Origin of the sequence: Streptomyces sp. NPDC048434, from assembly GCF_043200375.1 — a bacterium.
Classification (GTDB): Bacteria; Actinomycetota; Actinomycetes; order Streptomycetales; family Streptomycetaceae; genus Streptomyces.
The window spans coordinates 1-55,537 of record NZ_JBICXQ010000038.1; the positions used below are offsets into that span (position 1 = coordinate 1).

Below are 55,537 nucleotides of genomic sequence, written 5' to 3' on the forward strand. Positions count from 1 at the left end.
CCCGACCCCGAGGACCGCGGCATGCTGCGGTGGTTCCGGGCGGCGCTGAGTCTGATCGAGGATCCGGCGGCCCGCGAACTGGCGCTGCTGCGGTGCGTGAAGGCCGCCTGGGTCGTGGGCGACCACCCGACCGCGAGCAGGGCGGCGGAGGCGATTTTGCGCGACCCCTCCGACGCGCTCCCCGGCCAGGAACTCCAGGAGGTCGCCAGTATCCAGGCCGTCGCGGCCGCCGCCAAGAAGGACTGGCCGCAGCTGTCCCGGATGGGCTCGGCCGAGTGGTGGGACCGCCTGCCGCTGCCCCCGGACGCCGCCGTGCCGGCGCGGGCCCTGGCGCTGTGCATAACCGAGCGGTGGCAGGAGGTGCTGGACCTGCTCTCGCGGACGGAGGCGGTGTGGCGCACGAACCCGCACACCCGGCTGATACCCGAACTGGCACAGGCCGTCGCGAACATGGTGCAGGGCCGGACCGACGTGCTCGCACGCAACCTGGCCGCGCCGCCGGAGCCCAGCCTTCCCACGGAAACGCTGTACTCGATAACGGCCGGGTACGCCCTCCAGTTGCTCGGCGCCGCCGACCTGTCCGGTGCCATGGCCCTGCTGAAGGACCGCACCGTGCCACCCGAGGCGCTTCCCCCCGGCACCCGCTTCCTCCTGCTCCAACTCCAGGGCCGATGGGACGACGCGCTGGCGCTGGCGCGCTTTATGGTCGCGAAGGACCAGACGTTCATCGCGGCGCCCCAGCACCATCAGATCGCCGCGGGGACGGCGGCCATCCTGGTGGCCAGGGGCAAGCCGGTCGGCGCCGCCCGCCTGATCTCCGGCGAGCGCGGGAACAGGAACGGCACCCTGGAGGTCTTCCTGAACGTCGCCGAAGCCGAGGTGCTGCGGACCATGGGCCGTCCCGACGCGGCCGACCACACGTTGCGGCGCGGACTGCGCGAGGCCGACGCGCGCGGCTATGTCTACGGAACCGACGAGCTCGCCGCCGCCCTTGCGACGGTCCGGGCGGAGACGGGCCGGGCCGACGCGGCGGCGACCTGTCTGTGGCGCCTTGAGGAGCTCGCCGGGCGCACCGGCAGCGGACGGACCCGGCTGCTGTACCTGCTGGCATCCGCCCGGGTGCTGGGGCAGGGCTCCGGCACCGCGCGCGAAATGCTGCACGAGGCGGTGGACCTGGCCCGCTCGAGGGGACAGCCCTTCGAGACCGCGGTCACGCTTTCGGCGGCGGCCGGAAACGCGGGTCCCCCGGAGCTGCTGCACGAGGCGTACGAACTGTACGGCGAGACGGGCTCCGTGCTGCGGCGCTTCCACACCAGGGCCGCGATGCGCGAGGCCGGGCTGACCGTCCCCGGCCGTAGACAGGCCACCGCCGAGAACGAGCAGTTGCTGGCCACCTTGATCACCGAGGGGCTCACCAACCGCCAGATCGCCACCGTGCTGCAGCTCAGCGAGGACGCCGTCGCCAACCGCCTGTCACGGCTGTTCGCACGCACCGGCCTGCGGTCCCGTACGGAAGTCGTCTCGGCCATGCTCACCGGCAACCCTCTGACCGCCCCGGACCACTGAACGGTCCTCGACGACGAGACACAGGACATCTTCGAAAATCAGCGGTACGGCTCGGCGAACACCTCCACGTCCCGGTTCGCCGCATTGCCCCATACCGCCAACGCCTCCCCCGCCCGCCCGGACCCGTCCGCCGCTCACACCCCGGCGGCCGGACCGTCGGGACGTCAAGGCCGATGCCACAGCGGACTCCGCCACCATCCCGGCGGACTTCTACGTCCCCTACCAGCACAGCGTGATTGCAGACTCCCCGCTCGAAAATGTCCCGCCGTGCGGAAAGTCTGCAGCGCTTGAGACAAGCCCTATCGCCCCAGCCCAGAAGGCATTTCCGCCTTCCCGCTCAAGACCCGGACGCCGCCGCCGATGAAACTCTGGGGTTATTTGCTCTTGGGGTGCGGATTGCCGAGGTAGGGAAACTCGTTCAGAAGGTCAGTGTGTGGCGCGAGCCCGGTGGGAGGGATGTCCCCGTCCGAGAGGAAGGAGAGACGGTAGTTGATGACGTCGTCGGTGAAGACCCGGCCGTTGGGGTATTGCGCAGGCTTCGCGGGGTCAAACACCAGCATGTCGGGCAGGATCCGGTCGGCGTCAATCGCCGCGATCGCCTCTTCTCGTGTGTAGTTGCCGGTGTGCCCCATGAGATGAACGAACTGATCGGTCCAACGATCACGATCGTTCACCGGCTCACTGGCGTTGTACTCCTCCTTCGTCTCGTCGGTGTTGAAGAAGCTGCTCACTGAAGGGTGGCCTGCACGGTCGGCATGGACGAGCTGGCCATTTTTCCGCACACTGCAACGGCCCCAGATGCGGATCTCGGGATTAGCGCGGATCTCACTCGTCGGCAGTTCCACGACCGTCGAGAACACGTTGGCTTCCGTGTTCGAGTCCACACCGGTCCACGGCGATTTTCCACCGAGATGAGGGGCGGTGAAGTTCCTGCCGCCGGTGGTATCGAAGAGGTTCTTGATCCCGTCGAAGTCGAAGAAGAAGGCGTCGCTACGACTACCGGCGAAGAACGTGTAGGGACCAGAGGTGACGCGGTTCGCCACGGTGCCGAACGACACCTCGGCGTCAGTGACGACCTTCTGTCCGACGGCTTCGGCCGAGCGGGCCTCATCGCCCTCTGCCATGAAGACACTGAATGTCTGACGGCCGTCCTGCGGTGCAGAAAACACGTAACTGATCGCCATGTCGGCGAGGCAGTCCCCGTCATTGTCGATGTTGAGACGATAGATGGCATCAGGGTGCAGAGCATCGGCATTCGGGTTCGCGTTGAGGATGAGCACCGTCCTCGCCGGGTCAGTGGGGGACTGAAACGCGTAGAGGTCACAGAGGTCGAGCCTTTGGTCCCCGAGCGGTGCGCCAAGGCTGAGACCGGTGAAGTGATTCGACATCCTGCATGTCCTTTCGCTGGTGATGGGCCTACCGCCAGGCGCGGCCAAGATCTAGCGCCGGGGAACGCGGGTGTGGTGTTCCCCCTAGGGCGGTTATCAGGCTTGATCCAGATATTGGAGCATGAAAGCTGTCAAATCGATCGGATTCACGGCTACGCAGGCTTCGTTCAGCTGCGGAACCCGCCAACGGGGTGGCCCGTCTGCGTGGCCGTCGCCTGCTCCTTCCCGGAGTGGCAGGTGACCTGCGTGGCGTCGATGTCCAGGGCCGGCCCGCGCAGGTCGCATCCACCGCAGCGCAAGGCCGGTATCCCTGTCCGGGCCTGGGCGACCTGCAGTACGGCGAACTCCCGGGCCGTGACGCTGGCCGCTCACCGTGCCGTGCTGCCTGGTCGGTGCCGACGAGCAGACGCCAGGCAGGGAGAGCGCAGGCGACCGGGCCGAACACCTCGCTCTGGTAGCGATACCGCCTATCCGCTCGCGGCGCGTGCCACGACGACGCAACCCCGGCAAGCCCCATGGGACAAGGGATACGACTACCGCCACCTGCGACAACGACTCCGCCACCAAGGCACCACCCACCGCCTGGCACGACGGGGAATCGAGTCCCCGACACACCTGGGACGCCACCGATGGGGCGTTGAACGGTCTATGGCCTGGCTCGATGCCTGCCGCCCGGCTCCACCGCCGCTACGAACGCAAGGCCGACCATTTTCTCGCCTTCGCCGGCATCGCCTGCACTCTGATCTGCCTCCGGCGACTCACCGGATGAGGGCCCCTACTGGATAGCAGGCTGGCGGCGCGCGAGAAGGATTCCCCCGAGCGTGCTCTCGGCTGAGCTGAGAATCCTGTGCGCCTCGACGATGAAGCCGGCATCGCTGAGCCAGGCGGACATGTGGCCGAGCTGACGACGATGGACGTACACCTTCATCGGGTGGCCGCCGTAGCCCTGCGTCTTCAGCCGCGCCTCATCACCGACGTGGAAGCTGAGTAGCAGCGAGCCACCGGGCCGCAACACTCGCTGGAAGTGCCTGAAGACCGAGCCGATCTCGTCGTCGGGGACGTGGATGAGCGAGTACCAGGCAACCAGACCAGCCATCGAGGCATCGGCGAGGTCGAGGTCCGTCATGGAACCGACCTCGAACCGCAGGCCCGGGTGATCACGCCGAGCCACCTCGATCATCCCGGGCGACAGGTCGATCCCGAACGCATCCACGCCCAGTTCACGCAAGTGGGCCGTGATCCGGCCCGGCCCGCATCCCACGTCCGCAACCGGCCCACCGCCGCCGGTTCGCACCAGGGCGGCGAACCTCGCCATGACCGCGCGTTCTTCGGGCGTTTCTGCCAGGAGGTTGCGAACCTGGTCCGCGTAGCTAGTCGCGACAGTGTCGTACGACGTCCGAGTGTCTGCTAACCAGCCTTCACCGTTCATTCCGATGCTCACGACGGCAGGCTACCCAACACCCAAATGAGACCACCTCAAAGCACCAAGCTCAGGAGTTGTTGTCAGCCGACAGGGGCATCGGCAGGGCGAGGTACGGCTTCGAGCGCGGCTTCCCGCGGCGGATCACTTGAACAGAGAGGGGCCTTGCCCTGATCGCCCGGATGGGTGGGTGGCTGTGCTTCACCAGGTCTCCCTATGTCTCCCCATGTCTCCCTGTGGCTAAGGGCCGTCCCGTGACGGGGTCGCGTTCCCGGCATCCTCGGCGAGCGTCCAGCAGTTCTCGTGCGGCAGCTCCGACAGCCCCTTGCGGGAGCACCCCAGCGCGGGCGGTCGTTATCGGCGGTGCCGTGGCTTCTCGGGCCAGTCCACGACGAGTTCCTCGCCCGGCGACAGGTGAGCCCAGCGCCTGGCCATGTCGCGTAGTACATCAGCAGCGGCAAGGATGTTCTGCTCGTTCACCCGGGCGTCGGGCAGCGTGGACAGGGCGTCTGTGGCCGCTGTGCGTACCTGCTCAACGGTAGTCATCCGCTGCTCGACGACCCCCTCGACCAGGCTGACCGCAATTCCCTGGCGAACCGGCGGACTTGTTGTGCGCACGCGGCTACTTCGGCGGGGCACGTTTCCCGGTCGGTCGGTCTACGGTCCGTACCAAGCCCTGCCCGGCTTCTCTTGTGGTCCGGCAGACCGGAGCCGAGCGGGCCAGGACGGCAGGGAGTCCCGGCGGTGCGGGTGAGCGGGTGGTGAGCGTGTGACGTGTGAGCAGGTGATGGACGGTTACATGGCCGAGGGGCAGCCCCTGGCCTCGGTCCGGAGAGCGCCAGGAGAGGCGTCGAGTGGGAGTCCTCCGTCCGTCCGGCCCGGTGCTGGGAGCTTGGCTCGGTAGCTTCGCCCGCGCGCGATTCTCTGGGTGGCGGCCTGCTCTTCCTCTCCGCCGTGGCGCCGATCCTGCTCTCCCCGGTCCCTCGCATACGCAGTTCGGCGCGGGAGGACGCCTCTTGAGCGGCACCGAGTCCCCTCATGAAGAAGGGTGGCCGGAGCGTTCCTCGGACCACAGAGATGCAGGTAGTTAGTGCTGTGACCGCATAGGTTCGCCGGGTTGAGCGATCAAGGCCATGATGAGGAGCGGTCGGCTTCTCCATCTGATGCCTTGCCCGTTACGGACCTCGGCGCGTTCGCATGGCCGGCACGGCACTAGGGTGAAACGGTGACCTCGCTGCCGGAAGACCCATCGCCACTGATCGGCGAAGACGACCGCGACACGGCCGTACAGCGCCTGCAGGAGGCGTACACCGAAGGGCACATCTCGCACGAGGAGATGGACGAACGCCTCCACCAGGTGCTCACCGCCAAGACGCACGGCGAGCTCGTGCCGGCTCTGGCCTCGCTCCCGGAGAAGAAGGCGGACACCATGTCCACGATTTCCGCCGCCAGCGGACGGATCCAGCGGCGCGGCGCGTGGCGGGTACCTCGGGTCCTCAAGGTTGAGTCCGCATTCGGAAGGCTGCACCTGGACCTGTCACGGGCGGTCATCGAGCATCCGGTGATCGACGTCGAGTTGCAACTCGGCGCCGGCAAGGCCAAGATCACGGTGCCTCGCGACGCGATCGTGGAGGTCGAGGATCTGCGCACCGTGTGGAAGGACCCGCGCTACAAGACCGGGCGGCGCCCCCGCCCCGGTGGCGGGCCGACGATCCGGATCTCCGGGGCCATGGAGTACGGACGGTTGACGATCCGCCACGCACGACGCTGAGGTCCAGTCCGGCACCAGGGCCCTCCTGCTTGTCAGCCCTCCCGCTGACCGGCTGCGCCGTCCCACCGTCACCGGGTTGGATGATCAGGCCGTGGTGGCGAGGGGCGTCCGCCCCGGTCCAGCCGTTTCGTACGCCCCCCGCGTACCGGCGACGCCGTCATCCGTGTCAAACGATCTGTCACGGACACCGGGAATCCCTCCGACCCGGTACCGTCCCCTCGCCACCGGGGGGAGTCATGTCGGATGCCCGGGTGGGTCAGCGGTTGGCGAGCAGTGCGAGTTTGCTGAGCCGGTGATGCGGCTCCCGTCGGGTGCGGCCCAAGTACTCCTCGCCGCTGGCGGGGTGGTGACATGCTGTGCCGTTTGGTGGCACGCTCGAATGCCGACTTGCAGCGCGTGATCGACCGGATGGTGGGATTCGATGGCATCGTGCGGGCCTCGACGGCGATCACGTTGGAGAATCCGGTGCCGCTCCGGATCACTCCACTGGTTCGCCAGGCGTCGCGGCAGGCGCCATATGGACCGCTGACCGCTGGAGAACCAGCCTTGAGGGAGCGACCGAGAAGTGACCTTCTGGGAGTACCTGGGCACCCGCTGCCAGCTGCTGCTGGTGGCCGCCTATCAGCACGCCAGCGCCGTCTTCCCGTGCATGGGCGTCGCCACGGTGCTCGGGGTCTTGATCGGCGTCCTCATCTACCGCACCGAGTGGGCGGGAAACCTCGCGATCACCATGACCGCAAGCATCCTCACCGTCCCCTCCCTGGCTCTCCTCGGCCTGCTCGTCCCGGTCGTCGGCCTAGGCGTCGCGCCGGCCGTCATCGCGCTGACGCTGTACGGACTGCTGCCGGTGGTCCGTAACGCGGTCGTCGGGTTACGCGGAGTCGACCCGGCCCTCGTCGAGGCCGCCAAGGGCATAGGGATGTCACTTTCGCCCAGCTGCTCAGGGTCGAACTACCCCTCGCCCGGCCGCCAATCCTCACCGGTGTCCGGGTGTCGACCCAGATGCTGATGGGCATCGCGGCGATCGCGGCCTTTGCCTCAGGGCCCGGGCTTGGCAACGAGATCTTCCGCGGGATCTCCAGCCTGGGCAGTGCGAGCACGCTCAACGAAGTACTGTCGGGGACGCTCGGAATCGTCGTCCCAGCCCTGCCGTTCGACGCCGGGTACGTGCTGATCGGACGGCTCACCATCTCACGGGGGATCCGTGCCTGACTCTGCCGAAATCGTCGAACCGACCTCCCCGACGTCCGGCGCCGCGGGCCCCGGCGGATCCGCCCGATCCGCCGGGCCCGACCGGCCGGCCGCCGCCGGCGCGAGTATCCGGCTGGACAACCTCACCAAGCGCTATCCGGACAGCCAAGCCCCGGCCGTGGAGGACGTGGCCCGGGACGAAGCGGTCGGCGAAACTGTGATCCTTGTGGGGCCCTCGGGCTGCGGCAAGAGCACCACCCTCAAGATGATCAACCGGCTGATCGAGCCGACCTCGGGGCAGATCACCCTCGGCGGCGAGGACGTCACCGGCATCAACCCCGTGGCGCTCCGCCGCACCATCGGCTACGCCATCCAGGCCACGGGTCTCTTCCCGCACATGACCGTCACCGAGAACATCGGGCTCGTACCGAGGATGGCCGGCCGGCCCCGCGCGAAGGTGCGGGACCGGGTCGAGGAGATGAGCAACACCGTGGCCGGCCCGAGGGCCACCGAACCGGCACTCGTGGAGGCGGCGCGCGGCATCGGGATGTCGCCGCTGCCTGCCGGTGCTGGTGCTCGGCTCCGTACTGACGGTCGCCATGGCGCTGATCATGGACTGGCTGGGGACGCTCGTCGAGTTGCCGCTACGCCCACGCGGCCTGGAGGTGGACTGATGCGCCTGGCCCAGGTACGGACGGCCGTCGCGGGCGCGGGCGCCCTGCTGCTCGCCGTCGCAGGGCTGAGCGGCTGCGGACTGACCAGCGGCAGCCCGCTGGCCGACTCGGTGCAGCCCGGCTCCATCGGGAAGGGGCGACCGCTGGATGGCGCCCAACTGACCGTGACCTCAAAGGAGTTCACCGAGCAGATCATCCTGGGCCAGATCATGGGGCTGGTCTTCAAAGCGGCCGGCGCGGATGTCCTGGACCGGACGAGCATCCAGGGCTCGATCGGTGCCCGCGAGGCGGTCAAGTCCGGTGCGGCGGACGGAATGTACGAGTACACCGGCACGGCCTGGATCACCTACCTCGGTCACACCAAGCGGGTCGTCGACCCGCACGAGCAGTGGGAGGCCGTACGCGAGGAGGACCGCCGCAACGGCATCACCTGGCTGTCCGCCGCCCCGCTCAACAACACCTACGCGCTGGTCGCGAACCAGGCGAATGCGCAGAAGTACCGGCTGCGCACACTCTCCGACGTGGCACGTCTGACGAAGAAAGACCCGGGCGCGGCGACGATCTGCGGCGGAAGCGAGTTCTCGGTGCGCGAGGACGGCCTGCCGGGCGTGGCGAAGACGTACGGATTCGCCCTCCGGCGCGGGAACTTCAAAAAGATGGACGACGGCGTCGTCTACACCCAGGTCGCCGAGGGCGCGGCCTGCGCCCTCGGCGTGGCGGCCACCACCGACGGCCGCATTCCCGAACTCAAGCTGAAGGTGCTGGAGGACGACCGGCACTTCTTCCCCAACTACAACGCGGCACCCGAGATGAACAGCGCCACAATGAGGAAGTACCCCGCCATCGCCGACCTCCTCACCCCGATCACCAAGCGGCTTACGGGGGCGGAAGCCCAGCGGCTGAACGCGCGGGTGGACGTGGACGGGGAGGACCCGCACGAGGTGGCGAAGGACTGGCTGGTGCGGGAGGGCTTCATCCGGGAAGGCTGACAGACGGATTCGCACGAGCATCCGACGAGCAGGAGGAGAGCGCCCTGTCGCCCTGCCGCTCGCGTAGAAGCTGCCGTCCGGAGGGCCGGGACACCATGATCCGAACGACGCGCCCTAGTAGCAGCCGTGGAAGTAGGTGGTGCGGTGAGTGCGGTGAGTGCGGTGAAAGGTTGCCGGATTCCGGTTGGGGTGGCTCCGCTGCCCAGCAAGACCCGGCGGTGGGGGGGATGCCCAGCGGTCCGAACTCACCGAAGGTGAAGGCTCGTTCGGGCCGCTGGGTGAGCGCGTACTCGATGCGGTGCCTGACGGCCGCGCCCGCGCGCGGCGGCGCCCTCAGCCCTTCGCTGCCGCACGGTAGGGGCGGAAGAACGCGCGCAGCTCCTCCGCGTAGAGCTCGGGCTGCTCGAAGGGCGCGAAGTGCCCGCCGCGCGCGGGCTCGGTCACCCGCACGACGTGTGCCGTGCGTTCGAGCCACGCCCGCGGTGGGCGGACGATGTCACCCGGGAAGAGTGAGAAGCCGGACGGCACCTCGACCCGGCGGGCGTGCTGAGCGGGAGGGATCGCGGCGTTCGCGCGGTACATGCGCATCGATGAGCCGATCGTCCCCGTGAGCCAGTAGAGCGTGACGTTGGTGAGGATCTCGTCCTTCGTGAAGCACCGCTCGATGTCGCCGTCACAGTCGCTCCACGCTCGGAGCTTCTCGACGATCCACTCGGCGAGGCCGGCCGGCGAGTCGGTGAGCCCGAAAGCGGCGGTCTGAGGCTTCGTGCGGTGCATGGCGGTGTAGGCGCCCTCGCTCCCGCCCCAGGCCACGGCGCCGTCGAGCCAGGCGCGCTCCTCGGGCGCGAGGTCCGCCGGGTCGCCGGTGAAGACGGGCAGGCCCGCGTCCATACGGTGGACGGCCACGACCCGGCCGGGGTGGTCGAGCCCGAGGTAGCGGCTGACGTGGCTGCCGATGTCCCCGCCCGCCGCGCCGAACCGCTCGTAGCCCAGGACGCTCATCAGCTGGGCCCACAGGCCGGCGACGGCAACGGCGTCGAGGGGCGGGCCGGTTGGGCGGTCGGAATACCCGTAGCCCGGCATGTCGGGCACGACGACGTCGAACGCGTCGGCGGGGTCGGCACCGTGCGCGCCGGGGTCGGTGAGGAGTGGGATGACCTTCGCGTAGCGCCAGAAGGAGTCCGGCCAGCCGTGGCTGAGGACCAGCGGCAGGGCGGGCCCGGCAGACGCGGCGGCCCGGTGGTGCACGAAGTGGATCCCGATGCCCCCGAGCGGGAACCGGAAGCGGGGAAGCCGGGCGAGCGCCGCCTCCTGCGCCGGCCAGTCGAACCCGTCCGCCCAGTAGGCGACGAGCTCGCGGAGGTAGGCGAGGTCGGTCCCGAGCGACCACCCGGCGTCCTCGGGCGCGTCCGGCCAGCGCGTCGCGCGCAGCCGCGCCCGGAGGTCCTCGAGCGCCGCGGGGGCGGTCTGCGGGGTGAACGGCTCGGGGCGGGGTGGGGCGTCCGGCATGGGACGCATGCTAGCGCGGCGGCAACGACCACCGGATCGGGATCCGTGCGCCTGACGCGCGCGGCGTGGCGGATGATGCGTGGACGAACGGCACGGCACACGGCGAAAGCCGTCGCCTGGCCCGGCCCAACACGGCCGTCCCCGGCTGAGGGTGACGGCCCGACACGGTCGTGCCCGGCAGGACGGGGGTTCCGGCCAGGGATGACAACACGTGTCCTCCACGCCCCTCAGCGAACGGGCGGTGACGTGAGCAATTTTGGCGGTCAGGGTGTCGCGAAGCGCTCGGCAAGGGCACGTAGTCCTGTCGCGAAGATGCCGTCGCGGAAGGAGACGACCAGTGCGTCGGCGTCAGAAGCCTCACAGTCGAAGACCACCGACCAGCACACGAACGCTTCGCCGGTGGTGGTGAGCGGCAGGACCTGCAGGATCGCGCGGTAGAACCGCACGGCGTAAGGGGATTCGACGATGTCGTAGGTCAGCGATCTTTGGTGGTCATCCAGCGCGACGAGCGTTTCCACAACCGTTGCGCCGTCGGCCATGAGCAGGGAACGGACGCTGCCGACGCGGTCAGAGGCGCCACCGTCGCGCAGGTCGCTTCGCGCGACAGCGGGCTGCCAGGCCGCGAGGGAGCCAAAGTCGCGTACGGTGCGCCACACGGCCGCGGCGTCACCCGGGACAACCGCACTGGCGAAGGTTTCGGGCATCAGTGTTCTCCGGTACCGGTATGCGAGTTGGGGCGGGGCGACCAGCCGGTAACCAGGGTGCTCCGGGGCGGTGGTAGCTCTCGGGGTGATGGGGCTGGGCAGTTCGGTGTTCATGGCGCCGGGCTCGCGTGATCGTGTGCCTGTCGGCGCCGCTGCCGTTGCGGAGACGGGGCGCCCACAGTGCTGAGGGAGTCGCGGATGCTCTGGGCGGTGGCGCAGGCGTGGGTGCCGTCCGCGGCTCAACGAAGTGGTAGCCGTGCATGGCAAGGGGACGGCAGACCCGGGCGCTGATTCCGCACGGGCCTCCTGTCACGAAAGCCGTGGTGCGGTCCGCGTTTTGCCTGGTCATGCCGCCAACGTTAGGAGCAGTGCGGGCGAGGTGGGAGGGTGCGCCGCACCTACCCGGCGGCCGTCCGAGTCGCGTTACCGTCCCTGTCGTGGACCGCGAAAACAAGCTCGGAAACTATCTGCGCGCCCGGCGCAATGTGACGACACCCCGGGAGGCCGGGTTCCCCGACGACGGCTCACGGCGGGTGCCGGGGCTGCGGCGAGACGAGGTGGCTCTGCTCGCCGGGGTGAGCACCGACTACTACATCCGTCTGGAACAGGGCCGCGAGAGGCACCCCTCCGAGCAGGTGCTCCAGGCGATCGCACGGGCCCTGCGGCTCGACGACGACGCTGCCGCTCACCTGTTCCGGCTCGGCCTGCCCACACCCGCACGGTCTCCGGCCCCGGCCAGGACTGTCAGCCCGGAGCTGCTGCGGCTGATGGACGGCCTGAGCGGCGTACCCGCGTTCGTGGTCGGACCGTCACAGGACATCCTGGCCGCCAACGCGATGGCGCAGGAGCTGTACCGCGGATTCGCCCGCTACGACAACCTGCTGCGGATGATCTTCCTTGATCCCTTCGCCCGCGAGCTCTACGGCGACTGGGACAAGGCGGCCGACATCGCCGTCAACAACCTGCGCGCCTCGTCGGCGCAGTTCCCCGATGACGAGCGTATCGAGCGTCTCGTTGGCAGCCTCGGCGTCCACAGCCCGGCCTTCGCGACCTTGTGGGCACGCTACGAGATCCGCCCGCGCACCCACGAGGACAAGCACTTCCACCACCCCCAGGCAGGCGAACTCCACCTGCATTACGAGGCGCTGGCCATCACCAGCGCTCCCGGCCAGCACCTGTCCCTCTACAGCGCGGAGCCCGGCAGCCCCAGCAGCGACGGCTTGATCCTGCTACGCCGCCGGGCCGAGCAGCACACCTCCGCGCAGAAAGGAACAGCCATCGATGACCGACACCCTCGCTGACGCCTCCGGAAGCTTCCACATCGCCGGCAAGAAGATCACCCGCCTCGGCTTCGGCGCGATGCGCCTCACCGGACTCGGCGTCTGGGGTGAGCCCGACGACCGCGACGCATGCGTCCGTGTGGTGCGCCGCGCCGTCGAACTCGGCGTCCAGCTCATCGACACCGCCGACTCCTACGGCCCCTGCGTCAGTGAAGAGATCATCCGGGAAGCTCTTCACCCCTACGCCGACGACGTGCTCATCGCCACCAAGGCCGGACTCACCCGCAACGGACCCGACATCATCGAGACGGATCAGGGAGTGGTGCGCCTCGGCCCCAAAGCCTGGCCGCCTGTGGGACGTCCGGAGTACCTGCGGCAGCAAGCCGAGATGAGCCTGCGGCGGCTCCGCCTGGACCACATCGACCTCTTCCAGTTGCACCGCGTCGACCCGAAGGTCCCGTTGGCAGACCAGGTCGGTGAACTCAAGAACCTCCAGGACGAAGGCAAGATCGTGGCGATCGGACTGTCCCAGGTGACGATCGACCAGATCGAAGAGGCACGCGAGACCGCCGACATCGTGACCGTCCAGAACCGCTACAACCTCACCGACCGCAGCTCGCGCGACGTCCTCGACCACTGCGCCCGAGAGGGCATCGGCTTCATCCCCTGGGCACCGGTGGCCGCCGGAGCACCCGCCCGTCCGGGCGGACCACTCCATCGGGTCGCCGCCGCGCACGGCGCCGGCCCGTCCCAGGTCGCGCTCGCCTGGCTGCTGGCCCACTCCGAGGTCATGCTGCCCATCCCCGGCACCTCGAAGGTTCCGCACCTGGAGGAGAACCTCGCGGCAGCGACGCTGCGCCTGAGCGCCGAGCAGGTCGACGAGCTCACCAACGCCGACCGGGAAACGGTGCAGCACGTGCTCGACGACGAGACCGCCGCCCTCGGGGCCCAATACCCCTGGGCCCGGATCGAAGAGGTCCGCGCGCTTTTCGAACGGACGGCCATGGCCCGGGAGTTGCCCCCCTTCTTCACCCCGGATGCCTACTCCCGGCACCTTGTCCGGCACGCGGAGGCGCGCTCATGAACAGGAACATCCGACGGGTGGGAGTGGTGGGCGGCGGTCAGATGGGGGCCGGCATCGCCGAGGTGTGCGCCCGCGCCGGGCTGGACACCGTCGTCTGCGAGGCGGACGCGGTGGCCGCCCGTGCCGCCCGGGAGCGGGTGGCCGTCTCCTTGGAACGCGCCGTCCAGCGGGGGAAGCTGGACCGGATCTCGGCGGAGGACGCGCTCACGCGTATGGTCTTCACCGGCAGCCTGGACGACCTCGCCGACCGGCAGCTCGTCGTCGAGGCCGTCGTCGAGCACACCGAGGCGAAGACGGAGGTCTTCACCGCCCTCGACAAGATCGTCGAAGATCCGGAAGCGATCCTGGCCACCAACACCTCCGCCATCCCGGTCATGCGCCTGGGCATGGCCACCCGGCGCGCCGACCGCGTCCTCGGGCTGCACTTCTTCAACCCGGTGCCCGTGCTGCCCCTTGTGGAGGTCGTCACGTCCCTGCACACCTCACCGCGTGTCACCGCGTCGGCCGAGGAGTTCGTCAGCACGACACTGGGCAAGACCGTGGTCCGCTCTCAGGACCGGGCCGGCTTCGTCGTCAACGCCCTGCTCATCCCCTACCTCCTGTCAGCGATCCGGATGGCCGAATCCGGCTTCGCCTCCGCCGCCGACGTGGATGCCGGGATGGAACTGGGCTGCGCGCACCCGATGGGGCCGCTCAAGCTGGCCGACCTGATCGGCCTCGACACGGTCGCCTCCATCGCCGCATCGCTGTACGACGAGTTCAAGGAACCCCTCTACGCGCCGCCTCCCCTGCTTCTGCGCATGGTCGACGCGGGGCTGCTCGGCCGCAAGACGGGCCGTGGGTTCCACACGTACGACCGGGGTTGAGGGACCCGGGTCAGGTCGGGGCTGAGGGGCCGCGACTGCTGTGGTGCGGGGGTGCGGGGCGCCTGACCGGGCGACTCCGTACCCCTGCGCGCGGTGCTCCGTCCACCGGCCGCAAGCCCATGACCCGGGAGGCGGTCGCGCGGCCGCCCCGGCGTACGTCGATCCCCCGGCCCGCGCGCGGTGCCGGGCCGGGAAGGGAACGCGATCATCCGCGACACCCTTGCCCAGCGACCGGCCCGGTTCGGTGAACCGCGCTCGGCGGTGACCGGGTGCCTGGTACCTTCCGGGATGTGTCGCGCGGACGGTGTCAGTCGTTCGGTGCTTCGCGGGCCTTGCCCGTCACCTCCGGTGGGGTGGAGTTCGAAGCTCGCCGGTCGCCAAGGCTCGCAGGGCCCGGCCGTCCGTCGCCGAGGTGGTCGAATACGTCGAGGGCGACCCGGGTTTCGAGGTCGTCCGGGCCCACGGTGCGTCCCAGGCGCGCTTCGGCGCTCTTGACGCGGTAGGCGACGGTGTTGCGGGCGATGTGGAGCTGTTCCCCGGTGTGGAGCAGGCTGCGTCCCGAGGCGAGGTAGTGGCGCAGGGTCTGGCGCAGGTCGGCTGTGCGGGAGTGATCGGTGGCCAGCGGCCCCAGGATGTCGTGGACGAACCAGCCGGCCTGTTCGGTGTTGGCCGTCATGAGCGCGGCCAGGCGGACCTGTCGGTAGTCGCACAGATCGCTCCGGCCGCTCTGCCAGGCGACTCGTGCGGCCTCGCGGGCGCACAGGTGGGTGCGGCGCAGTCCGTCGATCGCGTGGGCCGGCGGGCCGAGGGCGCCGCGTACTTCCGGATGCCGGGACAGGGCGGTGCGGAGGTACCGGGCCAGGTCGTCGCCGGGTTTGTGGTGGGAGCCGATCCAGAGCCAGCTGACCGCCCGGTCCACCGGTACGGCCAGGACCGAGGCTTCGTTGATGGTGCGAGCGATCCGGGTGGCGACGGCGGACAGGCCGGGGTTGGGGAAGGCGCCGTCGTCGCCCGGGACGGTCCACAGGATGCAGGCGACGTGATGGCGGTTGAGTGGATAGCCGAGGACTCGCTCGGCGTTCTCGTGGGCCTCGGCCGTGAGGTGTTCTCCGGCGAGGATGCGTTCCAGGACGGCGAGCCGGGCGGCTGCCGTGCTGTTGCGCCAGCGTTCCCGTTCGAGGATGTACTCCTCGGCCATCGCGGAGGCATGGACATCGGCGTAGTCGAACAGCAGCTCGCTGACGCGCTGGGTCTCGGCCAGTCGGTCCGGTGCGGCCTCGTGCCGGTCGATGGCGCGGGTGAGTTCTCGTGCCAGGTAAACGTGTCCGATCCTGGTCGCTCGCAGCACGCGGTCGAGCGGGATGCCGCGCCGGGCGAACTCATGGTCACTGTCGATGGCTTCCGCGGGCAACACCTCCCGGCCGGGCTGCACGCCCTTCAGCAGGGCGCGAGGAGCTGATCCGCTCCCCGGCACCCCTACACCCGCTCGTCGCTGGAAGCCGCCCCCGCTCCACGCACCGCGGCACCCGTCACCGCCACCGGGGCCCGCGTCGTCCTGGAGGCCCGCGGCCTGCGCAAGAGTTACGGCGAGCGCACGGCGGTGGACGGTGTGGACCTGCGGCTGCGGGCCGGCGAGTCGCTCGGTCTGGTCGGCGGCTCGGGCTCGGGCAAGAGCACCGTCGCCCGCCTCGTACTGGGGCTGTTGCGGCCGGACGATGGGGAGGTCCTCCTCGACGGCGCGGCGTGGTCCGCGCTCCCGGAACGCCGGCGCCGCGCCCGCAGGCACCGCATCCAGCTGATCCAGCAGGACCCGTACGGCTCGTTCGACCCCCGCCTCACCGTGGAGCGCATCCTCACCGAGGCCTTGCCCCGCGAAGCCCCGCGCGCCACCCGGGTGGGCGAACTCCTCTCCCTGGTTGGTCTGTCGGAGCACCACCTGTCCCGCCGGCCCCACCAGCTCTCCGGCGGCCAGCGCCAACGCGTCGCGATCGCCCGCGCGTTGGCGCCCCGACCGGCGGTGCTGGTGTGCGACGAGCCGGTCTCCGCACTGGACGTCTCCCTGCAGGCCGAGATCCTCGATCTCCTCGACGGCCTGCGCTCCCGCCTCGGCCTCGCCCTGCTGTTCATTTCCCACGACCTCGCGGTGATCCGGCACATCAGCGACCGGGTGGCAGTGATGCGGAACGGCAGCTTCGTCGAAGAAGGCAGCACCGAGAGGCTGTTCGGCGCACCCGCCCACCCGTATACGAAGGAGCTGCTGGCGGCGTCCCCCGGCCGGGCCCGGGAGCGCGGCGACCGGCCGGAGACCGAGCAGACCTGACAGCGCCGGCCGGTCGCGGGACGCGGGCCGAGGCATGGTGTGACGAAGACTGGCGGCTTCCGGCTGTCGGATTCTGGTTCTCGTGCACCACCAGCACTCGGGTGCTGTGGGCGGGTAGGACCTCTTCATGGTATTTCGGTAGCGACTGGGCGGTACCGACGATGCAGAGGTGTGCGTGTGAGAGCGGTGCGGAAATCCGGGGTCGGCGGCATGCTGAGAATCCGTCCGACACCACGGTGGGTCGTTCCCCTGTTCACCATCCTCGGGGTGGCGCTCGTCCCCTGGACCCTGTACCTGGCGTTCACGCTGCCCCGGCGAGCCACTTTGGCCTCCTACGACGCACCGTGGGTGGGATTCGACATCGGCCTGGCCGCCGTCATTCTGCTGACGGCGGTGCTCGCCCACCGACGACACCGGCAGGTGAATCTCGCGGCCGTGGCGGTGACGACCATGCTGGTGGTCGATGCCTGGTTCGACGTGATGACCACGCCCCGTGGGGAGGCGGGCGGCATTCTCGTCGCTCTGGCCACCGCCTTCCTGGTCGAACTTCCTCTTGCGGTCCTGTCGTTGTGGATCGCGTTGACCGCCGGCGACCTGACCGGCACCGAGCTCCCACACCCGCCCGGCCGGGCAGACCGTGCCCAGCGGGATTCGCCCTCGGGTTCGCCGGATCGGACAGACTGATGCCATGAGTGCTATGCAGCGGCACCGTCGGGTCGCGTCCTCGACCGGGCGCGGGCCTTCCGGCCGTCTGCCCCGCTCCCCACCTCGCGCGGCGGACGGCCCAGTGAGAGGCGAAGTCCAGAAGGCCGCCTCCATCACCGATGGCTGCACCTTGACGTCGTGTCAGGGTCAAGGTCCGGGTGCGGGTGCGGGAGCCACGGCGGCGTTTCCGGCTCGCAGGTGAGCGTGCTGACAATTGTCCGAGAGCGGTCCGCATGACGTTGCCGCCATGGCGGCATCGCGTCCTCCATCAGGCCGCCGGGTGCACGTACGACGAGGCCCCTTATTGCGGCTGCCGCACCCCACCATTGGGATGACTTCGCCCGTGCAGTTGCCCTGCGAATACACACCTACAGCCCTGTACAGGGTGGAATTGCCCCTTGGGTCACGGGCTGTCTCGCACGGTGCATCGCGACGGGATTCGCTCGCCCGGTGGGCATTCCTGGTGGGCCAGGTGCGGTCACGGTGTTCATGGCTCCCGCGTCGGTTGCCGGGACGCCCGCAGCCATCCGCGGCGGGTGTTCCCTCGCCGACGTGCACACGGACGTTCAGAGGGAGAGGACACTGCGTGAGCGTGCAACAGGTGGGCATCGTCGTCCACGAAGGGCGTCCCGCCGCCGTAGCGGCCGCCGATGTCGTCCGACGGTGGTGCGTGCGGCAGGGCGTCGGCTGCGTCGCCATCGACGTGTGGAGTCAGGACGAGCAACGGCGGGATGCGCGGGAGGAGGTCGATGCTGCCGGTGGCCCCGACCTGATCGTCACGCTCGGAGGAGACGGTACCTTCCTCCGCGGAGCGCGCCTGGCCGCACAGAACGACGCTCTGGTCCTCGGCGTCGACCTGGGCACCCTCGGGTTCCTGACCGAAGTCCCGGCCGACGACGTCGAGTGCGCGCTGGACACCGTCCACCGCGGTCAGGTGAATGTCGAGACCCGCCTGATGCTGACGATGCGGGCGTCCCGGCCACTGGGACTCCCCGAGGGGATGGAAGCCCTCCTGCGCTACGGCCGGGGCCCCGCGCTCCCGCCCCCGCTGGTGCGCCCCGAGTGTGCCGTCGCCCTCGACTGGGGTGTGGCCCTCAACCTGACGGCCCTCAACGACATCGTCCTGGAAAAACTGGCCCGCGACCGGCAGGTCTCCCTCGGCGTGTACCTCTCGGGCCAACTGCTCGCCTCGTACTCCGCCGACGCCGTCCTGGTCGCCACTCCCACCGGATCCACCGCCTACAGCTTCGCCGCCGGCGGCCCTGTCATCTCCCCCGCGGCCGATGCCATCGTCTTCACCCCCGTCGCCCCGCACATGACCTTCAACCGCTCGGTGGTCGCCGCCCCCGACGAGGCCGTTGCCGTGCGCGTCCTGGAACACTCCGGCCGCGCGGCGGTGAGCGTCGACGGCCAGTTGCGCGGCGTCCTCGATCCAGGGGACTGGATCGGCGTCTACGCGGCTCCGCGGCGCCTGCGCGTCGTGCGCCTCGGACCGACCGATTTCTACGGCCGGCTGCGGGAGCGCATGCGCCTGACCGACGCCCCCGCAGCAGCCGACGCCGGCATCACCCCCCTGTGGCCCCACACCAGCCCACCCCCCGCAGATCTCGCGCACCTCCGCCTTCCGCACCTCCCCCTGGACGTCGACTGAACTGAACCCCGCCCACCCGGCCCCGCGGGCCCACACTCCGCACCGGAAGCGGAACCGTGCGGCACAGGAATCCTGCCGGGCAATCCGGGCCCGAGGTATGACCTTCCTGACACGCGCTCCACGGCTCCGACAGGAACTCGTGGAGAGCAATGTCGCCCGGAACGGCGTGCCCGGGATCCTCCTGGTACGGATGTCGATCGACAAGGTCGTGGCGATCAGCGGCGTAGCCGACTGAGAGAGCAGATGCGAGGCAATGGCGCCGGCTTTGGCACCTGCGTCAGGTGTGCACAGGCGGATGAGGTCTGTACGCGCGCAACCAGTGGGCATCGCTTCCTCGATCCTTTGGCTACGGCTCCGCTAATCCGCCTCCGTCATCGCCGGAGACGTGTTGCGCCGACCGGGCCGCGATGTCCTGCAATGCCGTCAGATGCGCTTGCAGCGCGAGGTGTCCGTCACGGCTCAAGTTCAGCCAGGTACGAGGGGTCTTGCCGACGTAGCCCTTCTTCACCTCGACGAATCCTCGTTTGCTCAGCGTGCTGATCTGTTTGGACAGCGCCGAATCCGACAGGTTCAGGGAGTCGCGGACGAACTTGAACTCGGCCCATCGTGTGGCCGCCAGCAGTGCGGTGATCGACAAGCGGGTGGGGTCCAACAACAACGGGTCGATTTCAGGAGCGGTCATGGGCGTCCCCGAGTTGACCGAGGCGCTTGAGTCGCTCGGTCTGACGGTTGGACTGGAACATCGTCGCCAGCCCGAGAGCAAGCCCCATCAGCAGATGCCAGTAGGGGATGTGGGTCAGGATCACGCCAAAAGTCAGGAAAACGACGGCCGCGACGCCTATGAAGGTAAACGTCCGCTGGCGAGAACGCTGCTCCGCCAACCCCGGCGGGATGATCCCCCGCACCTGCAACCCCGGAGGAAGGCCGAGCAGGCTCCGCCCCCATCGCGTGTACTGGCCGACGAGAAACGCCACTGTCAGGGGCGCCAGAACCCCGAAGCACCATGGCCACCACCGTTCCAGGTGGAGTAGCGGCAGGAGGTCGGGTGTGGCGAAGACCAAGAACAGATGGGTACCCCAGGCTATCGAGAACCAACGGGGCTGACGTTGTGCGTCTATCGCCTGGTCACGTCGCCGCTGGACGTCATCAAGGGCGCGGGCTGCGTGTTGGGCGTCGGGTTCAAGGGGCACGGGCCACCTCCGGGCGAGGTCGTAGGAGTCAGCGGAAGCACTTTCCTGAACGGAAAGCTACCAAGCACTTTCCGCTGAGGCAAGTGCTTGCCTCAGCGAAAGAAGAGGGAACACCGGGAGAGCCTCGACTGCCGTCCGAGTGCCCCTCACAGGCGACCGCAGCAATGACGCCGAGGACCCGAACACCCGCCGCACACCCGGGGTGCAGGGATACGCGCGCCCCCGTCCACCGCGCCGTGTTCGCGCGAACCTGCCGCGGGGGCATACGCGTTGGGCCCGACCACACCGCCGGGGGGGCCGCCCAATGTGCCCGACCGGTCGGCCGTGAACCCGGGTAGCGACCCTGGACTCACCCTGGACTCGATCGGGGTGCGGGTCTTCGCCTGTGCCCTGGCATGGCGCCGGCATCAGCCAGAAGGCGTCCGGAGATCTACTCGCCGGACACCGGACCGGAGATCGCCCCAGGCGCTCTCCCTCGGGCGACCTCACGGAATCGCAGTGGTGTGCCCCCGTCACGCTTCCGGAAGAACTTCGTGAAGTCGCTGGGGTCGGGGAAGCCCAGTCGGCGGGAGATCTCCGCGGAGGTGGCGTCGGTGTGGACCAGAAGGCGCCGGGCCTCCAGGAGGATGCGGGCGTCGAGGTACTGCCTGGACGTGGAACCGGTCGCGGCCTGGGCGGCGCGGGTCAGAGTACGGACGCTGTAGCCGAGTGCGGCGGCATAGTTGCTGACGTGGTGGGAGTCTGCGAAGTCGTTCGCCCGACGCCGAACCGGTGTCGGGCCCGTGACCGCCACGTCAACTGCCTGTCGGAGCACGAACGCCACGCGCTCATGGCGCTGTTGCCTGCTCGGTCAGCAACTCAGCCGTCTTCGGCCGACCCTGAAGCCGACCCGCGCCGGCCCGAGCGGGACCACGGCCAGGATCTGCGTCCAAGAGGTGGCGCTCATCTCCGGCACGGCGACGAACGTCGCCGTGGAGTACGTCCAGCCGGGCGAGAACTGCGCAGCCATCTTCCCCGCGACCAGACCACGATCAACGATCGCCGTCGGACGAGCCGCAGCTCACCGTGCACGAACGCGCTAGCCGTATGCCTTCAAGGCGTTCCGCAGCCTCTCCTCCGGCCCGTGCACGAACAGCGCCCGCAGTCCGCTCAGGGGATCGCAGAGGTGGATATGGTCGTCGTCATCTTCATCGGGATCTTCGCCGTACTCGTCGTCGTCTCCCGAGTCGGGTTCGGGCCCCGCCACCATCGGGACGTCGTACAGATGGGGTTCGTCGGAGGGCTGCGGGCGCCGCCTCCACACGGCACCGCACTGCCGGACCTGGACCTCCCCGAAGTACCAGGCCGCGCCCACCAGGAACGGGTCGTCCTGCGAGGCCGAGATCTCCTCGTAGGTGCGGAACAGCCCACGCACCAGGCCTTCGAGCCGGTCGAGGGACTGAGGAGAGAAGTCCCACTCGGCGGTTCCTCCGCCCGCTTCCTCGGCCCACGCGGGGAAGGCCTGCCGCCGTTCGGCCAGCCAGGTGTTCAGCCGGTAGTTGTCCTCCCAGTCCGGACCCGCCAGGTCATCCGCCTCCTCCAGTTCCTTCAGCTCCTCTCCCGTGACGGGCGGCAGGGCCGGTGTCTCCAGATGTTCCGGGCGGACCAGCGGCCACAGCGCGGTGGGCCAGGTCGGCTCCCCCCAGACGTACTCCCCCTCCGGGACGCGGTCCGGGAAGCGGTCCACCACGTCGCGCAGACTCTCGCCGGCAACGACGGCACGCAACATGACGGGGAGAAGTTCGGCGTGACCGTCGTAACGGAGCCGCTGGTTAACGAATACGGCGCCGGCCCAGTAGCCGTCCTCCGCGTGCCAAGTGCCGGGCGGAGCATCGGGGTTGACCCCGCGGTACTGCCACTGGGCGCCCTTGCGCTCGACGATGCACTGACCCACGTACCAGGCGGCCATGACCCAGAACGGTTCGTCGCTGGCCTCGTAGTAGTCCTCGACCGTCGGGAAACTCTTGCGCAGCAGCACCTCCAGCCTGTCCAGGGACTCGGGGGTGAAGTGCCAGCGCTCCCGGCCACCGGCTTCCTTGGCCCACCAGTTGAGGTAGTCGAGCATGCGGGCGTTCCGCCAGCGGTACGCGGTGTCGGCGGCCGTGAGCAGGCACCCGTAGTAAACCCACGGCGTGGGCACCCGCTTCGGCCACCACTCCGGGTGCTCCCGCTGCCGGGTCCTGACTGCCTTGCGCAGCAGGCGCGCGACTGTGGCGAAGACCCTCCCGGTCCGCTCCGTTACGGCCTGACCGACGAGAAGGAGCGGAACGACCGGTTCAAGGCCGAGGACAGGGTCCGGGCACACCACGGGCAGCCCATCCGTGCCCACGCTCTCGTCCCAGTCCCAGCGCCCGCCTGCTTCCTCCAGTAGCGTCTCGCCCAGATAGACCGCGACGGACTCGATGAATATCGCGTTCGAGTCACTGCCGTCGTCGCCTTTGCAGAAGTCGAGCAGGTGCTCCTCCAGCTCCGGCAGCTCACGGGCGCAGTATTCGTGCTCCCATTCCTCGTAGGTGAACTCGTCGAGGAACCGGTCCATGATCTCGTGCAGGCACTCGATCCACAGGTACAGCTTGTGGGCGGGAGAATCCTCCGAGGCGTGCCTGCCCGCCATGTAGCCGTCGTCCGCCATGTAGCCATCCATGTAACTCCCCCATGTAGACATTCATGAGGCCCGACCGCAGTAGCGCTTCGTCAGGGTCTTTTGGTCGTGTGGTCTATGACGTCGTGCGCTCTGTGACGTCGTGTGGTCTATGACGTCGTGAGGTCTATGACGTCGTGAGGACTGTGACGTCGTGTGATCTGTGGTGGTGCATGCTGCCGTTCCTGGATCCAGGGGAAGGTTAAATCGTCCTTGCCGTCGGCGTCATCGCACGCTGTCCGGCAGTCCCGGCCGGTGATGCGGGAGCCCCTGCACCTCAAGTCCCCGTACCTCAAGTCCGGTATAGAGAAGCGGAATCGGCGGAGTGGCTCAAGGGCGGCAAGGCTCTCCGCATCGTAGGTCTGACCCTGCCGTTCGACGGCAATTTCCGGCTCCCAGGCGAGAGCGCCATGGCAGCGAAAGCAGACACAGCTCGCTGCCTGGCAAGTCCGCGATCATCGCCAGTACTGCTGGACTTGGCCCCTCCCCCAGAGCGCGACGTTCTCGCCGACGGGCCGCATCTTTCGGCACCTGGCACCATGTGCAGCCGGAGGGAGCCACGAACACGATCGCGGCCAGGACCTCGCAATCGCCGTACCGCCGCCGTCCACCGCCTTGAGGCCGTACCGGAGCCACCTCCACCACCCGCTCGAACAATCCCCCACCGCCCCTCGGGACGAGATGACGAAGTGTGGGACGGGCGGTCGAGCCGGTTCTGCCGTCGTGCCATCGGCAGTATCACGGCCCTGGGCTCGGGAGCATCGGAGCGTGGGTTCGCGCACGCGTACTGGTCATACTCGGTGCCGCCGGTGAGACCCTCAGCCGTGGTAGGCGGCGGTCGCGAGCCGGACGAACGAGCGGATCAGCGGATTCGAGTCGCCCTCGTTCCATACCGCCACCACGCGGCTCGGCGGCATGTCGATCAGCGGCACCACGCTGAGCCCCTCTGCCGGCTCGTGGTCCAGGAGAGTCATGCCGACCGTGCCGTTCCAGAGGACAGCTTGCTGACATTCCTGGACGGCGCGCACCACCGGACCCTCGCGAGTTTTCCCGCCGTTCCAGTACGACTGCCAGGCTGGGTCGGTGCCCTCCGGGAAGACGAACCAGCGGCGGTCGGCCAGGTCTGCCAGCTTCAGGCTGTCGCGGCGGGCCAGCGGATCGTCGGCGCGCAGCAGCGCTCCCACCGGGTCGGCGCGCAGCTCGTGCACGGTCAGGCCGGCCTCGTCGAAAGGCCCGCGGGTCAGGGCGACGTCGACCAGTCCGGCGTGCAGCCCGCAGGTGGGATCGGTCAGGTCGGTCTCACGGATGCGGACCTCAACGCGCGGGTGCCGCCGGTGGTAGGCGTCGGCCAGCCGGGTTGCGTCCGGGTCGGTGCTGTCACCCAGGATGCCGACGGTGATGGCCGCGTCGCCGGCCGCCGCCGCCACGCGTACGCGTACCCGGTCGGCCTGGTCGAGCAGGGCGCGCGCCTCATCGAGCAGTACCGCCCCCACCGGAGTGAGGGTGACACCGGCGGAGGATCGGTCGAACAGCGCGGCGCCGACCTCGGTCTCCAGCAGCTTGATCGCCCGGCTCAGTGGCGGCTGACTCATGTGCAGCCGGGCAGCGGCCCGGCCGAAGTGGAGTTCCTCGGCAACCGCCACGAAATAGCGCAGCGTGCGTAGCTCCATGGTGCAACGATACCCATACGGTATCGAGGTCGCTGAATGGGTCTTGGACAGTCGCAGGCCCTGGCAGTGGAATCGAGGCATGACTGACGATCTGAAGGCCAGTGAGCCGATTGCCGACCCCGCCGTCTCGGTGGTCGGTCCGGGCGACGGTGAGACGATCTTCCTGGGCACCACGCGACTGCGCGTCCTCGAAGACGGCAGCAACACCGGGCACCGCCTCGGGCTCGCCGAGTCCGTCCTCGCGCCGCACACGCCCGGACCGCCGCAGCACCGTCACGCCCAGCACGACGAGGGTTTCTACATCATCTCCGGCACGGTGCGCTTCACGGTCGGAGAGAAGGACTACGACGCGACCGCGGGCACGCTCGTGATGGTCCCGCCCGGAGCCCCGCACACTTTCGCCAATATGACCGACCAACCGGCCGTCATGCTCAGCACTTTCACACCAGACCTGTACGTGCGGTACTTCCGAGAACTGCAGGACATGATTGCCGGCGGCCAGGCTTTGACCCCACAGGCGAGCATCCAAACAATGAGCCGTTACGCCACCGAGCCCGCTACCGACTTCGCCTAGGGCGGGTCTCCTTGGTGCTATGAGGGACCGCGCATTCCGTGGATGGTGTGGACGCGTGGCTGGAACCGATCAGTCCGGGCGAGCTTGCCGCGCGCCTGCGCGAGGTGGAGGCCGAACGCGAAGCACTGCAGATCACGGCCAAGACCATCCGCGCGATGGCCGCCAGCCTCGACCTCGAACAGCCACCGCCCCCGGTCTGCCGGACGGCGCGGCCTATCAGCAGATCATGGCGTACACGACCAGGAACGACGGCCGCTGCGCGCCCGTGACCTGTGTCTGGCACTCGATCTCCCGGTGCTGCCCAAGCACGTCGAAGGCACCCGCGGGAAGCTCAAACGCCTGGTCGGCCTCGGATTCCTCGACGAGAGCGAACCCGGATTGTCCGCACAGCCCCGCCCATAGGCACGCACGGCCCCCGCCGACCAGTGACCCTGATCAAAACCAAGGCGCAAAACGGTCGAAGACCCGCTTATTTCCCTCTCAGTGCCCGACGCCGACCAGGCCAGGCACCAGCATGTTTGCCTGGGTCATGCCCCCAGGTCCTCCGTCACGGGCAGGCACTCGGCGAGCAGGTCGACGACGTCGCGCCAGGCTCGCTGCGCGTGCTGTGGGTGGTAGCCGACGCCGGGACGCACGGTGTGGTCGACCGGCGGGTGGTGGAAGGCGTGCAAGGCGCCGCCGTAGACCGCGAGGCGCCAGTCGACACCCGCGGCCTGCATCTCAGCGGTGAACGCGTTCCGTTGCGCGGGCGGCATGATCGGGTCTTCCGACCCGACCCCGGCCCACACCGGGCAGCGAATGCGCGCCGCCTCGCCCGGTCGGCCCGTGGTAGTTGCGTTGACTGTCCCGATCGCGCGCAGGTTGACGCCATCGCGCCCGAGTTCCAGCGCGATGGCGCCCCCGGTGCCGTAGCCGACGGCGGCTATCCGGTCGGGGTCGGTCCGCGGTTCGGTGCGCAACACGTCGAGCGCCGCGTGGCCGATGCCTCGCATCCGGTCGGGGTCGGCGAGCAGCGGCATGCAACGGGCCAGCATCTCCTCGGGGTCGCCCAAATAGCGCCCACCGTGAAGGTCGAAGGCCAGCGCTACATATCCCAGCTCGGCGAGAGCATCGGCCCTGCGGCGCTCGACGTCGCTGAGCCCCGTGCCCTCTGGTCCGAGCAGCACCGCGGGCCGGCGGTCGACACCGGCCGGGAGCGCGAGATGCCCGATCATCGTAAAACCGTCGGCCGGATACTCGACCGTACGCGTCGTAATCGTTGTCATGAGTCTGGACTGTAGTGATCGTCGGGCCCGGTCCGGCCGGTGTTCTGCCGCTGGCAGAACAGCCCGGGTATCCCAAATACGGCGAGGGCTCACAAGAACCGTCACAAACCCCGTCCCCACGGCAGCACTATCGGATCACCTGCCCAGGCCACGGTGTTGGAGGCTGACCCTCGCAGCAGGATTCTGGGGTATACCGGTCCGCTCCTGTGAAGGGCGTCACCAGCTAGTTCACCTCTGAGCCACGGAGACCGCCGGGTCGCGCTCAACGTCGCACTCATTTGCTTCGTTCAGTTCCAGCGGCAGCGTTTGTCTGTGGGTTCGGACAGTAATTGGTGATCTTGGGGCTCGTGGATGTTCACGAGAATTGGGTTCTGCCACGGATCTTGGGGAGTGGTCACGGTGGGCGATGCCGCTGTTCGAATCGAGGTAGGGCACAGGCAATGGCGGTTCGCCGTCGTGCCCGCGCCCCGGACTGCCTTGGCTCAGCCCAGTGCGTCCATCAGGGCGGTGACGTAGGCATCCAGCCGCTCCTCCACGGCTCGCGTCGTCAGCTCTGTCCTCCCTGCCTCCCGCCATGTCTGCGCCACCAACTGCACTTCTTCTGAGAACGCCAGCCCGTCCCGCACCTGCCAGTACAGCCGCTCGCTCGCGGCCGCTGCCAGCACCCCGCCGGCCTCCTCATACGCCTCAGCGAACCGCAGCCCCCACGCCGGGCCATGCAGCAGCGCGAGATTGGTGGAGCAGTGCGCGACATCGAGGTCCGCCGGGCCCCAGGAGGTCGCTGCCCAGTCGACGACGCCGGTGATCCGGGGACCTGCCGGCGTTGAAGGCAGCACGTCGAACAGCACGTTGCCCGGTTGGAAGTCCCGGTGCAGGAATCGCCCTTCATAGGGCGGCGCGGGCTGGCGGATCACGTCGATCGCCGCGGCCCATGCCGCCGCATCGGCGCCCTTCGGAGTCACCACGGTGTCGGCGGTCGTCAACGCCACACACCCCCGGGGCCGCTCGGCGGGTCGCAACGCGTGGATCGCCACGAGTTGACGGGCCAACAGAGGGACCCGCGTCGCCAATCCCTCATCGTCGAGGACCGTCCGGCCCGCCAGATGTGTCATAAGGAGCGACGGATACTCGCAATGCGCGGCGGTCGGATCAACCGCGACCAGTCCAGGAGCTCGCACGCCGGTCCCCGTGAGCAGGGTCAGGGCGCCGGCCTCCCTGTGCAGCCAGTCCTCGGCGTGCTCCACGTTGACGAAGGTCCGCAGCACCAGGTCGCGGGTGCCTCCGTCCCGCCTGCCGATGGTCAGTCGCCGCATTTCGGCGGTGATGCCGCCGTGCAGCGCCTCGGTTCTGACGATCCGTTCGCCGACCTCCAGGTGCCGGCTCACCCAAGCCAGTGTCAACGGTCGGACAGCCGCCGCATCATCGTGATTGGTCACCGTGCCACCCCATCATCCTACGACGGCACGCGCAAAAGCTTTTCGTCGGAGGCGATGGCAACCCTGCTCACTTCCTCGTGCTCGCTCAACGGCACGTCTCGCAGCTGCCGCAGACACCGTTCAGGCACCCGCATCGAGCCGTGGCCACACCAGGGCGTGCGCGGCCTTCTTGCGCTGGGCCCGTCGGCCGGCTGGTTCCGGGCGAAAGGCGCCGGGGCCGCCTGCGGGATGCTGGAAGGCGGCTCGTCCGACATCGGGGTGCGCAGGCACTCGCGGTGGGCGCGACGCAGGTCTCCACGGCCCGGCCCAGACCCTGCCACAGGTGGAACCGGTCGGCGACCTGGAGAGCGTCGAGGGCGCCGAGCCGGGCGCCTTCGGCGTAGGCGCCGGCCCGGTCCTGGCAGATGATCTCCACGCCTGGGTGGGCGGTGAGCCAGGCGGCCAGCGGTCCGGCCGTGCGGGTCGGGAGCACATCGACCACGCGATGGGTTTCTCCGCAGGTCAAGACGGTGGAGTAGATCTGCCCCCGGCGGGTCGCGAAGTCGTCCACGCCCAGCACGCGCGGCGTGCTGGACAGCGGGTCCGCAGCGCAACGACCCTGCGGAGCAAGGTCATCCGTCCCGCGCTAATACCCAGCTGGCTCGCCATGCGGGCGCCGGCCCGTCCGGCGAGCCCGAGCCCGACCCGTTCCAAGCGACCCGAAGCCACCATGATCTATCTCGCCAACCGCGCCGATGCCGGCCGTCTGCCAACAGCAGCAACGAAAACGACTGGGTGAGACGTCCGCTGACCAGCACAATGCCGTGGTGACCCGCTTCTCCTGCGCGCAATGTCATCGGACGCTGACCGGCGAACTCCGAGAAGTACCGCTGCCGCCACCGGTCATCCAGGACGAGCCCGGAGACCGCTTCATCCCACCCCGAATGCCCCGCGGAACGTTCGCCGTCAGCACTGAGATGAGCGGGTTCGTACTTCATCCCGACGATGTCCACGGCACGACGCTGCATACCGCCCCGGGGCGCCTCGCCGGATGCTGCCGACTCGACGGGCTTGACGGGCCCAACCTCGTGTGCGAGCAGTGTGGGGCCGAAGTGGCGACCCGCCAGTCCGACTGCTGGTCTCAGCAGCAGGTGATCCTCGCCCCGGACCAAGTCGCCAGCAGCAGCGAGAGCTCATCCTCGAAGCCGTGAAGGTTCGGCACGACCTGACACAGTCGCCGGAACATGTGTGCTTTGCCGAAGGACTCGTTGGAGGCGATCGCGACGCTGTTCTTCTCCTCGCGTTCGATCAGGACCTGGAAGAGGAAGAGAAGTTCGGCACCGTGCCGGTCGAGTTCCATGTAACCGAGTTCGTCGATGCAGAGGAGATCGACGCGGCCGTAGCGGGCGAGGGTCTTGTTCAGCTGCGTCTCATCGGCAGCCTCGACCAGCTCGTTCACCAGCTTCGTGGCCAGCGTGTAGCGGACGCGGTAGCCCTTTTGGCGGCCTCGGTGCCCAGGGCGATGAGCATGTGGGACTTGCCAGTGCCGGAATCGCCGATCAGGCAGAGCGGCTGACTCGCGGCACCGTGCTGCGGCCGGTCGACGCCCTCCCAGAGCCACAGCCACGGACTCCGCGGGTAGTTGGCGTCGACCAATGTGCGATGCGCAAGCGCCGGGTCTATGTGACCGTACTGGTCGACGTCGAGACCGGTCGGCCAGTGGACCTGTTGCCTGACCGCGAATCGGCAACGCTCGCAGCCTGGCTCAGCACATGTCCGGGGATCGAGGTGGTCTGCCGCGATCGCGCTCCGTTCGTCGCCGAAGGCCCCGAGCCGTGGCGCCGACGGATCTGCAGGTCGCGACCGTTTTCACCTCTGGCGCAACCTCGGCGAGGCCGCCGAGCGGTGCGTATCAAGGCATCGGGCCTGACTGCGGCGCCGGCCGCTGAGGCGAATCGCCCTCATCAGACTCGCCGGGAACGTCCCGCGCTACCAGCCGACCTCTCCCGTGGAGTCGAAAAGCGGCCCGCTCGGCCCACTCACTGAGAGGGCAAGCTGCGCTCGCCGCCGTGGGACAGGACGACCTCCCCAGCCTCCACACCCTCGCCGCAGGCATCGACCGCGACCGCGACGCCGTCATCGCCGGCCTCACGCTCTTCTGGAACTCGGGTGCGGTCGAAGGACACGTCAACCGGATCAAGATGCTCAAGCACCAGATGTTCGGACGTGCTGGCTTCGCCCTCCTGCGAAAGCGAGTCCTGCTCGCGCCATGACACGGACGGGCTGTCTGATCAGAGGCCAAGCCGCACCGGCCCGACTGGAACACCAGAGGTGATCAATGCAGTCAAAGAAGTCGCAAGGTCGCGGGGGGAGAAGAGGTCGGCACCTGCATATGAAGCGACTTCACGTGGGTGCCACCACTTCAGACCGTCCACCGCCCACGTCGGGATCACGGGTGACGTCGAGGACATGCATGCCCTCCACGCCGAACAACTCATCGGTCCGAGCCCGCCACGACGCGCCGGCGCCACACGTACGTGACGCACGCGAGGCCCTCTCTTGATTCAGTTGCTTGGGCGCTGCTGATCTTGGAAGGCCTCGCTCCGTCTCGCCCTCGCGCCACGCCGTGGATCCGGACACCGCGAGACGGCTCACCCAGGCTCATCTGGACCACTCACCCGGGCTCGTCCGAGAGAGCCAAAAAAAATCGGCCGGCGATGTCGAAAACCCGTGACTGGCTCCGTCCCCGAGGTGAACGTGACCAAAATAGGTCGCACCAGCACCGAGGAGAACCACGATGGCCAAGTACTTGCTGCTCAAGCACTACCGCGGCGCCCCGGCTGCAGTGAACGACGTGCCCATGGACCAGTGGACGCCGGCGGAGATCTCGGCGCACATGCAGTACATGCAGGACTTCGCGGCCCGGCTTGAGGGGACCGGCGAGTTCGTCGACGGTCAGGCGCTCGCTCCCGAGGGGAGGTGGGTCCGGTACGACGGTGAGGGTCGCCCGCCGGTCACCGACGGCCCGTTCGCCGAGACCAAGGACCTCATCGCCGGCTGGATGGTGATCGACGTCGACAGCTACGAGCGCGCCGTCGAGCTGGCCGGGGAACTGTCGGCCGCCCCTGGTGCGGGCGGGAAGCCGATCCACGAGTGGCTCGAGGTCCGCCCGTTCCTGGCCGCGCCGCCCACCATCACGGAGTGACCTCTCAGGTGAACGAGGTCCTGCTCCGGAGCCTCACCCCGAGCGTGCTCGGGATCCTCGTCCGCCGCGGAGTCAGCTTCGCGGCGGCCGAGGACGCCGTGCAGGACGCGCTGGTCGAGGCGGTCCGCGTCTGGCCGGCCGACCCGCCGCGGGACCCGAAGGGCTGGCTCGTCACCGTGGCCTGGCGCCGGTTCCTCGACGCAACCCGGGCGGACACCGCCCGCCGCCGGCGGGAGGACCTCGTCGACGAGGAGCCGGCGCCCGGCCCCGCACCCGCGGTGGACGACACGCTCCAGCTCTACTTCCTGTGCGCCCACCCGTCGCTGACGCCGTCATCCGCGGTCGCGCTCACGCTGCGCGCCGTCGGCGGGCTGACCACCCGCCAGATCGCCCAGGCCTACCTGGTGCCCGAGGCGACCATGGCGCAGCGCATCAGCCGGGCCAAGCGCACCGTCTCCGGCGTGCGGTTCGACCAGCCCGGCGACGTCGCCACCGTGCTGCGCGTCCTCTACTTGGTCTTCAACGAGGGCTACTCCGGCGACGTCGACCTCGCCGCCGAGGCCATCTGGCTCACCCGGCAGCTCGCGGCCGCGATCGACCACCCCGAGGTGGCGGGGCTGCTCGCCCTCATGCTGCTCCACCACGCCCGGCGCGCCGCCCGGACCGCGCCCGACGGCAGTCTGGTGCCGCTGGCCGAGCAGGACCGGGTCCGGTGGGACACCGAGTCGATCGCCGAGGGCGTCGAGATCCTGCAGGCGGCCCTCGCCCGCGACCGGCTGGGCGAGTTCCAGGCCCAGGCCGCCATCGCGGCACTCCACGCCGACGCACCCACCGCCGAGGAGACCGACTGGGTGCAGATCGTCGAGTGGTACGACGAGCTCGTGCGCCTGACCGACAGCCCGGTCGTCCGGCTCAACCGCGCGGTGGCCGTCGGCGAGGCCGACGGACCGCGCGCCGGCCTGGCGGCGCTCGCGGCGCTGAACGACTCACTGCCCCGCCACACCGCGGTGGCGGCGTACCTCCACGAGCGCGAAGGCGACCTCGCGACGGCGGCACAGCTGTACGCCGAGGCGGCCCAAAAGGCACCCAACCTCGCCGAGCGCGACCACCTGACGCGCCAGGCCGCCCGACTCAACGCCCGCCGGTGTCGCTGATGGGTCGCGCTCGGTTCCCGCATCCCAGCGACGACCCGCCCCTGCCCGGGGAACGATGCGACCTTGCCCCGGCAGACGCCAGAAGCTGACCGTCTGACCGGGGCGCAACCCACCCCGCCCCCGACGACATCCAACGTCACCACCAGCGACGCTCAGCCGACAGGGTGACAGCCGGAGCCGCTCAGGACGCCAAGGTCATCCCGTGGCAGGTTTCTGGCGTATCCGGGTCATGCCCGATACCCGCCCTTCGCTGACCTGGAGTGCGATGCTTGCCCCTCTGAGCTGCGGAGACACTGACCTGGTGCATCTTCAGGTTCCATAGTGACTTGGCGGGTAGGGCTCTCGTTCCTTTCGATGCGCTGCCATCGTCGGCATCTCGCCCGAGGCAACCTCGCGGGCGATCTCGGTTTCCTCCGCTTCGTACAGGGTCCCGGGATTCTCGCGTTGCCCCGTAGGAAGGCCTACCTCCTGTCGATCCTGCAGAGTGCGCCTCTCAAGTGCTTCATCATCAGGTCGCCGCGGCAGGCCTCTTCCATGGCCGCCCCCCGGGTTCCCTTCGACTGCTCGGTTGGATTTGTGATGATGCGCCATGCGTCCTCCTTCGTGAAACCGCGGCCTGGTTCCGCCAGATCGGCGGAGACCTCGCGTCCACCCTTGCCGTCGAGCCTCTTCACGCATCTCCCTGGCCGGGTGCTGACGGTGGCGCGGCGGCTCAGATCTCCCTCACGCCCCCACCCATCCGCTCGCCGGCGGGCCGAGGGCAACCACGGCCTCGTCCGTGTACACCAGGAACGTCAAGGTCTGACGAAAGTACAGCTCGATCTGAGTCTCGTCGTGCGCCGTATAGCCAATCGCCAGATCCTCACCAAGTTTCAATTCAAAGTCCCCGCCTCGTGTGGACAGCAGGCATGCCCCGTCGAGTGCGGGCGCCCAGATCAGGTGGCCGTCCAGCATGCGACCGAGATGAGCCGCGATGGGATAGCCATGATCAGAGGTCTCGTTGACCGCTGTGTACGCAGCGGCGCCCAGCAACAGTGAATACGGTCCTCCGACGCCGGCCAGACGGAGAGTCGTCAGAGCGCGGCTGACGGCATCCGGGAAGTCGCGTGGATTTTCCGGGAGAGTCAGAACTGGATTGGACGTGCGATCACGCAGGCCATCGATGCCCGCTGCTTCATATCCGTCGAAAATCGCCCGGTCTTCGACGAATGCCATGGCGCGTGCTGCGTCCTTGACCGGCTGCCAGTCGGAGTCCTTGGCGCCGCGATCGACATCGTCAATCGCGGCGCGTCCCACCTTGAACGGCACGCGGAGTTCCACCAGGGGCTGTGCTTCGCGTAGTTGTGCAGTGACACCCTCCGCCGGCCCCTTGATGCTGGACAGATGACCTGTCCCCATCGCAGCGGTCTCGGGGCCGTCGGGGCCGGAGACATCCACAACTCGCCGACCTGCAAGGTTGCGCCGGAAGGTGCGGCGCGCCTCGTCTTCGATTTCGGCCCACGCCTCGGGCGTGATCGGGGCGAGCTCGCGATGCAGGTTGTTCATGCCGTTGAGCGTGGTCATGGTCAGACTCCTTTTAGGCTGCCAATCCCCAAAGAACCGTCACTCGCCACTGCGCTGCCGGGCGCAGCAGGAAGCTCGTCCAGGAAGTTGGCGGTCGGCACATGAAATAGGCACCCGGTAACCGCGGTCGAAAAATCTAGGATCCGGTCATGCCGGCCGGGGCTGTCGCCGAGAAACATATTCTTCAGCATTTGCTCGGTCACGAGCGGAGTGCGCGCGTAGCCGATGAAGTATGTGCCAAACTCACCCTGCCCGACACTGCCGAACGGCATGTTCTCACGAACAATCTTGCGCTCGTTCCCATCCTCGTCGGTGATGGTGTTGAGCGCGACATGAGAGTCGGCAGGTTTGACGTCATCGGGGAGTTCAATATTTGCCAGCTTTGTCCGTCCGATAACTTTTTCCTGTTCGTCCGACGGCAGAGCATTCCAGGCCGCCAGATCATGCAAATACTTCTGAACAATCACATAGCTTCCTCCCTTGAAGTCGGGGTCTTCATCACCAATGAATACGGAGTCGACTGCGAGCTCTCCCCCAGGGTTCTCACTACCGTCCACGAAGCCGAGCAGATCGCGCTCGTCGAAGTACTTGAAGGCGTGCACCTCGTCGACCACGGCGACCGCTCCGCTGAGCCGCTCCGCAATCAGCCGGGCCAGTTCGAAGCAGAGGTCCATGCGTCGGGCTCGCACGTGGAAGAGGACGTCGCCAGGTGTGGCCGGAGCTCGGTGGCGCTGGCCAACCAACTCCACGAACGGATGCAGTTCTCGAGGCCGCGGCCCGCTGAAGAGCCGGTCCCAGGCCGCCGACCCAATACCGACGACGCAACTCAGTTTCTCGTGGGGTGCGCGGAAGGCGACCGAGCGATGCAGAGCCGGTACATCTTGGAGCAGGTCACGGACCGTGCCCTCACCGCCTGGTGCGACAGTGACCACAAGAAACACGGTGGCCCTGGCCGGCGGGACAATCACGGGCTGTGACTCAACCATGGAGCCTGCCTCCAAGTGGGATACCTACCGATCGAACGTATGCACTAGCCGCCCACCCCGCAGGACGCCGGACGGCGGTTGCCGATGAAGCGCATCCGCCTCCCTTCTTCAATCCTGCTGCGTGCCGAAGCAAACCGCTCGAGCACGAAGCGAACCCGCCGCTCACGCACGAGCCCCCACCGGGAGCACGGTGAGGGCGATTCGTGCGTGAGTTCGACTCGGTCCACTGCCGCCGAGCGCGCCGCTCCAGACTCATGGTTCGAGTTGAGCGGCACGGCTGGATCAGCCCGTGACGATTCCGGTAACGAGATTGATGGTGGTCGCCAGGATGCTGGTTCCGAAAACATAGGAAAGCAGCGAATGCCGAAGCACGATCGCACGGATCGTCGTACTCGAAACGTCGGTGTCAGAGACTTGATAGGTCATGCCGAGGTTGTAACTGAAGTAGAGGAAGTCCCTGTACGCCGGCGCACGCTCGGAGTTGAAGTCGATTCCACCCGCGGGCTTCATGTAATAGAGGTATGCATAGCGGGTGGCGTACATCAGGTGCAGTGCGGCCCAGGCCATGAAAACGCCGGCGAGCGCGGTTGCCGCCGCGGCGTGGCCGGCGTCGGACTTGCCAAGCAGGAGCAGCAGCACAATGGCAACCAGTCCGCACAGGGCAGCCATGACGACAGTCAGTTCCTCGGCAGCGGGCCGAAAGTCCTCGCGGCCGGAGTTGTCGCGGGTGGCAGTGGAATCCATGGGCCACAGCACGATCCAGCCTGCCACAACGAAGACCGTTTCTGTCGCGGCAATTCCGGAAAGGATGCCCAACAGCGTGCCGGTCGGCACTGCGACGACTACGCCGATCACCGCTCCGAAAACCACCGCGCCGGCGAGTCGGGGAACCGCCGACAGTGGCAACCAGGTCCTCATGACCACAACATTAGTCGTCTCGTCGTCGGTCGCCCTGGCGAAGTCCTCAGCAAAGACCCGCGGTGGTTCACGTGGGCCGGGCGCCTTGTACGGCGCCTGATACAACAGCAGCTCTGGGGCTTTCGAGCCTGAGGTGTGCCGTCACGCCGTTGTCCCCAATTGGGCGTATGGCGAAGGTTCTTCGGGATGTAGCTCTGCGGGGGATCGTGGTGATCGATTCATGGAGCTGAGATACACGTGCACGCAATTCCCGTCGTGCTGCCATGGGGGATCCGGTACTGGACCGTGGTGGACGACGACCTTGTGGTGGTCGCGATCTTCCGGCTCGGCCGACCGGCGAGGGACCGGCTGATCATGCTGCTGGCGACGGTGAGCCTTCGCCCAGGGCAGGTCGCCGGGCTGCGCCGCTGCGATCTGCACCTGGTCGACTCGCGCTCACTGGGTGCGACACCGAGGGGCCGCATCGGCACGTGATCCGACGGCAGAACATCAACGGCGCCTGGTCGAAGGCAAGGAAGCCATGGGTGATGCCGGTGGACTTCCTGATGGTGCAGGCCGCCCCCTTGCGGCATCACACGGCATCACATGACGTCGGATGGCGCGGCTTGGCACCATCCGGTGTCACCTGGCACCGCCCGGCGCCATGCCACGCCCCCAAAGCCAAATGAGCACGCATGGCGCCACAATGACTCAGGTCGCCCCCTCCCCCATTCGCCAGCTCAGAGCAGCCACCCCCAAGCCCGCCCCACATGAGGCGCCACCCAGGCTTGCGCATGGCGCCACAATGGTGCCATCATGACGTCATGGACCTCACTCCGTATGTCGACACCCTGCGTCGCGAACTCGCGGTGGCCGCCGAAGCCGGCGGGGAAGATGCCCGCGAGCTGGCCGAGCGGCTCACCGCTCCTCTGGAGTCGGCGACCCGTCTGACCATGCTCCATGTGCTCTCCGCCGCGATGGACGAGATCACCCGCGAGCTCGCCCCCGGCTCGGTCGACGTACGGCTGCGCGGGCTCGACCCCGACTTCGTGGTGACGCTGCCGCCCGGTGACAGCGGCCCCCCGGAAGCAGCGGCCGCACCCGCCGAACCACTCGCGGCGCCGCCCCCCACGGACGGCGACGACGGTGGCACCGCCCGCGTCAATCTGCGACTGCCGGCCCACCTCAAGGCGCGCGCCGAGGAGGCCGCGAACCGCGAGGGCCTGTCGGTCAACGCGTGGCTGGTGCGCGCCGTGTCGGCCGCGGTCGACGGCGGCACGCGGCCACGTACGACGGAGAAGACCCACACCTTCGGACAGAACTTCAAGGGCTGGGTGCGCTAGCCGCGCCCGCACCCGAACCCGCACCACTTCACCCACACCACGTCCCCACCAGCGGGGACGACCATGCGACCCAAGAGGACGGGACAGCCATGCCTTCTTTTGACACTCCCGAACCGATCTCGGCCACGGCTCACGTGGAGGCCGGTTCCATCCAGTTCACCGCGGGCGATCGCCTCGACACGGTCGTCGAGGTGCGGCCCCGCGACCCGCAGCGGGATGCGGACGTGCGGGCCGCCGAGCAGACCGAGGTGAGGTACGCGAGCGGCGGCCTGACCGTCCGGACGCCCAAGCAGCGCTATCTGCTCGGGCGCACCGGCATCGTCGACGTGACGGTCGGCCTGCCCACCGGCTCGCGCATCGACATGACCGGCGCCTGGGCCCAGGTGCTCGGCGAGGGCCGGCTCGGCGAGGTCCGGGTGAAGACCTCCTCGGGCGATGTACGCCTGGACACGACCGGGCCGCTGCAACTGACCGCGTCGCACGGCTCGATCACCGTGGACAGCGTCGAGGGTATGGCCGAGATCACCACCAGCTCCGGCAGTCTGCGTGTCGGCCTCGTCGACGGACCCGCGATCCTGAAGAACTCGCACGGCACCACGACCGTCGGCACCGCGACCGGGGAGCTGCGGGTGAGCGGCGCCAACGGCGACATCGACATCGCCCGCGCCGAGGGCTCGGTCATCGCGACCACCGCGCACGGCACCCTGCGCGTGGCCGAAGTGGCCCGCGGCACCGTCCAGTTGGAGACTTCCCACGGCGCGATCGAGGTCGGTATCCGCGAGGGCACGGCCGCCTGGCTCGACGTCAGCTCGGGCTACGGGCAGGTTCGCAACACACTCACCGCGTCCGAGTCCCCGGAGAAGGCCGAGGACACCGTCGAGGTCCGCGCCCGTACGCGGTACGGCAATATCGACGTCCTCCGCGCCAAGCCCTGAGCACCCCCACACCCCCGCACCATCCTCAACTCACCCCATTCTGCTGATACTTCAGCCTGCGAGCGGGATGGCGCCATCGCCCCTTCTGTCATGCGCACGACCAGACAGGCCCCGGCCCGTAGTCGCCCCCGCCGTCTGACCGCAACAACCGCCGCGAGAGGTAATCCGATGAGTCAACCCGTTCCCATCCCGCACGGCCTCCCCATGGAGCGCGATGCGGGCCCCTTCGACCCGCCCCGCCAAATCACCCGGCTACGCGAGGCTCGCCCTGTCAGCCCCATGGTCTTCCCCGACGGTCACGAGGGCTGGATGGTCACCGGCTACGACGCGGTCCGCCAGCTCATGGCCGACACCCGGTTCAGCTCCCGCCAGGACATCGGCGTTCTCCATGTGCCGTACGAGACACCCGGAATGCCCGCCGCTACCGAACCGTCCCCGCAGATCCCGGGCGTGTTCATCGCCATGGACCCGCCGGACCACACCCGGCTGCGGCGCAGGCTCACCGGCGCCTTCACCGTCAAACGCATGAAGCAGCTCGAAGAGCACATCAAGGACGTCGCCGAGCGGCAACTGGACGAACTGGCGTGCCTTACCCCGCCGGTCGACCTGGTCAAGGAGTTCGCGCTGCCGGTGCCCTCGCTGGTGATCTGCGAACTGCTCGGTGTCCCCTACGCGGACCGGGAGACCTTCCAGGTCAACTCCGCCAAGTTCCTGGTCAAGGACCTGCCGCTCGACGAGAAGATGGCCGCGTACGGCGCACTGACCACGTACCTCTCGGAACTTGTCACGCGCAAACGCGCCGCCACCGGCGAAGACATACTGTCCGACCTGGCCCGCCATGACGACCTCACCATCGAGGAGCTGACCGGCATCGCCTTCCTGCTGCTGCTCGCGGGCCACGAGACCACCGCCAACATGCTGGCACTGGGCACCTTCGCGCTCCTGGAGCACCCCGAGCAGCTGGCCGAACTGCGCGCCAACCCGGATCTGCTGCCCGATGCCGTCGAGGAACTCCTGCGCTACCTGTCCATTGCCGACATCTTCTATCGCTACGCCACGGAGGACATCGAACTCGGCGGTGAAACGATCGGCAAGGGATCGACCGTCGTTGTCTCCTTGCTGGCCGCCAACCACGACGCCCGGCGCTTCGACAACCCCGACACCCTGGACATCCACCGCAAGGCCCGCGGCCATCTGTCCTTCGGCCACGGCATCCACCAATGCCTCGGCCAGCAACTGGCCCGCATCGAGATGCGCGCCGGTTTCGACGGACTGCTGCGTCGCTTCCCGACCCTCAAGCTCGCCATCCCCGCCGGCGAGGTGAAACTCAGGACCGACATGAATATCTATGGCGTCCACGAACTGCCGGTCACCTGGACGGAAACGGCCCGGTAAGACCGTCGGCCGAGCGCGTCACCTGTGTGGGAACGCACCTTGAGAGGTCCCGGTCGACGATGGCGGTACAGAGCCACGGGTCGGTGAAGGTGCGGGCCCACTCGCTCAACGCCGAGTTGCTGTTGCAGCAGCTCGGCGCCGCGCGAGGGCCGCCCCCAGATCCGGCGAACTTCCAGGTGGGCGGCCCAGTTCGAGATGCCGTTCGAACCCGGGGCCGGGTCGGCCCGCGCAGCGCGAGCTCAGCCTCTGGAGGTCTCGTCGATGGCAGGCATCGGTTCCCCGACCGGATGCCACCTATGGAGAAAACTGGCCTGCCGGCTGACATCGACGAGTTCGATGCGGGCACCGATGCTGTCCATGCGGTGGTAGGCGAACGGCCGACCGAGGGGACAGCCGGAGAAGTCCACGGGCATGCCTTCCTTCTCCAAGCGCCGGGAACCTTGTCGGACATCGCTGGACCAGAAGCCCATGTGATCGAATCTGGCTCCCTGGGATCCGTCCCAGGGGCTGCCTGCGGGTCCCTCGATGAGTTCGATGAACGGCGGCCCGCCCATGCTGAAGACGATGCGGTAGTCCCACTCGCCAAGCCGGTCGGACACAGGATCACTCCACTCAACCCCAGCCGAACGCTGAAAGTCCCGCATCGCTTGCTCGACGTCCGGGACCACAAAGCACACATGGTAGAAGGCAGTCATCCACCCATGATCGGACACCCCAGCTCAGAGGGTCCAGGAGATAAAGAACAGGCGTAGTGCCTGTTTGCGAAGCTCTGCTTCGAGTTACCCGGCTCAGGAATCGTACGAGCCAGCCCCCGGGGTTGAGACCTGTAAAGCCTCCTCCTGGCTGATCGGCGCTTTGACCAGGGGTGATCGGGCGGCGGTGCCGTGGTGTCGGTGGCATATCTATTGGGGGCTGTCGGTCCGGTGTCGGTGGCATATCGGGGACTGTCGGTCCGATGTCGGTGGGGTCCGGCACCTTTCGAGAGGTCCTGCCGGGTGCCCATCCGGCTGTGGGTTGGGGAAGGGAATCTCTCGTGCATGACGTAGTGATCGTGGGCGCCGGCCCGGTTGGTCTGTTCCTTGCCTGCGAGCTTGGCCTCGCGGGCTGCTCTGTCCTGGTGCTTGAGCGGGAGCCGGTGTCCCACTCCCCGTTCAAGGCGAAGCGGCTCGGGACGCGGGGCCTGTCCCCCGCGTCGGTCGAGGCGTTCTACCGCCGCGGGATGTTGCACCAGCTGCTGACCGCATCGGGCGTCCACGACGATCCCGGCGCGGCCCCCGACGCGCACGAGCCGTCACCCCCTCGGGGCGTGGGCCATTTCGCCGGCATGGTGCTCGATCCGGCTCAGGTCGACGTCACCGCCCTGCCGTACCGGCTTCCCGGCCCGGCGATGGAGGGCATGCTGACATACCTCGAAGCGGTCGAGACGCTGCTGTCCGAGCAGGCATCCCAGCTCGGCGTGGACATCAGGCACGGCGTGACGGTCTCCGCCATCGCCCAGAACGAGGAGAGCGCGGTCGCGCAAGCCGGCGAGCACGAGTACGCGGCGCGCTGGGTCGTCGGCTGCGATGGCGGACGCAGTGCGGTGCGTGGGCTCGCGGGCTTCGAATTCGTCGGCACCGAGCCGCAGTTCACCGGCTACACCATGCACGCCACCGTCGCCGATTCCGAAAAGCTGCGCTCTGGGATCAACCTGACGCCGACGGGCATGTACCTCCAGCTCTCGGAAGGGCACATCGGCATGATGGACTTCGACGGCGGCGCGTTCGATCGCTCGCAGCAGCCGACTCGCGACCATCTCCAGGCAGTTCTGCGCCGGGTATCCGGCACCGACGTGACGCTGAGCGACGTGCATCTCGCGTCGAGCTTCACCGATCGGGCGATGCAGACGACGACCTACCGGCGGGGACGTGTCCTGCTCGCGGGCGACGCCGCTCACATCCACTCGCCCCTTGGCGGGCAGGGACTCAACACCGGCATCGGTGACGCCATGAACCTGGGTTGGAAGCTCGCGGCGACCGTGCACGGTTACGCGCCGGACGGGCTGCTCGACACCTACACCCGCGAGCGCCATCCGATCGGCGCAGGGGTGCTCGACTGGTCGCGCGCCCAGGTGGCGGTCATGCGGCCGGACCCGCATGGCCAGGCGGTCCAAGGGTTGGTTCGCGACCTGATCGGGACCCGGGACGGAACGACCTACGTGTTCGAGAGGGTGTCGGGATCGTCGATCCGTTACGACCTTGGCAGCGAGCATCCGTTGGTCGGCCGCAGCGCCCCGGACCTTCGTCTCGAAAACGGCACTCGCCTCGGCGACCTGATGCGCGACGGACGGGGCGTCGCGCTCGATTTCAGCACCGACCGATGCCTGCGCGGTTCAGCGAGGGGCTGGGAAAGTCGGATGCGGTATGCAGCCGGTCCGGCGAAAAACGACCTCGGATTGGGTGCCGTGCTTGTCCGACCCGACGGCGTAGTCGCCTGGGCAGGTGATCGCACCCCTGATCGTGAAGCGTTCGAGCGGGCCGCCGGCCATTGGTTCGGTGGTCCGGAAATCTAAAGCAGCTAGGGCGCGTATTTGGTCGTGATCAAGGGGTGGTCTTGGTCAGGTCTTTGATCCAGATCATCGCGCCGCGGAGGTGGCGGGTAGTGATGCCTCGCCAGGCCTTCAGCTTGTTGATCGGGCGCTCGACGCTGTCGCGTTTTTTGTCTAGATCGGGGTTATGGCCGACGGGCCACCCCAGCCCACCTTCCAGAGACGTGCGCCCTGGCTGGCCCGCCGTATGTCGAAGAGCCACTCGGTGACACCGCCCCTTACGTAAACCGCGCCCTATTCCGACGTGATCGCCGCAGCGGCCTCGCGTGCCAATGCGGCCTCGCCGGCCAACCCGGCGGTGGCCAGATCCGAGGAGAGGATCAACACGTTGTTGGCGACCCAGGCTACGTCGGCACCCGATGTGGCAGCGATCTGCCGGAATGCCTGGATCGTATCCAGCGCAGCAACGCGCGCCTGGGCAATGTCTCCATCGGCGATCAATCGCCGGGTCAACGTGTGCAGGGCCTGCGCGTCGGCCGTCAAAGATTCAAGTGGCTTCTGGATTGGGACCTGAGACCCGGGTAGCGCCGGAGTCTCTGTGATCTGCTCGACATCATTCCAAAGCGCAGTGACCTGGTATGTGACCCGCAGGAGCTCGCCCTGCTGAATCGCCACGTTCATTCTCAGAACAAGGCAAAATAGATGATCCCCGGCAACCCCCGGAAGTGCAGTCTGCCTTTCCAGGGCAACTGAAGCACCGTCTACCGCAAATATGGTGTTGGATTCATCCAAGGCTACGGAGGCTGGAGACACGGCAACGGTCACACCAAGCAGAGGGTTCTCACCCGTAAACGTCTCGATAAACCCGGGAGAGATCGGAACGAAAGAAACGATCTGGTCCCGAAAGGTGTTATCCGGGCCATTATGGTTCACCATGCCCACGCTTATCCAACCCGTATACACACTCAGGAGCTGCTGCGCTGCGGAGTTTTTCGGGTCTACAGTCTTCGTCTCTACGTGCCCTATGCTCGCAACGTCCTCAAGCGAGGGACGACGATTGATGTATTTGATTGCCACGACGTTTCTCCTGCCTGCAATGATGCAGCCTTGACCAACGCCAGCGTGGGGCAGGTGGCACTACTCCCTTATGAGTAGAGCACCACTTTCGGATATGCGACACTCAGGGAACCGGGCCAGATTTGGACTGAGCGTAAGGCGCCCGTCAGCACTCGGAGGCATTCCAGAAACACCCCGTGCGTTCGGGCGCCGGCTGCTGCGCCTCCCTCGCGGCTGTCTGGTCCATCGAATCGAGCCAACTCTCCGCCTGAGCCCGCTCCTTCGGGGAGAAGCAGTCAGGGTTTTGCACCTGGATGTTCAGTGCTGTCCGCGCGTCCTGGCGCGCCTGCGCCTGTTCCTGCACCGTCCCGCTCTGGGGGTCGGTGTCCTTGTACTGCTCGACATAGTCATTGATCGCTTTACGGGCCTGCGTGCACCTGCTGGCTTCCCCATGGTCGGAGGATTCCCTGCTGACGTACCAGCCCCCCAACGCTCCGACGGCGAGCAGCGCAACCGCCAGCACCGAGACTGTGCTGTAGTTCAGCCCCCGATGGCGACCCTCCGGTGCCGACCGAACTTCAGCCTCCGGCATCTCACTGTTACTCATCCCCACCCCTTAAGCTCCAAAGCCCTCATCCGCACGGATGATCAATCTTGCCGATCCGGATCCGTCTGGACTGCGAATCCGGTAGGAAGACAGTCGTGACGCGCAGGCAACTCACCGACAAGCAGTGGCAGTTGATCGAGCCGTTCCTGCCGATAGGCGAGTACGGTCCATACCCTGAGCGGCTGCGTGAGCAGTTCGAGGGAGTGATCTGGCGGTTTCGCACCAGCAGTCAGTGGCGGGAGATGCCGGGCGAGTTCGGCCCGTGGCCGACGGTCTACGGCCGCTTCCGGGTCTGGAGGGACGCCGGCGTCTTCACCGCACTGCTAAGACGGACTTGTCACTGGTCAGCGTGGACTCCACCACCGCCCGGGCCCACCACGACGCCGCTGGGATGTGCATCGGCAAGGAGGTCATGGACGCGCTTGAGGAAGCCGCCGCTGACCAGGAACGGGCCCGGCAAAAGGGGGCGGCCCGCCGGAACAGAACGGACAGGACGGAAGCGACGACCCCGGCCGGGAAGAGCGGCGGCACATCAGGCGACGGCGCAAGCTCCGTCTGAAGGAAGCCCTGCTCGGCAGGTCCCGTGGCGGGCTGACGAGCAAGATTCATCTCGCCGCGGACCGCAAGTGCCGTCCGCTGTCGTTCGTCCTGACCGCAGGACAGGCCGCCGACAGCCCGCAGTTCGTCCCCGTGCTGCAGAAGGTGCGGGTCCGTCTGCCGGTCGGCCGCCCCCGGACCCGGCCTGGGGCTGTCGCCGCAGACAAGGCCTACTCATCCCGCGCCAACCGCTCTTACCTGCGCAAACGCAACATCAAGGCCGTCATCCCGGAGAAGAAGGACCAGGCTGCCAACCGGAAGAGGAAAGGCAGCCGGGGCGGCCGGCCCACAGGTCACGATGCCGTCTCTACAAGGAGCGGAACACCGTCGAGCGCCTGATCAACAAGCTGAAGGCCTGGCGGGGCATCGCGACTCGATACGACAAGACGCCCGAGAGCTACCTCGCTGGCCTCCACCTCCGCGCCTCAATGATCTGGATCAACGACCTGCTGAAAGCACCTGATTGATCACGACGTCACACAGGCCCTAGGCCGTTCTCCTTAGCGGCCACCCCGTTCCCTTTTCGTTCCTGCGGGCGCGGAAAGGGTGCGATAAATCATTCCGCTGCGTTTTTATTCGCCGGAATATCAACGTTCTCATTCACTTTCCTCTCCTCACCCGAGTTCAAGGGGCGCGCATGACGATCACTGTCCGACCGGGAAGCACCGTGATGTTCACCGGCGATTCGATCACCGACTGCCAACGGCTGGAGAGCGAAGACGGTCTCGGGCTCGGCTACCCGCTGCGCGTCGCGGGCGAGTGGGGCTTCCGGCACCCGGACCGGCCCGTGACCTGGCTGAACTCCGCGATCTCGGGCCATAAGGTGAGGGACCTCGAAAACCGGTGGCAGACAGACGTACTCGACGCGCGCCCGGACGTGATGTCGATCCTCGTCGGGGTCAACGACAGGCTGGCACACGCTGGACCCGAAGGGGTACGTGATCCCCGTGGAGGAGTTCGAAGCGGGTTATGACCGCCTGCTCGCGCCCCTCGCCGAGGCCGGCACGGAGCTGATCCTCATCGAGCCGTTTCTCCTGCCGATCCACGGCGTCGTCGAGGCCGGTGCCGGTGTCGCGCTCATCGGAGAGAAAGAGCGAGAGGAATGGCGCACCGACCTGGACCCGAAGATCCAGGCCGTGCGCAAGCTCGCCCGCAAGTACGGCGCGCATCTGCTCGCCGCCGACGGCATGTTCGCCGAGCTCGCCGCGACTGCCGGGCCGGAGCACTGGGCCGCGGACGGCGTACACCCGACGCCGGCCGGTCACGCCGCACTCGCGGCGGCCTGGCTGCGCCTGGTCGCGTGACCGGGCCTCGCGATCACGTCGTGACCTGCGAAAATACGAAGCACATAGCCACACCGGCGAGGAAGCAGCGCTCGGCGGCCCGGTCGCTACGGTCATAGCGGCCGGGCGAGGAGGTCCTGCACCGGCCGGGGTCGGTGCAGTGCGAGGAGGGCCTGGTCGTCCTGGGGCGCGCCTCCGCTGTGGCGGCTGACGTCGCGGGCCAAGAGATCGAGGACCGTCGCGGGTTCCGGGGAATGGCCGGTCTGGCGCAGGTAGGACTGCATCATGCGGGGGACGCGGTCGGCGGGGTCGTAGAAGACGCCGGCCGGGTCACGGGCCTCGGTGACGCCGTCGGTGAAGCACACCAGCATCGCCCCGGGCGGGAAGGAGTACGTCTCCACCGGTGATGTCCAGCCCCCCAGAGCGGCGATGCCCAGGGGCGGTGCTTCCTCCTCCGGCTCCAGTACGCGCGCTTGGCCGTCCGCATACAGCAGCAGAGGGGCGGGATGGCCGCGGTTGACGATGTGGACCTGACTCAGGTCCTCGGCGAACTCAACGATCAGGGCAGTGGTGAATCCCTCGGTCGCATCCAGGCCCTCCCTGCGCTGGCCCTCGCGCAACAGGGCCTCCTCCATGCAATCCACCAGGGCCGGCAGGTCGGGCTCATGGTCCGCTGCGTAGCGGAAGACCCCGATGTCGACACTGACCGCCGTCACGGCGGACAGGCCCTTACCCCTCACGTCGCCGACCATGGCACGCACACCGAACGGAGTCTCCTGCATCACGTAGAGGTCGCCGCCGATCAGCGCCATGTCTTCGGCCGGTACATAGCGGGCGGCGATCCGCAGGTCCCCCAGTCGGCTCGGGGGGTTGGGCAGCACTGCGCGCTGGGCCACCTCCGCGGCGTAGCGCGCACGGTTCGCGCTCACGTGCTGGGTGCGCAGGGACCGGTTCAGGCCGACCGCCAGTACGGTGACGGCCGCCAGCGTGATCTGGACAACCGCGTCGCCCTGCCAGTCGTAGGTTCCGTCGACGAACGCCAGACCCGTCTGCACCACCATCGCGGCAAGGCCGATCCCGACAATGCCCGCCGGACTGAGCAGCGAAACTGCTGTCACCGGCGCCACGGCCAGCAGCGGAGCGGACGACATCGAGGGAGGCGTCAGCAGATCCACCAACGCCGCGAGAGCGATCACCACGGCGGGAACCCAGCGGCGTACCTGTGACCACACCGGCAACACCCTCATCAGGCCATTCTGCCCTCCCGGTGGGCTCGCGACAGCGGAGCGGCCACGGTAACGATCCAACGGGGCCAAACGGCCGACATCTCGATGTGGGCAATGGCCTCCCAACGCAGCCTACGCAGCCTCTGCAGGGGCCGCGCGCTGCGCCGGCCACCTCTCGCGCATTCTCAGCGGCGAGCGGTACCCCGACTGGCCCGTCATCGTCAGCATCGCCGGTGCCTACGACACCGAGGCCCGCGCTCTCCGCAGGCTCCGGGAAGACACCGAGACTCACCCGCGGCGATACACAGCGCAAGGAGTGCTCGCCTTCGCGCCCCTGTGGGAGACCGACGACGACCGCGCCGTCGCAGAGCCCCACGGCCACGGACCCGGCGGCCACCAGCACCGCACCGCCACACAACTTGAGGAGAGGCTCATCGCCCTCAGCAGCGCCCTGAGCCCGTCTCCCCTCTTCGCCGCCGCGGGCACAGCCCCCGCCGCCACAGCCCGCCCACGGCCCTCCCCGCTCCGTGAGCACCCCGTGCGGCCCCTGTCCCCGCGTACGCGTTCGGGGGCGACGGTCTGTCGGCTGGTGGGCGGCGTGGGGTGCTCACGGAGTACGCGGTGGGATTGCAGGTGTGCAGGAGGTGGGAGCCGGCTTCCGGGTGCCTGGAGTGCGGGCCGGCTCGTTCCACTTTCTCCCTGGGACGGCTGGGACGCATCATCGCGTGAGTCGTCGGAAACGCTGAGCGACGCAGGGTCACGCTCCGGTGGACCTGCAGATCGCTCAAGGAGAATCCGATGAATCGACGCATGATCCGCAGCGGCCTGGTCGCCACGGTCGCCGCTCTCGCCATGGTCCCCGCGGTGGCGTTCGCCGACTCCTGTCCGGACCCCGCCCCCGGCTGGCACTCCGCGTACCAGAGCACGGCGACGATGAGGACCACTCATGCGTACGGCCGCGTGGTGACCCCGAACGACATCAACCTGAATGTCCGTTCGGGTCCGGGCACCGCCTACCGCGTGGTCGACACCGTACGCGCCGGCCGCGTGCGGTCCCTCGTGTGCAAGACCAACGGCAGCACGGTGCGGGGCAATGAGCGCTGGTACAAGCTCTCGCACCACCGGGGTTATGTCTCCGCCCACTACGTCCACGCCTTCCGCGCCGTCCCGTGGTGCCGCTTCCTCGGCAACTGATGCCGGCTTCCGTGGTGACGCCGCAATGACCTCTGGCTGCCCGTCCGTTCGAGGGGGCGAGCGGACGGGCAGCCGGTCCGAGTTCTTGGAGCGCTTGATGGTCAGAGACATGCAGGAGCCACGACCGGGACGCAGGGCCGTGTGCGGCCTCGGGGTGATCGCGGCGGCGGCTGCCGTGGTGCCGGCACAGTGGGCGCGGGCGGCACCGGCACCGAGCCGGAAGCTGCCCACCCTGTCCGCGGCGGGCCGGCCGTTCCTCGCCGGGCGGCTGCGGCACACCACGGTGCTGCAGTCGTTCGCCGTCGACGAACGGCAAGGTCATCTCTACGCCCTGCAGCTGGTGGCGGGCGGAATCCGGCTGGCGGGCGAGGAGACGGCCGCGCCCCACGCGGAACGTGTCAGGAACGGTGATCTGTGTCTGAACCGGCTCACCCTTGACGGCTCCGCGGCCGGCCACATGTATCTGAAGGGCTTTGGCCACGGAGGCTCGATCGGGCTGGAGGAATCCGCGGACGGCGTCACGCTGTGGACGGAGTGGGATGCCAACCCGTCATCCGGCTACGGGCGTGGGGTGTGCCGCTTCCGTTTCACGGACGGTCAGGTGCTGGAACGCGGCAGCGGCGAGCTCGGCACGTACCACCCCGTCATCGGCTCCACCAGCAACTTCCCTGCCCTTGATGTGACGCACCGACAACTGCTGCTGCGGTACAAGAGGGACGGTATACCGAGGTTCGCCCTGTACGACCTGGACCGGTTCCGGGCCGGTTGGTTCCTTCCGCTGACCGACTTCGCCCAGCCGGGCGCCGAACTGGGGCTGCCCTTCCAGGGCATGGCCCTGTACGGCAATTACGCCTACCAGCTCCTGGGCAGTGCGTACGGAACGGGGAATCCGGCGGCCTCGGGTGGGAACACCCGGTTGTACCGCATCGATCTACGGACCGGACGTGTGGTGTGGCAGCACCTGGAGCGGACGGCTCCGGGCCTGTCGCCGCGCGAGCCGGAAGGCCTGGCCGTGCTGCGGAGTGACGGCACGCCGCGACTGTGCCTGGGGTTCGTCGAAGGTCCGGCGGGCGGTCGCGGTTTCCGACTGTATGACAAAGCGCTCAGCTGACATGTTCCGTTCGGTGCGTGCGGGGTGTCATCGGCCGCCGCGAGTGGGTACACATTCCGCCATCCGGGAGGAAACAGACCCCCGGATCGCCGGTCGGGGCCGCTGATGCGGCCCCTCCCGGGTCGGAAGCAGGGTGGTAAGGGGAAGCGCACATGGTGTCCCACTGGCGGCCGCTGCCCGACACGCTCGATTCCGCCGCGCAACGTCTGGCGGAGGAGTTGCGCGTACTCAAGGAACGGACCGGGCTGAGCCTGGACGGGCTGGCCAGGAAAACCCCGTACAGCAAGTCCGCCTGGCACCGCTATCTCAACGGCGAGAAGCTGCCGCCGCGAAGCGCGGTCGAGGCGCTCGGCCACGTGGCAGGCGCGGATCAGGAACGGCTGCTCGCGGTGTACGACGCCGCGCACCTCGCCCGCACCGCCCCCGTGGCCGACCCGTCCGAGCCGCCCACGGCTCCCGTCGTGGCGGAACGGACCGGGCGGGCCGGAAAGGTGGTGCAAAGCGCCGGGGCGCTGCGGACCGCCGGAGCGCTGGTGGCGCTGACGGCACTGGTGGCAACCATGGGAGCGGCGGCCTCGATCGTGGAGATTCCCGCACGTGCCGCGCGGACGGACCGGGACGCGTCCCATGCGTGCCACGGCCACCGATGCCAGGGGCGGTACCCGTGGCGGCTCGGCTGCAATCGCGACGCGCGCGCCGAGAGCGCCATCGTGGACACCACCTACACCGTGCGGCTCCGGTTCAGCCCGTCGTGCGGCACCGTCTGGTCGGAGGTGCTGCCGCGCTCCGGCGGCGCACAGAAGGTCTCGATCTGGGTCGGCCGTGACGCGCGGCTCACCTCCCACCCCGACGGCCGTGAGGGACTTGCCGTCAGCCCCATGCTGGCCACGTCGGATCTGCGGCAGGCCGTGGCGTGCGCGAAGGTGGCGGACCGGGTGGCGTGCACGGGCGCCATCGAGCTGACGAGCCGGGCTCGCCCCAAGGACGGTGATGACTTTCCTGGCCCCAAGTTCCTTGAACGGGTGATGCATTGAGGTCACCGACCGATGATGGACAGGCGAGCCGCTGCCTGTTGTCCGTCGCCGTGCGGAGGCGGCCATGGGCAGTGTGGCCGCCGTCGATCTGGTCGCCGATCCGGGTCAGACCTCGAAGCCGCGCCCGGTCCGCCCGGAGGCGCCCCTTCCGATGCGCCATCCAGTCAGCTCGACGCCCCTGTGGAAACGCTGTCCGCGTGAGACTCGATGCACCACACAGCCGGCGTCTCCGCGGCCGGTCAGGCGGTAGTGGCAGGGGCGTGGAAGTAGTGGCCCTCCTCGATGTCCGCGAGGAGGCCGGGGTGGATCGGCTCCCAGCCCAGCAGTTCGCGGGTCAGGGTGTTCGATGCCGGGGTGTCGGCACCGAGGAAGGCGCCCAGCCAGGCGAAGTGCTCGGCCGCGGCCTCGGGAGCCACGGAGGTCACCGGCACGTCGAGGTGACGGCCGATCACCTGCGCGATGTCGCGGATCGCGACGCCCTCCTCCGCGACGCCGTGCAGCACCGATCCGGCGGGAGCCTTCTCGACCGCCAGGCGGAACAGCCGTGCCGCGTCGAGGCGGTGGACGGCCGGCCAGCGGTTGGCGCCGTCGCCGAGGTAGCCGGAGACGCCCTCGGCACGGGCAATGGCGGCCAGGGTCGCCATAAAACCGTGGTCACCTTCGCCGTGGCAGGTGGGAGAGAGACGCACCACGGATGAGCGCACGCCGCGCGAGGCGAGCGCAAGCACCGCCTGGGCGGTGGCCGACCGGATCGAGAGCGGCGAGCCGTCGATCGTCGGCATGTCCCGCTCGATCGCCACCCGTCCGGGCGCGAGGCCGACCAGGCCGGAGGCGAGGACGAAGGGGCGGTCGGTGCCGGCGAGCGCGTCGCCGAAGGTGTCGACGGCGCGGCGGTCGGCCTCGGCGGCGCCTTGGAAGTCGCCGGTGAACGCGATGTCGTGCTTGAAGGCGAGGTGGATCACCCCGTCCGAGGCGGCGGCAGCGCCCCGCAGGACGTCAAGGTCGTCGACGGTGCCGCGGAGGACCTCCGCCCCGGCCGCGGTGAGTGCGGCGGCGGAGGCGTCGGAGCGGGCGAGCCCGACGACCTGGTGCCCCGCGTCGATGAGCTCGGGAACGACGGCGGAGCCGATCCAGCCGGACGCGCCGGTCACAAAGATGCGCATGGGTGGAACTCCAAACAGTTGATGTCAGTCACTGTCATCGACGCTACACCCGATGTCAGCCGCTGTCATCACGTAGGATCTGCGCATGGGTAGATGGGAGCCGAACGCAGGCGGGCGCCTGGCGAAAGCCGCGTTGGAGCTCTACAGCGAGCGCGGGTTCGAGCAGACCACCGTGGCGGAGATCGCCAAGCGGGCCGGGCTCACGGAGCGGACCTTCTTCCGGCACTACGCCGACAAGCGCGAAGTGCTGTTCGCCGGCTCCCGCGAGTTGCAGGAGCTGTTTGCGCAGGCGGTCGCCGACGCGCCGGAGTCCGCGCCGCCGATCGACGCGCTGGCGGTGGGCCTTGACGCGGTCTCCGGATTCTTCGCCGATCGCCGCGAGTACGCGCGGAAGCGGCAGGATGTGATCATGGCGAACGCGGAACTCCAGGAGCGCGAGCTGATCAAGCTCGCCTCGATGTCGGCCGCGCTCGCCGACACCCTGCGCCAACGCGGGGTCGCGGAGCCGGCCGCGAGCCTCACCGCTGAGGCGGGGCTCGCCGTCTTCAAGGTCGGCTTCGAACGCTGGATCATGGCGGCCGAGAAACGTGAAATGTCGCAGCTGATGCGGGAATCACTGGACGAGCTCAAGGCCGTGACTGCGGGCGGCTAGAGCCGGCTAGAGCCTGCCTTCAAAGTCCCGTCTGTACGGGGCGGCAGACCGGTGGTCAGGACCGGGCGTGATCCCGGAGGCGCCAGGCCGTGGCGAGGTGGAGGTCGGCGCAGGGTCCGGCGGGGCGGCATCCGCTTCTCGCCCCGGGCCGGACCGACCGCGGAGCTCCCGGACTGCGCCAGCCCGGCGACGGTCAGGACGGGGGCGAGAGGGGACACATGCGTCGCCGGGGGGTGAGCCGAGCGAGGGCAACGGCGACCAGGAGAAAGTCGCCGGGCGGCGAAGAGGTTCGGGTAGATCTGGGTACCCGGAGAGCGGGGCGTTCGCCTCACCGGCAGCACGCCCGGACGTTGGAGCACCCGAAACGGCCGTCGGCCTCAGCAAACGGTCGTACAGCCGGCTGCATCCGGGACCTCACCCGGGTCACGGGGTACAGGCACCTGGTATCAGCGTTTCTGCAGGAAGGAGGCCGTGATGACGGCCGAGCACGGATCCACCGGTTTGATCGGTCCCGACAGCGATCTGGACCAGGTCTTCGAGCTTGCCCAGCAGCTGCGCGTCGACTCCGTGCGCGCCAGCACCGCGGCCGGCTCGGGCCACCCCACCTCCAGTATGTCCGCTGCCGATCTCATGGCCGTCCTGATGGCCCGCCACCTGCGCTACGACTGGCAGCAGCCGACGAACTCGACAGGCGACCACCTGATCTTCTCCAAGGGCCACGCCTCCCCCCTCCTGTATTCCATGTTCCTCGCCGCCGGAGCCATCGACGAGCAGGAACTGCTGACCACCTACCGCCGAAACGGCGCCCGCCTGCAGGGCCACCCCACACCCGTGCTGCCCTGGGTGGACGTAGCCACCGGCTCACTGGGCCAGGGCATCGCCTACGGCGTGGGTATCGCCCTGACCGGACGCGACCTGGAAAAGCAGCCCTACCGCGTATGGGTGCTGTGCGGAGACAGCGAGATGGCCGAAGGCTCGGTGTGGGAGACCCTGGACAAGGCCGGCCGCCACCAGCTGGCCAATTTCATTGCCATCATCGACGTCAACCGCCTCGGTCAATGCGGCCCCACCGAACTGGGCTGGGACACGGACGCCTACGCCCGCCGCGCCGAAGCCTTCGGCTGCCGCGCTCTCCTCATCGACGGCCACGACATCGAAGCCATCGATCAGGCCCTGGCCACTGCCGCCGACGGACAGGCCCCCACCGTCATCGTCGCCAGGACGGTCAAAGGCCAGGGTGTGGCGGAGATCGCCGATGCCGAGGGCTGGCACGGTAAGGCCCTGCCCGACGACCTCGCCGAACGCGCCATCGGCGAACTGGGCGGCGTGCGCCACCTCACCGTCCGCGGCCCCCGGCCGCCCGCCGACGCCCACCCCCGCGAGCCCATGGGTGACGTGACCATCGAACTGCCGCACTTCGAGGCCGGCGACAAGGTCGCCACCCGCGTGGCCTTCGGCAAGGCCTTGGTTGCACTCGGCGCACGCGCCGACATCGTCGTCCTGGATGCGGAAGTAGGCAATTCCACCCACGCCGAGGACTTCGGCAAGGTCCACCCCGAGCGCTACTTCCAGACCTACATCGCCGAACAGCAAATGATCGCCTCGGCGGTCGCCATGGCCGTCCGCGGCTACCGTCCGTACGCCGCGACCTTCGCCGCATTCCTCACCCGGGCCCACGACTTCATCCGCATGGCCGCGATCTCCCAGGTGACCCTGGCCCTGTCGGGCAGCCACAGCGGCGTCGAGATCGGCGCAGACGGGCCCTCCCAGATGGGCGTGGAAGATCTCGCCATGATGCGCGCGGTGCACGGCTCCACCGTGCTCTACCCCAGCGACGCCACCTCCGCCGCAGCCCTGACCGTCGCCATGGCCGACCTCGAAGGCATCTCCTACCTCCGCACGACCCGAGGCGCCTACCCCGTCCTCTACACCGCCGTCGAAACCTTCCCCATCGGCGGCTCCAAGACATTGCGCGCCACCGACCAGGACCAGGTCACCCTCATCGGCGCCGGTGTCACCCTGCACGAATGTCTGCTCGCCGCCGACCAACTCGCCAGCGACAACATCAGCGCCCGCGTCATCGACCTGTACTCCGTCAAACCCGTGGACGCCGATACCCTCGCCCGCGCCGCCCGGGACACTCACGCCCTCGTCATCGTCGAGGACCACCACCCCGAAGGCGGCCTCGGCGAAGCAGTCCTGTCCGCCCTCGCCGAACGCCGCCAGGCTCCAGCCATCGCCCACCTGGCCGTCCGCAACCTGCCCGTCTCCGGCACACCCACCGAACTCCTCGACGCCGCCGGCATCTCCCACCCCCACATCGCCCGTACCGCCCGCGACCTCATCGCGCGCTGACCCGCGCGTCTCACCGGGAGTTGTGTCCTGACAGCAATGTGCCTGCGCCGGATCGGGGCGGACCCGGCGCAGGCCCGGAAGAGGCCGGCAGAGCACGCCGAGCGGCCCGGCGCGCCCCCTGGACGTTCCCCCGCCGTCAGAACAGGGCTTCGCCACCCCCTCGTGCACTGTGCGCGACCCGATCGAGGGCCTGGGGGCAGGTGGCGTCCCTGGCCGACGGCATCCATACGTCGGGAGCATTGTCGTCCTGGGCGCGGTTGGACGTATGAGGACTCGTCACCGGCGAGGAAGAGCATCACCGGTGCGACCTCGCCTGCCCTGCCCGCGCGGGCCATGGGGGGGTACGCACGATGTCCGGCTGCTGATGGCCATGCTCGTCCAGCAGCTCCTGGATCATCGGTGTGGTGAGCACCCCGGGATGCACGGAGTTGACCCGTACGTTGTCCCGGGCGTACTCGACCGCGGCGGTCTTCGACAGCGAACGCACAGCGCCCTTGGACGTCGTGTACGCAGCGGCTGCACCGCTGCCCACCAGCCCCAGCACCGAAGAGGTGTTGGTCACCGACCCGTGGCCACTCGCCCGAAGAAGCGGCCTGGCTGCCTACATGCCGAGCCAGGTGCCCTTCTGGTTTCGGGCCAGGCGTGCGGTCCGCTACGAGGCGACCGTTCTCGTCGCGACTCTCAACGAGTGGCTGTGACCAGCACATTCGACAAGTTCCCTAGGCGTCGCACACCAGCTCTCCGATGGTGCGCTCCAGCCAGGCGCGGTCGGCCCTGCTGGTGGCGTTGGCGAGTTGGAGCATGCCGCGGCGGAAGTGGTCGGTCATCTCGCGGGCGCGCAGCGGGCGGCCGTCCTCGTAGAAGTAGCTGCCGGGCTCGTCCATGAAGGCGAGGCGGCGGCGCAATACGCGGGCCTGGTCGGCGGGGTTGGGCAGCCGGCCGAGGAAGGCGAGCAGGATGAAGAAGGAGTTGCGGTCGGTGATCTCAAGGTCGGCGGGCTCGCGTAGGCGGCGCATGAGTTCGGCGCGGCCGGATTCGGTGAGGGTGAGGACCTGGCGGGGTGTGGCGCGTTCGCCGGGTTCGGTGTGGCGGGTGAGGTGCCCGGCGGCTTCCAGACGCTTGATGGCGGGGTAGAGAGCGCCGTCGCTCACGGGGCGCACATGGCCGCTGAGACCGGAGATGCGGGCGCGCAGGTCGTACGCGTGCAGGGGTTCCTCGTTGAGGAATCCGAGGATGCAGAGGGTGAGCACCGGGCCTCCGAGGTGCGTACTTCGCGGTCGTCGTGGCTGTCCAGAGTAGTCGCGCAAAATTATACCTCTAATAGAGATACCTCTGTTAGAGT

52 protein-coding genes and 9 pseudogenes are annotated in these 55,537 nt (G+C 68.5%); 33 read left to right on the plus strand and 28 right to left on the minus strand.

Annotated features, from left to right (window positions below):
- On the plus strand, positions 1-1,566 hold a 1,566-nt coding region (locus tag ACGFWI_RS34090; RefSeq protein WP_393909923.1), incomplete at its 5' end, for a LuxR C-terminal-related transcriptional regulator.
- Positions 1,567-1,940: 374 nt separating this feature from the next.
- On the opposite strand, the gene ACGFWI_RS34095 is transcribed toward ACGFWI_RS34090, so the two are convergent.
- Positions 1,941-2,954: a DUF4331 family protein gene (locus ACGFWI_RS34095; RefSeq protein WP_393909924.1), complete on the minus strand. Its 1,014-nt coding sequence runs from the start codon at positions 2,952-2,954 to the stop codon at positions 1,941-1,943.
- 460 nt (positions 2,955-3,414) lie between these two features.
- Here ACGFWI_RS34095 and ACGFWI_RS34100 point away from each other — a divergent pair.
- Positions 3,415-3,723 (plus strand): annotated as a pseudogene (locus ACGFWI_RS34100) (transposase); the annotation flags it as partial.
- A gap of 6 nt (positions 3,724-3,729) precedes the next feature.
- Here the strand turns inward: ACGFWI_RS34100 and ACGFWI_RS34105 are convergent.
- Complete coding sequence (locus ACGFWI_RS34105) at positions 3,730-4,383, minus strand: class I SAM-dependent DNA methyltransferase (RefSeq protein ID WP_393909997.1); 654 nt, start codon at positions 4,381-4,383, stop codon at positions 3,730-3,732.
- A gap of 345 nt (positions 4,384-4,728) precedes the next feature.
- Positions 4,729-4,920 carry a hypothetical protein gene (locus tag ACGFWI_RS34110; RefSeq protein ID WP_393909925.1) on the minus strand — a complete coding sequence of 64 codons (192 nt, stop codon included), beginning with the start codon at positions 4,918-4,920 and terminating at the stop codon, positions 4,729-4,731.
- 679 nt (positions 4,921-5,599) lie between these two features.
- Between ACGFWI_RS34110 and ACGFWI_RS34115 the strand changes: the two genes are divergently transcribed.
- The 5 genes and pseudogenes from ACGFWI_RS34115 (at position 5,600) to ACGFWI_RS34135 (ending at position 8,999) form a co-directional block, all read left to right on the plus strand.
- Positions 5,600-6,145, plus strand: coding sequence for a DUF1707 domain-containing protein (locus tag ACGFWI_RS34115; protein WP_393909926.1), 546 nt, complete (start codon positions 5,600-5,602; stop codon positions 6,143-6,145).
- A 345-nt stretch (positions 6,146-6,490) separates the two neighbouring features.
- Positions 6,491-6,658 (plus strand): annotated as a pseudogene (locus tag ACGFWI_RS34120) (Lrp/AsnC family transcriptional regulator); the annotation flags it as partial.
- Positions 6,659-6,710: 52 nt separating this feature from the next.
- Positions 6,711-7,357: pseudogene (locus ACGFWI_RS34125) on the plus strand (ABC transporter permease).
- Between the two features lie 196 nt (positions 7,358-7,553).
- A pseudogene (locus ACGFWI_RS34130) lies at positions 7,554-7,826 on the plus strand (ATP-binding cassette domain-containing protein); the annotation flags it as partial.
- A gap of 183 nt (positions 7,827-8,009) precedes the next feature.
- Complete coding sequence (locus tag ACGFWI_RS34135; RefSeq protein ID WP_393909998.1) at positions 8,010-8,999, plus strand: glycine betaine ABC transporter substrate-binding protein; 990 nt, start codon at positions 8,010-8,012, stop codon at positions 8,997-8,999.
- A gap of 333 nt (positions 9,000-9,332) precedes the next feature.
- On the opposite strand, the gene ACGFWI_RS34140 is transcribed toward ACGFWI_RS34135, so the two are convergent.
- Together ACGFWI_RS34140 and ACGFWI_RS34145 are read right to left on the minus strand one after the other, a co-directional pair.
- Positions 9,333-10,508, minus strand: coding sequence for an epoxide hydrolase family protein (locus tag ACGFWI_RS34140; protein ID WP_393909927.1), 1,176 nt, complete (start codon positions 10,506-10,508; stop codon positions 9,333-9,335).
- Between the two features lie 263 nt (positions 10,509-10,771).
- Positions 10,772-11,212, minus strand: coding sequence for an SRPBCC family protein (locus tag ACGFWI_RS34145; RefSeq protein WP_393909928.1), 441 nt, complete (start codon positions 11,210-11,212; stop codon positions 10,772-10,774).
- A gap of 437 nt (positions 11,213-11,649) precedes the next feature.
- Here ACGFWI_RS34145 and ACGFWI_RS34150 point away from each other — a divergent pair, with 437 nt between their 5' ends.
- The 3 genes and pseudogenes from ACGFWI_RS34150 (at position 11,650) to ACGFWI_RS34160 (ending at position 14,442) form a co-directional block, all read left to right on the plus strand.
- Positions 11,650-12,513: a helix-turn-helix domain-containing protein gene (locus ACGFWI_RS34150; RefSeq protein WP_393909929.1), complete on the plus strand. Its 864-nt coding sequence runs from the start codon at positions 11,650-11,652 to the stop codon at positions 12,511-12,513.
- Positions 12,494-13,387, plus strand: a pseudogene (locus ACGFWI_RS34155) (aldo/keto reductase); the annotation flags it as partial. The gene ACGFWI_RS34150 and the pseudogene ACGFWI_RS34155, both read left to right, overlap by 20 nt.
- Positions 13,388-13,572: 185 nt before the next feature.
- Positions 13,573-14,442 carry a 3-hydroxybutyryl-CoA dehydrogenase gene (locus tag ACGFWI_RS34160; protein WP_393909930.1) on the plus strand — a complete coding sequence of 290 codons (870 nt, stop codon included), beginning with the start codon at positions 13,573-13,575 and terminating at the stop codon, positions 14,440-14,442.
- 307 nt (positions 14,443-14,749) lie between these two features.
- Here ACGFWI_RS34160 and ACGFWI_RS34165 read toward each other — a convergent pair whose 3' ends face one another.
- Positions 14,750-15,874, minus strand: coding sequence for a PucR family transcriptional regulator (locus ACGFWI_RS34165; protein WP_393909931.1), 1,125 nt, complete (start codon positions 15,872-15,874; stop codon positions 14,750-14,752).
- 168 nt (positions 15,875-16,042) lie between these two features.
- Between ACGFWI_RS34165 and ACGFWI_RS34170 the strand changes: the two genes are divergently transcribed.
- The 4 genes from ACGFWI_RS34170 (at position 16,043) to ACGFWI_RS34185 (ending at position 19,353) form a co-directional block, all read left to right on the plus strand.
- Entirely contained in the window at positions 16,043-16,762 is a 720-nt protein-coding gene (locus ACGFWI_RS34170; RefSeq protein WP_393909932.1) for an ATP-binding cassette domain-containing protein, read from the plus strand.
- A 267-nt stretch (positions 16,763-17,029) separates the two neighbouring features.
- Positions 17,030-17,446 (plus strand): hypothetical protein, encoded by a 417-nt coding sequence (locus tag ACGFWI_RS34175; RefSeq protein ID WP_393909933.1) that lies wholly within the window; start codon positions 17,030-17,032, stop codon positions 17,444-17,446.
- A 607-nt stretch (positions 17,447-18,053) separates the two neighbouring features.
- Entirely contained in the window at positions 18,054-19,118 is a 1,065-nt protein-coding gene (locus ACGFWI_RS34180) for an NAD(+)/NADH kinase (protein WP_393909934.1), read from the plus strand.
- 97 nt (positions 19,119-19,215) lie between these two features.
- Positions 19,216-19,353 carry a hypothetical protein gene (locus ACGFWI_RS34185; protein WP_393909935.1) on the plus strand — a complete coding sequence of 46 codons (138 nt, stop codon included), beginning with the start codon at positions 19,216-19,218 and terminating at the stop codon, positions 19,351-19,353.
- 111 nt (positions 19,354-19,464) lie between these two features.
- Here ACGFWI_RS34185 and ACGFWI_RS34190 read toward each other — a convergent pair whose 3' ends face one another.
- The 7 genes and pseudogenes from ACGFWI_RS34190 to ACGFWI_RS34220 all read right to left on the minus strand — a co-directional run bounded on the left by ACGFWI_RS34190 (position 19,465) and on the right by ACGFWI_RS34220 (position 24,658).
- Entirely contained in the window at positions 19,465-19,800 is a 336-nt protein-coding gene (locus ACGFWI_RS34190) for a winged helix-turn-helix domain-containing protein (protein WP_393909936.1), read from the minus strand.
- Complete coding sequence (locus tag ACGFWI_RS34195) at positions 19,787-20,179, minus strand: hypothetical protein (protein WP_393909937.1); 393 nt, start codon at positions 20,177-20,179, stop codon at positions 19,787-19,789. The genes ACGFWI_RS34190 and ACGFWI_RS34195 overlap by 14 nt, the downstream gene beginning before the upstream one ends.
- A gap of 559 nt (positions 20,180-20,738) precedes the next feature.
- Positions 20,739-21,131, minus strand: coding sequence for a helix-turn-helix transcriptional regulator (locus ACGFWI_RS34200; protein ID WP_393909938.1), 393 nt, complete (start codon positions 21,129-21,131; stop codon positions 20,739-20,741).
- 27 nt (positions 21,132-21,158) lie between these two features.
- A complete protein-coding gene (locus ACGFWI_RS34205) occupies positions 21,159-21,317 on the minus strand; it encodes a hypothetical protein (RefSeq protein WP_393909939.1) in 159 nt (52 codons plus the stop codon).
- Between the two features lie 69 nt (positions 21,318-21,386).
- Complete coding sequence (locus tag ACGFWI_RS34210) at positions 21,387-22,991, minus strand: hypothetical protein (protein ID WP_393909940.1); 1,605 nt, start codon at positions 22,989-22,991, stop codon at positions 21,387-21,389.
- Between the two features lie 522 nt (positions 22,992-23,513).
- Positions 23,514-23,645 (minus strand): annotated as a pseudogene (locus tag ACGFWI_RS34215) (transposase); the annotation flags it as partial.
- Between the two features lie 161 nt (positions 23,646-23,806).
- On the minus strand, positions 23,807-24,658 hold the full coding sequence (locus ACGFWI_RS34220) for a LysR family transcriptional regulator (protein ID WP_393909941.1): 852 nt from the start codon (positions 24,656-24,658) through the stop codon (positions 23,807-23,809).
- Positions 24,659-24,737: 79 nt separating this feature from the next.
- On the opposite strand from ACGFWI_RS34220, the gene ACGFWI_RS34225 reads away from it, so the two are divergent.
- On the plus strand, positions 24,738-25,232 hold the full coding sequence (locus ACGFWI_RS34225; protein ID WP_393909942.1) for a cupin domain-containing protein: 495 nt from the start codon (positions 24,738-24,740) through the stop codon (positions 25,230-25,232).
- Positions 25,233-25,270: 38 nt separating this feature from the next.
- Positions 25,271-25,501 carry a hypothetical protein gene (locus tag ACGFWI_RS34230; RefSeq protein ID WP_393909943.1) on the plus strand — a complete coding sequence of 77 codons (231 nt, stop codon included), beginning with the start codon at positions 25,271-25,273 and terminating at the stop codon, positions 25,499-25,501.
- A 258-nt stretch (positions 25,502-25,759) separates the two neighbouring features.
- Here the strand turns inward: ACGFWI_RS34230 and ACGFWI_RS34235 are convergent, their stop codons facing one another.
- The 4 genes and pseudogenes from ACGFWI_RS34235 to ACGFWI_RS34250 all read right to left on the minus strand — a co-directional run.
- Positions 25,760-26,497: a dienelactone hydrolase family protein gene (locus ACGFWI_RS34235; protein WP_393909944.1), complete on the minus strand. Its 738-nt coding sequence runs from the start codon at positions 26,495-26,497 to the stop codon at positions 25,760-25,762.
- Between the two features lie 482 nt (positions 26,498-26,979).
- A complete protein-coding gene (locus tag ACGFWI_RS34240) occupies positions 26,980-27,882 on the minus strand; it encodes a phosphotransferase family protein (protein ID WP_393909945.1) in 903 nt (300 codons plus the stop codon).
- A 136-nt stretch (positions 27,883-28,018) separates the two neighbouring features.
- The gene (locus ACGFWI_RS34245; protein WP_393909946.1) at positions 28,019-28,492 is read right to left on the minus strand and encodes a transposase; all 474 of its coding nucleotides are present in this window, start codon (positions 28,490-28,492) and stop codon (positions 28,019-28,021) included.
- Between the two features lie 639 nt (positions 28,493-29,131).
- Positions 29,132-29,490, minus strand: a pseudogene (locus ACGFWI_RS34250) (ATP-binding protein); the annotation flags it as partial.
- 84 nt (positions 29,491-29,574) lie between these two features.
- On the opposite strand from ACGFWI_RS34250, the gene ACGFWI_RS34255 reads away from it, so the two are divergent.
- The 4 genes from ACGFWI_RS34255 (at position 29,575) to ACGFWI_RS34270 (ending at position 32,271) form a co-directional block, all read left to right on the plus strand.
- The gene (locus ACGFWI_RS34255) at positions 29,575-29,958 is read left to right on the plus strand and encodes a hypothetical protein (RefSeq protein WP_393909947.1); all 384 of its coding nucleotides are present in this window, start codon (positions 29,575-29,577) and stop codon (positions 29,956-29,958) included.
- Positions 29,959-29,981: 23 nt separating this feature from the next.
- Positions 29,982-30,185: a hypothetical protein gene (locus ACGFWI_RS34260; RefSeq protein WP_393909948.1), complete on the plus strand. Its 204-nt coding sequence runs from the start codon at positions 29,982-29,984 to the stop codon at positions 30,183-30,185.
- 524 nt (positions 30,186-30,709) lie between these two features.
- Positions 30,710-31,117 (plus strand): YciI family protein, encoded by a 408-nt coding sequence (locus ACGFWI_RS34265; protein WP_393909949.1) that lies wholly within the window; start codon positions 30,710-30,712, stop codon positions 31,115-31,117.
- A gap of 8 nt (positions 31,118-31,125) precedes the next feature.
- Positions 31,126-32,271: an RNA polymerase sigma factor gene (locus ACGFWI_RS34270; RefSeq protein WP_393909999.1), complete on the plus strand. Its 1,146-nt coding sequence runs from the start codon at positions 31,126-31,128 to the stop codon at positions 32,269-32,271.
- A 461-nt stretch (positions 32,272-32,732) separates the two neighbouring features.
- On the opposite strand, the gene ACGFWI_RS34275 is transcribed toward ACGFWI_RS34270, so the two are convergent.
- The 4 genes from ACGFWI_RS34275 to ACGFWI_RS34290 all read right to left on the minus strand — a co-directional run bounded on the left by ACGFWI_RS34275 (position 32,733) and on the right by ACGFWI_RS34290 (position 35,738).
- Positions 32,733-32,945, minus strand: coding sequence for a hypothetical protein (locus tag ACGFWI_RS34275; protein WP_393909950.1), 213 nt, complete (start codon positions 32,943-32,945; stop codon positions 32,733-32,735).
- Positions 32,946-32,994: 49 nt separating this feature from the next.
- A complete protein-coding gene (locus ACGFWI_RS34280; RefSeq protein ID WP_393910000.1) occupies positions 32,995-33,816 on the minus strand; it encodes a family 1 encapsulin nanocompartment shell protein in 822 nt (273 codons plus the stop codon).
- Between the two features lie 20 nt (positions 33,817-33,836).
- Complete coding sequence (locus ACGFWI_RS34285; RefSeq protein WP_393909951.1) at positions 33,837-34,820, minus strand: Dyp-type peroxidase; 984 nt, start codon at positions 34,818-34,820, stop codon at positions 33,837-33,839.
- Positions 34,821-35,102: 282 nt separating this feature from the next.
- Complete coding sequence (locus tag ACGFWI_RS34290; protein ID WP_393909952.1) at positions 35,103-35,738, minus strand: DUF1345 domain-containing protein; 636 nt, start codon at positions 35,736-35,738, stop codon at positions 35,103-35,105.
- 237 nt (positions 35,739-35,975) lie between these two features.
- Here ACGFWI_RS34290 and ACGFWI_RS34295 point away from each other — a divergent pair, with 237 nt between their 5' ends.
- From ACGFWI_RS34295 to ACGFWI_RS34310, 4 genes are all read left to right on the plus strand, one after another.
- Positions 35,976-36,212, plus strand: a complete 237-nt coding sequence (locus ACGFWI_RS34295) for a hypothetical protein (RefSeq protein ID WP_393909953.1) — start codon at positions 35,976-35,978, stop codon at positions 36,210-36,212.
- Positions 36,213-36,541: 329 nt separating this feature from the next.
- Positions 36,542-37,060 (plus strand): hypothetical protein, encoded by a 519-nt coding sequence (locus tag ACGFWI_RS34300; protein ID WP_393909954.1) that lies wholly within the window; start codon positions 36,542-36,544, stop codon positions 37,058-37,060.
- 89 nt (positions 37,061-37,149) lie between these two features.
- The gene (locus ACGFWI_RS34305) at positions 37,150-37,995 is read left to right on the plus strand and encodes a DUF4097 domain-containing protein (protein ID WP_393909955.1); all 846 of its coding nucleotides are present in this window, start codon (positions 37,150-37,152) and stop codon (positions 37,993-37,995) included.
- 168 nt (positions 37,996-38,163) lie between these two features.
- Positions 38,164-39,390, plus strand: a complete 1,227-nt coding sequence (locus ACGFWI_RS34310) for a cytochrome P450 (protein WP_393909956.1) — start codon at positions 38,164-38,166, stop codon at positions 39,388-39,390.
- Positions 39,391-39,629: 239 nt separating this feature from the next.
- On the opposite strand, the gene ACGFWI_RS34315 is transcribed toward ACGFWI_RS34310, so the two are convergent.
- Positions 39,630-40,085 carry a VOC family protein gene (locus tag ACGFWI_RS34315; protein WP_393909957.1) on the minus strand — a complete coding sequence of 152 codons (456 nt, stop codon included), beginning with the start codon at positions 40,083-40,085 and terminating at the stop codon, positions 39,630-39,632.
- A gap of 338 nt (positions 40,086-40,423) precedes the next feature.
- Between ACGFWI_RS34315 and ACGFWI_RS34320 the strand changes: the two genes are divergently transcribed.
- Positions 40,424-41,941, plus strand: a complete 1,518-nt coding sequence (locus ACGFWI_RS34320) for an FAD-dependent oxidoreductase (RefSeq protein WP_393909958.1) — start codon at positions 40,424-40,426, stop codon at positions 41,939-41,941.
- A gap of 270 nt (positions 41,942-42,211) precedes the next feature.
- Here the strand turns inward: ACGFWI_RS34320 and ACGFWI_RS34325 are convergent, their stop codons facing one another.
- On the minus strand, positions 42,212-42,994 hold the full coding sequence (locus ACGFWI_RS34325; protein WP_393909959.1) for a hypothetical protein: 783 nt from the start codon (positions 42,992-42,994) through the stop codon (positions 42,212-42,214).
- 145 nt (positions 42,995-43,139) lie between these two features.
- Positions 43,140-43,580, minus strand: a complete 441-nt coding sequence (locus ACGFWI_RS34330; RefSeq protein WP_393909960.1) for a hypothetical protein — start codon at positions 43,578-43,580, stop codon at positions 43,140-43,142.
- A 95-nt stretch (positions 43,581-43,675) separates the two neighbouring features.
- On the opposite strand from ACGFWI_RS34330, the pseudogene ACGFWI_RS34335 reads away from it, so the two are divergent.
- The 3 genes and pseudogenes from ACGFWI_RS34335 to ACGFWI_RS34345 all read left to right on the plus strand — a co-directional run bounded on the left by ACGFWI_RS34335 (position 43,676) and on the right by ACGFWI_RS34345 (position 45,481).
- Positions 43,676-44,644: pseudogene (locus ACGFWI_RS34335) on the plus strand (IS5 family transposase).
- Positions 44,645-44,814: 170 nt separating this feature from the next.
- Positions 44,815-45,150 (plus strand): GDSL-type esterase/lipase family protein, encoded by a 336-nt coding sequence (locus ACGFWI_RS34340; RefSeq protein ID WP_393909961.1) that lies wholly within the window; start codon positions 44,815-44,817, stop codon positions 45,148-45,150.
- Entirely contained in the window at positions 45,125-45,481 is a 357-nt protein-coding gene (locus ACGFWI_RS34345) for a hypothetical protein (RefSeq protein WP_393909962.1), read from the plus strand. The genes ACGFWI_RS34340 and ACGFWI_RS34345 overlap by 26 nt, the downstream gene beginning before the upstream one ends.
- A gap of 92 nt (positions 45,482-45,573) precedes the next feature.
- On the opposite strand, the gene ACGFWI_RS34350 is transcribed toward ACGFWI_RS34345, so the two are convergent.
- Positions 45,574-46,707 (minus strand): PP2C family protein-serine/threonine phosphatase, encoded by a 1,134-nt coding sequence (locus ACGFWI_RS34350; protein WP_393909963.1) that lies wholly within the window; start codon positions 46,705-46,707, stop codon positions 45,574-45,576.
- Between the two features lie 777 nt (positions 46,708-47,484).
- On the opposite strand from ACGFWI_RS34350, the gene ACGFWI_RS34355 reads away from it, so the two are divergent.
- From ACGFWI_RS34355 to ACGFWI_RS34365, 3 genes are all read left to right on the plus strand, one after another.
- A complete protein-coding gene (locus tag ACGFWI_RS34355; protein WP_393909964.1) occupies positions 47,485-47,880 on the plus strand; it encodes an SH3 domain-containing protein in 396 nt (131 codons plus the stop codon).
- Positions 47,881-47,989: 109 nt separating this feature from the next.
- Positions 47,990-48,991 carry a teichoic acid biosynthesis protein C gene (locus ACGFWI_RS34360; RefSeq protein WP_393909965.1) on the plus strand — a complete coding sequence of 334 codons (1,002 nt, stop codon included), beginning with the start codon at positions 47,990-47,992 and terminating at the stop codon, positions 48,989-48,991.
- Positions 48,992-49,143: 152 nt separating this feature from the next.
- Entirely contained in the window at positions 49,144-50,025 is an 882-nt protein-coding gene (locus ACGFWI_RS34365) for a helix-turn-helix domain-containing protein (RefSeq protein ID WP_393909966.1), read from the plus strand.
- A 239-nt stretch (positions 50,026-50,264) separates the two neighbouring features.
- Here the strand turns inward: ACGFWI_RS34365 and ACGFWI_RS34370 are convergent, their stop codons facing one another.
- On the minus strand, positions 50,265-51,188 hold the full coding sequence (locus ACGFWI_RS34370; protein WP_393909967.1) for an SDR family oxidoreductase: 924 nt from the start codon (positions 51,186-51,188) through the stop codon (positions 50,265-50,267).
- 85 nt (positions 51,189-51,273) lie between these two features.
- Between ACGFWI_RS34370 and ACGFWI_RS34375 the strand changes: the two genes are divergently transcribed.
- Complete coding sequence (locus ACGFWI_RS34375) at positions 51,274-51,840, plus strand: TetR family transcriptional regulator (RefSeq protein WP_393909968.1); 567 nt, start codon at positions 51,274-51,276, stop codon at positions 51,838-51,840.
- A gap of 474 nt (positions 51,841-52,314) precedes the next feature.
- Positions 52,315-54,195, plus strand: a complete 1,881-nt coding sequence (locus tag ACGFWI_RS34380) for a transketolase (protein WP_393909969.1) — start codon at positions 52,315-52,317, stop codon at positions 54,193-54,195.
- A 260-nt stretch (positions 54,196-54,455) separates the two neighbouring features.
- On the opposite strand, the pseudogene ACGFWI_RS34385 reads toward ACGFWI_RS34380, so the two are convergent.
- A pseudogene (locus ACGFWI_RS34385) lies at positions 54,456-54,826 on the minus strand (SDR family NAD(P)-dependent oxidoreductase); the annotation flags it as partial.
- An 88-nt stretch (positions 54,827-54,914) separates the two neighbouring features.
- A complete protein-coding gene (locus ACGFWI_RS34390; protein ID WP_393909970.1) occupies positions 54,915-55,445 on the minus strand; it encodes a PadR family transcriptional regulator in 531 nt (176 codons plus the stop codon).
- Between the last annotated feature and the right edge of the window lie 92 nt (positions 55,446-55,537).

Excerpts from the sequence above, each read along its gene's own strand:
- ACGFWI_RS34095 (WP_393909924.1), bottom strand. The coding sequence starts at position 2,954 with ATGTCGAATCACTTCACCGGTCTCAGCCTTGGCGCACCGCTCGGGGAC.
- ACGFWI_RS34105 (WP_393909997.1), bottom strand. The coding sequence starts at position 4,383 with ATGAACGGTGAAGGCTGGTTAGCAGACACTCGGACGTCGTACGACACT.
- ACGFWI_RS34110 (WP_393909925.1), bottom strand. The coding sequence starts at position 4,920 with ATGACTACCGTTGAGCAGGTACGCACAGCGGCCACAGACGCCCTGTCC.
- ACGFWI_RS34135 (WP_393909998.1), top strand. The coding sequence starts at position 8,010 with ATGCGCCTGGCCCAGGTACGGACGGCCGTCGCGGGCGCGGGCGCCCTG.
- ACGFWI_RS34140 (WP_393909927.1), bottom strand. The coding sequence starts at position 10,508 with ATGCCGGACGCCCCACCCCGCCCCGAGCCGTTCACCCCGCAGACCGCC.
- ACGFWI_RS34145 (WP_393909928.1), bottom strand. The coding sequence starts at position 11,212 with ATGCCCGAAACCTTCGCCAGTGCGGTTGTCCCGGGTGACGCCGCGGCC.
- ACGFWI_RS34160 (WP_393909930.1), top strand. The coding sequence starts at position 13,573 with ATGAACAGGAACATCCGACGGGTGGGAGTGGTGGGCGGCGGTCAGATG.
- ACGFWI_RS34185 (WP_393909935.1), top strand. The coding sequence starts at position 19,216 with ATGACCTTCCTGACACGCGCTCCACGGCTCCGACAGGAACTCGTGGAG.
- ACGFWI_RS34190 (WP_393909936.1), bottom strand. The coding sequence starts at position 19,800 with ATGACCGCTCCTGAAATCGACCCGTTGTTGTTGGACCCCACCCGCTTG.
- ACGFWI_RS34205 (WP_393909939.1), bottom strand. The coding sequence starts at position 21,317 with ATGGCTGCGCAGTTCTCGCCCGGCTGGACGTACTCCACGGCGACGTTC.
- ACGFWI_RS34210 (WP_393909940.1), bottom strand. The coding sequence starts at position 22,991 with ATGGATGGCTACATGGCGGACGACGGCTACATGGCGGGCAGGCACGCC.
- ACGFWI_RS34220 (WP_393909941.1), bottom strand. The coding sequence starts at position 24,658 with ATGGAGCTACGCACGCTGCGCTATTTCGTGGCGGTTGCCGAGGAACTC.
- ACGFWI_RS34225 (WP_393909942.1), top strand. The coding sequence starts at position 24,738 with ATGACTGACGATCTGAAGGCCAGTGAGCCGATTGCCGACCCCGCCGTC.
- ACGFWI_RS34235 (WP_393909944.1), bottom strand. The coding sequence starts at position 26,497 with ATGACAACGATTACGACGCGTACGGTCGAGTATCCGGCCGACGGTTTT.
- ACGFWI_RS34255 (WP_393909947.1), top strand. The coding sequence starts at position 29,575 with ATGCGCAAGCGCCGGGTCTATGTGACCGTACTGGTCGACGTCGAGACC.
- ACGFWI_RS34265 (WP_393909949.1), top strand. The coding sequence starts at position 30,710 with ATGGCCAAGTACTTGCTGCTCAAGCACTACCGCGGCGCCCCGGCTGCA.
- ACGFWI_RS34280 (WP_393910000.1), bottom strand. The coding sequence starts at position 33,816 with ATGAACAACCTGCATCGCGAGCTCGCCCCGATCACGCCCGAGGCGTGG.
- ACGFWI_RS34285 (WP_393909951.1), bottom strand. The coding sequence starts at position 34,820 with ATGGTTGAGTCACAGCCCGTGATTGTCCCGCCGGCCAGGGCCACCGTG.
- ACGFWI_RS34290 (WP_393909952.1), bottom strand. The coding sequence starts at position 35,738 with ATGAGGACCTGGTTGCCACTGTCGGCGGTTCCCCGACTCGCCGGCGCG.
- ACGFWI_RS34300 (WP_393909954.1), top strand. The coding sequence starts at position 36,542 with ATGGACCTCACTCCGTATGTCGACACCCTGCGTCGCGAACTCGCGGTG.
- ACGFWI_RS34305 (WP_393909955.1), top strand. The coding sequence starts at position 37,150 with ATGCCTTCTTTTGACACTCCCGAACCGATCTCGGCCACGGCTCACGTG.
- ACGFWI_RS34310 (WP_393909956.1), top strand. The coding sequence starts at position 38,164 with ATGAGTCAACCCGTTCCCATCCCGCACGGCCTCCCCATGGAGCGCGAT.
- ACGFWI_RS34315 (WP_393909957.1), bottom strand. The coding sequence starts at position 40,085 with ATGACTGCCTTCTACCATGTGTGCTTTGTGGTCCCGGACGTCGAGCAA.
- ACGFWI_RS34330 (WP_393909960.1), bottom strand. The coding sequence starts at position 43,580 with ATGAGTAACAGTGAGATGCCGGAGGCTGAAGTTCGGTCGGCACCGGAG.
- ACGFWI_RS34340 (WP_393909961.1), top strand. The coding sequence starts at position 44,815 with ATGACGATCACTGTCCGACCGGGAAGCACCGTGATGTTCACCGGCGAT.
- ACGFWI_RS34350 (WP_393909963.1), bottom strand. The coding sequence starts at position 46,707 with ATGAGGGTGTTGCCGGTGTGGTCACAGGTACGCCGCTGGGTTCCCGCC.
- ACGFWI_RS34355 (WP_393909964.1), top strand. The coding sequence starts at position 47,485 with ATGAATCGACGCATGATCCGCAGCGGCCTGGTCGCCACGGTCGCCGCT.
- ACGFWI_RS34360 (WP_393909965.1), top strand. The coding sequence starts at position 47,990 with ATGCAGGAGCCACGACCGGGACGCAGGGCCGTGTGCGGCCTCGGGGTG.
- ACGFWI_RS34365 (WP_393909966.1), top strand. The coding sequence starts at position 49,144 with ATGGTGTCCCACTGGCGGCCGCTGCCCGACACGCTCGATTCCGCCGCG.
- ACGFWI_RS34370 (WP_393909967.1), bottom strand. The coding sequence starts at position 51,188 with ATGCGCATCTTTGTGACCGGCGCGTCCGGCTGGATCGGCTCCGCCGTC.
- ACGFWI_RS34375 (WP_393909968.1), top strand. The coding sequence starts at position 51,274 with ATGGGTAGATGGGAGCCGAACGCAGGCGGGCGCCTGGCGAAAGCCGCG.
- ACGFWI_RS34380 (WP_393909969.1), top strand. The coding sequence starts at position 52,315 with ATGACGGCCGAGCACGGATCCACCGGTTTGATCGGTCCCGACAGCGAT.